Genomic DNA, 57,141 nt, shown 5'->3' on the forward strand with positions numbered 1-57,141 from the left:
TCCATCGGCCGGGGGGACTGCATGTCGGCCTTGATCTCCTCGATGCAGCGCAGCTGGTCGTCGGTCTCGGTGTACTCAAAACGCTCCTCGAATTCCCGCTGCCACTCGCTGTCCTCCGAAAAGGCAAAGCCCTTGGCCGCCGCCCGCTCGGCGTAGAGTTTGATGAGCTCGTCGGCCATGTCCTTGACCGAGGAGTAGACCCGCTGCTTGGTCCGCTGCCACTCGGTGGAGTGGAGCTTGTTGAGCTTGATCTTCCGGTCCTCCCGGGGGCCGATGTACTTGCTCACCAGGTCCAGCTGGGTCACCGGCACAAAGAGGACGTCCTTACCCGCGTACTGGATCTTCAGGTAGTCCTTCTTCACCCCCTGCAGATCCAACTGGGTGATGCCGGTGAACTGGCCGATGCCGTGGGTCACGTGCACCACGTAGTCCCCGGGGGTCACGTCCTCCAGGGTGGTGATGGCGTCCTTCCCCCGCTTCTTCTTGGCCGTCCGCCGCTTGCCCTTGCCTTTGCCCTCCTGCAGGGTGTAGGAGATGACCCCCACCCGCAGTTCGGGGTACTCGAACCCGGCGGTGAGGGTGCCGGCCGCCACATAGACCTTCTTGGGGGAGAGGGTCTTGCCCGAATCGGTGTACTGGGCGTTGTAGCCGTCCCTCTGCAGGTCGTAGGCCAGGGTCTTGGCCGCCTTCTCGGTCCCCGCCAAAATCAGGGTGCAGTAGTTTTGCTCCTGCTGGCTGGCAAGCTCCTCCAGCAGCAGGTTCATCTGCCCGCTCCAGCTGGCGGTGGAGACGGCGGTGAAGTCCAGCAGCTCCTTTAAGGGGAACTCCAACTGGCGGGAAAAGGTCTCCAAAAAGGCGGTGCGGCCCCTGCCCAGGCGGGCCAAAAAGGCCCCCTTCTCGTCGGCAAAGGCGGTCGCCTTCCCCGAGAGGAGCTTTTGCTCCAACAGCTCCTTTACATCCTCCCCCAGCTGCCAGTGAAAGCCCTCCAGCTCCTGGGTCATCTCCTGCAGCTCGCTGGTGAAGACAAAGGCGTCCTCCAGGTAGTCAAAGAGGGTGGCCCGCTCGGGCAGGCAGAGGCTCAGGTAGCGGTCGAGCCCCGCCACCTCGGCCCCGGTCTCCAGCCGCTCGGCGTCAGCCAGCAGGGCCTCGGGCCCGTTTTTCCCCAGTTTGCGCAGCTTGGCGGCCAGGGCCGCCGGGTCGGCCACCAGCACCTCCCTGGCCGGGGTGATCTCCACCGCCTCCACCCCGTCGCCCCGGCGCTGGGTGAGCAGGTCGAAGGCGGCGATGGTGTCCACCTCGTCCCCCCAGAATTCCAGACGCAAGGGGGCGGCCGCCTGGGGTGGGTAGAGGTCGACGATCCCCCCCCGCACCGAGAACTGGCCCGGCCCGTCCACCTGGGGGCGGCGGACATACCCGGCCTCCACCAGCCGGCGGGCCAGCTGGTCGGTGGGGCAGGCGTCCCCCGGGCGCAGCACAAAGGTGGCCTCCCGGTAGCGCTGGGGGGGCAGGGTGTACTGGCAGGCGGCGGGGGCGGTGGCCACGGCGATGGGACAGCTGCCGTCGAGCACCCGCCCCAGCACCGACAGCCGCCCGTACTCAAACTCGCGGGAGGCCCCCTCCACCGGGTGGAAGACGTAGTCCTTCTGCCGGTAGAGGGCGGCGGCCTCCCCGCCGATCATGGTGTTGAGGTTGCGCACCATCCGCTCCCCGGCCCGCTCGTCGGGCACCAGCACCAGCATCTGGCGGCCGGTCTCGGCGTAGAGGGCGGCGATCAAGTTGGCTTTGTGCACGGTGGAGAGACCGTAGCAGGCCAGGGGGACGCGGCCCTCTTCCAGGCTGCGGCGCAGGGTCTCGAAGGCGGGCACCCCCTGCCAGATGCGGGTAAAAAACTCCATCCTCACACACTCCTCTGCCCCCGGCGCAGGGGGGCTCTAGTTGTAGCGGTTCATGGCCTCGTTCAGGTTGTCCTCCAGCAGCAGCCGCAGGGTGTCCAGGCAGGGGCCGGCCAAGGCCCGCACCGCCTCCCACTCCTTGGGGGAGAGGGCGCCCAGCACCCAGTCGGCCAGGTCGTAGTCGGGGTGGGGCTTCTTCCCCACCCCGATCTTGATGCGGGGGTAGTTCTCGCTGTCCAGCGAGAGGGCGATGTCCCGCAGGCCGTTGTGCCCCCCGTGGGAGCCCTTGCGGCGGATGCGCATCTTCCCCACGTCCAGGGAGACATCGTCGCAGATCACCAGCACCCGCTCGGGGGGGAGGCGGTAGTAGCTGGCCACCTCGTGCACGCAGAGGCCCGAGCGGTTCATAAAGGTCTGGGGTTTGACAAACAGCACCTTTTTGCCGTCCACGAGCCCCTGCCCGCAGGTCCCCTGGTGTTTGAGCCGGCTGACCGACACCCCCAGCTCCCGGGCGATGTCGTCGACGAGCACAAAGCCCACGTTGTGGCGGGTGCGCTCGTACTTCTTGCCGGGGTTGCCCAGCCCCACCACGCAGAGGTCGATATTGGGTTTGGAAAACAGCATGTTCTCTCTCCTGGTCTGGGACAGGCCCGGGGCCCGTCCCCCTTTTTTTGCAAAATGGGCGCAACAGGTCGGGGCGGACCGGTGTCAGCCACCGCCCCGCTCAAACTGCCGCCCGCGCACTGCAAGCGCCTTTCATTATAGCCCATCGCGCCGCCCGGTTCAACACCTTCGGGGCGGTTTTCCCCCCTTCGGCCCGCTTCGACATTTGGCACAGGAAAAAGGGGGGCTCGTTTCCGCGAAAAGGGATGCCCGCACAAAAAAGGGGCGCCGAGATGGCTGCCCCTCCATTTTTGTTGCAATTGGGCGCCCTCACGCCCCCACGGGAGGCGCCGCCCGGTCTTCCCCCGCCGCCCCGTCCGAAAGGCCCTGCGCACACGCCGGAGTCGGCCGGGGCCCCGGCGGTGGCAGACGTTTCCCCGCAGGCCCCGATCGGCTGCCGCTGCGGCCCCGGCGGCCGATCGGGCCCGCGCCGACGGCGCAAACTGTCTCCCTGCCGGCGGCGCGCTCGGGGGGCGGCTGGCCAACCCCACCGCCTTATCGGCAGTCGCCCCTCTTACCCCTCGGCGCCGGGCCAGTACTTCTCCTCAAAGGCCTCTCTGGTGATGGGGCGGGACACGTAGTACCCCTGTACACTGTCGGCGTTCAAGGTCTGCACCGTCTTCAGTTCGTCGAGCTGTTCGACCCCCTCGACACAGACCGAGATGCCCACGCTGTGGCAGAGCTGGATCACCGCGGCGATGAAGGCGCGGTTGAACTCGTGCGTCTGGTCGTTGATGAGGGAGATGAAGAGCCGGTCGATCTTCACGATGTCCGCCGGCATCTGGGTGAGCATCCCCAGGGAGGAGTAGCCTGTCCCGAAATCGTCCATGGCGATTTGAATGCGCGCGCTCCGCAGCCCCTGAAAGGCCTCTCGCAGGGCGGGCATGTCGGTGACAAAACAGCTCTCGGTCAATTCCAGCACCAGGTGCCGGGGATCCAGTTCACGCCGCTGGAGCAGGTCCAGCACAAAGGGGACAAAGGCCTTGTCCGCCAGCTGCAGATAGGAGACGTTGACGTTCATGACAAAGTCGGGGCAGAAATCCAGCCAGCGCTTGCAGGTGGTCACCGCCTCCTCTAGCACCCACCGCCCCAGCTGGGTGATGAGGCCGCTGGATTCCAGCAGGGGGATAAATTCCACCGGCGACACCGGGCCAAAGGGCTCGCAGGACCAGCGCAGCAGGGCCTCGGCGCCGACGAGCTGCAGACCGCCCCCCTCTTCAAAGCGGACAAAGGGCTGGTAGACCAGCGAGAAGTGCTCCATCCCGCTGCGGGCGCTCTGCTGCAGGCAGCTGGTCAGCTCCATCTTGCGGATGCGCTGCTTCAGCAGGTCGGGGGTGAAGGCGGTACAGCGGTTCTTGCCGCCGTCCTTCGAGGCCTCGAGGGCGCTCTCGGCGTATTTGAGCAGGTCCAGGTAGTTGTCCGCGTCCCGCCCGATCTGGGCGGTGCCGCCGGAGATGGTGCAGAAATAGGGGGTGCCGTCCACCTCCTGTTCCCGGTTGGCACAGAGGTGGATGGTCCGGTAGAGCCGCTCCATCTCCTCCGGCGAGGCCCCCGGGCAGACGACGGCGAACTCGTCCCCGTCAAAGCGAAAGACCTCTGCCCGCGGGGGGAGCAGCCGCTGCAGGTTCTGGGCGATCTGGCGCAGCACCGAGTCGCCGAAGATGTGGTTTTTCAGGTTGTTGATCCGCTTGAAGTCGTCCAGCCCCAGCAGCAGGATGCCCCCCGGCGCCTCCGCCCGCTCCAGCAGGCGCTCGACGCGCTTGCGGCACTCGCCCTGGGTGAAGAGGCCGGTGGTGGGGTCGATCTTCCCCTTGTTGGCGATGGGGGCCACCACCCCCGCAAAGGTGAGCGGCCGGCCCCCTTCGTCCCGGTTGAGCAGGCCCCGGCAGACCACCCAGACGTATTCGCCCCCGCGGTTTTTGACCTGGTATTCCACGTTGTGCTCGTCGGTGCGGCCCGCCAGCATCTCGTCGATGGAGGCAAAGTAGCGCCTTTGGTCCCGGGGGTGGACCAGCTCCCCCCAGCGGGACACCAGCCCCTTCACAAGCCGCCCCGGCAGCGCGAAGTCCTGCGCCATGTTTTCCGAGACGAGGGCGAGATCGGCGGCCATGTCTACAATGTAGACATAGTCCCCCGTGCTGTTGACGATCGCCTTGTAGAGTACCTGCGCGTCGATTGGAAACGACTGGAGCGCGTGGGAGCTGATGTGCGGAGTCTCCATTGGTGGCCTCCTCGCCAGAGATCCTGGCGCCCTTTCAAGCGGGTGCTGAAAGTCTCTCTTTTTATTCCCTTTTTGCAGAGCAAGTCTTGTACAGTCAACTGTATTATACCACGCAGTCAGGCCGCTGAACAATCGCTTTTTCCGATTGCAATAAAAAGTGCTTTTTCAAAATTTCTAGGCGGCGGATCTGCCCCGGGCCGCGCGGGGGAAGGCCAGGGCCAACAGGCAGAGCAGCGCCATCAGCCCGCCGGCGGCCCCAAAGAGCACCGGGTAGCTGCCCCCGGCCAGGGGGGCCACCAGGTAGGTGGGCAGCAAAAAACCTCCCAGCATCTGCAGGGTGGCGATGATCCCCCCCGCCGCCCCGGCGTAGCGGGGGCCGATTTCGGGCAGGGTGGCGGGCAGGGAGAGCAGCAGGGGGAAAAACATCCCCAGGGCCACCCCGGTGACAAAGAGGACCGCCCCCATGACAAGGCCCTGGGGCAACAGCCAGCCAAAGGCCGCCCCCAGGCCGAAGACCGCCCCGGCCCCGATCAGGCAACCCTTGAGACTGCCAGTCTTTTGCAGCAAAACTGGCCCCAGCAGGGCCCCGAAGATGTTGCCGACCGTCACCGCCGAGGCGGCCACCCCGGCGGCCGCCGCCGCCATCCCCCGCACCTGTTGCAGGGCGCTGGGCAAAAAGGCGTTGAGGAGGATGCAGGCCCCCATCAGGCAGGCCATGCAGCCCCCCGCCAGCCAGACCGAGCGGCTGCGGGCGGCCACTGCTATGCTCTCCCCCGCCGAGGGGGGCGCGGCCTCCTCTTTGACGGGCGCGTCCGGCGCCCCCTCAGGCCGCTCGCGCATCAGCAGCAGCCAGAGCAGGGCGGCGGCCGCGCAGACGGCGAAGGCCACCCAGTAGGCCGCCTTGGCGCTGGGCAGCAGGGCGGTGGTGGCCAGGGCCGCCGTCATCCCCACCGGAGAGGAGGTGAGCACCGCCCCCGCCACCGTTCCCGCCCGCTGCGGGGGGTACCAGTTCCCCACCACCTTGGCGGTGTTGGCGTTCAAAAAGGCCATCCCCACCCCCAGCAGCACCATGCTCCCCATCAGCCCCAGGTAGCTGCCGCAGAGGGGGCGCAGGGCGGTGCCCAGGGCGCTGACGGCCAGCCCCACCCCCGCCACCCGGCGCACCCCCCAGCGGTCGGAGAGGGCCCCGGCGAAGAAGGAGAGGAGGAAGGCCGGGATCATCGGCGCCGAGAAGGCGCTGGAAAACTGGGCGGCGTTCAGCCCCAGGGCGGCGGTGATCTCCGGCCCCAGGGGGGAGAGTTGGTACTGGGCGTAGTTGACCGCCAACAGCCCGAAAAAAAAGACCGCCATGGTGGCCGCGCCCCGGCCGCCCGGCCGCTTGTTCTGTCTGTGCAAAAAAATCGTCCCCTCTCTATTGTCCGCCACCCGCGCGCAGGGAGCTGCCAGTGGCCGATAGCTGCATTGTATCACAGCCGCTTTGCCGGGTGATACCGGCAAAAGCACAGAAGAAAGGGGCAAAATCCCGGCATTTTGCCGGAACCGGCCCTCCGTCGGGGAAAACACGGGATGGCACCCGGTCCAAAATCGTGCTAAAATGGGCAGAGATCGGCGGGTTTCGACCGTTTTTGGACCGTTTTGGACCATATCGTCCCGCGGCGGGACCCGCCAAAAAAGGAGGATGAACCCTTGCAGTCAAACCCCTCGCTCGCCCGGCGGATGACCGCCCAGTACGCCAGCTTACAGGGCGCTTACTGGATGGTCTTCTGCGCCGTCATGAGCTTTGCCTCGGCCTTTTTGCTCTCCCGCGATTTTGACAACACCCAGATCGGGGTGGTGCTGGCCCTCTCCAACGTGTTCGGGGCGCTGCTCCAGCCCGCGGCCGCCTCCCTGGCCGACCGGGCGCGCCGGTTCTCCCTGCGGCAGATCGCCGCCACCATCGCCTTTGCGGCGGCCGCCCTGTCGGGGGTGCTGCTGCTCATCCCCCACTCCTTCTGGCTGACGGCCGTCCTCTTCTGCCTGGTAGCCACCGCCATGCTCACCGTTCAGCCCCTGATCAACGCCCTGGGGTTTGTCTACGAGCGGTGGGGGCTGTCCATCGACTTCGGCCTGGCGCGGGGGATCGGCTCCCTCTGCTATGCGGCGGTCTCGTTTTTGCTGGGGCTGCTGTTGGAGCGGTGGGGGGCCGACGTGCTGCCGGTGGGGTTTGTGCTGCTCTACCTCCTCATCGCCCTGCTGGCCTTGACCTTTCGCGCCAAGGGGCTGACCGACGCCCCCGCCGCCAAAGCCGGTGAAGAGGGGGAGGGAGAGGGGGAGCGCCCCTCCTCCCTGCTGGAGTTCTTCCGGCAAAACCCCCGCTTCACCCTCTTTCTGGCGGGGGCGACCTGCGTCTTTGTCTTTCACACCATGCTCAACAACTTCCTGATGCAGATCGTGGTGCACGCCGGGGGGCAGAGCGCCGACTTCGGGGCTGCCCTCACGGTGGCCTCGGCCCTGGAACTGCCCACCATGGCCCTCTTCTCCCGGCTGGTGCGCAGGGTCCGCTGCGAGGCCCTGCTGAAGATCTCGCTGGGGTTCTTCCTCGTCAAGGCGGCGCTGCTGTTTTTGGCCCGCGACCCAGGGGGCGTCTACCTGAGCCAGGTCTTTCAGGTGGGGGGCTTCGCCCTCTTCACCCCGGCGGCCGTCCACTACGCCAACGCCGTCATCGCCGGGGCCGACCGGGTGAAGGGGCAGGCCATGCTGGCGGTGACCAACACCCTGGGCGGGGTCTTCGGCTCGCTGCTGGGGGGCTGGCTCATCGACCGGGTGGGCATCCCCGCCACGCTGCTGTTCGGGGTGGGGATCACCGCCCTGGGCGGCGCGGTGGCCTGGCTGGCCCTGGGGCGCGCCCCAGCCCCAAAGGGCTGACCCAGCTCTTTTTTCGGGCGCGCCCTGTGTTTGGAAGACGGATACCGATGCCGGCGACCGGGGAGCAGGCAAAGTCCAGCGCCGCGGGGAGGGGGATGCGCCGCTGGTGGAAGGCGTCGGCCGAGAGGAGCACCTCGGCCCCCACCTCCCCCAGCCAGCCGGCCACCTGGGCCACCCGGACGGGATCGCGGGAGAAGTAGCCGTTGGTGATGACCTGCCGCCGGGGGATGCCGGCGGTCTTGGCCTCCCGCAGGAGGGCGACGGTGTCCCCCGGCCAGAGGAGGGGCTCGCCCCCAAAACACATCGCCGAGCGCAGGGGGAAGCGCTGTGCCAGCCGGGTGAGCGCCCCCTCGCAGAGGGCGTAGGGGAGGTGGCCGGGCGGGTGCTCGGACATCTCCCCCTGGGAGCAGTGGGCACAGCGGCCGGTGCAGTGGTAGGTCATGGTGAATTCGACCCGATCGAGGTTCAGATACATCTCTCTTCTCCCCCGTTGCGGCAGTTTTTCCCATCATCGCACAGGCGGGAAAAAAGAAAAAGCGGGGCGGCTGTATGCCGCCCCGCTTGATTTTGCGGGCAGGAATCAGACAAAGAGAGTGGAGACCGACTTGTCGGAGTAGATGCGGGCGATGGCCTCGGCAAAGACGGGGGCCACCGGGAGGATGCGGAACTTGTCGAGCATCTTCTCGGGGGGGATGGGGATGGTGTCGAGGAAGACCAGCTCTTTGATGGGGGACTCCTTGATGCGCTCGATGGCGGGGCCGGAGAGGACCGCGTGGGTGGCGCAGGCGTAGACCTCTTTGGCGCCCTTGCCCATGAGGGCCTTGGCGGCGTTGCAGAGGGTGCCGGCGGTGTCGATCATGTCGTCGGCGAGGATGACGGTCTTGTCCTTCACGTCGCCGATGATGTTCATCACCTCGGAGACATTGGCCTTCTGGCGGCGCTTGTCGACGATGGCGATGGGCACGTCGAGCTTTTGGGCGAAGGAGCGCACCCGGGTGACCGACCCCAAATCGGGGGAGACCACCACCAGGTTCTCCTTCTTGCCGGCGAACTTCTTCTCGTAGTAGGGCTCCAGCAGGGGGACGCCCAGCAGGTGGTCCACCGGGATGTCGAAGAAGCCGGTGAGCTGGGCGGCGTGCAGGTCCATGGTCAGGACCCGGTCAGCCCCGGCGGCAGTGATCAGGTCGGCCACCAGCTTGGCGGAGATGGGGTCGCGGGCCTTGCTCTTGCGGTCCTGGCGGGCATAGCCGTAATACGGGATGACGGCGGTGATGCGGCCGGCCGAGGCGCGCTTGAAGGCGTCGATCATGATGAGCAGCTCCATCAGGTGCCGGTTGACCGGCGCGCAGGTGGACTGGACCACGAAGACGTCGGAACCGCGGACGGTCTCGTGGATGGAGACCGAGATCTCCCCGTCGGAGAACATCCCCACGTCCGATTTGCCCAGAGGCAGGCCCAGGTATTCGGCGATCTCCTCGGCCACCTTCTTGTTGGAGTTGGCGGAAAAAATCTTAATGTCCTTGCCGTGTACGTTCATAGCTTTTTAACTCCCCTATTTATCTGGCTGCCCCGCACCGGTGCGACGGCAGCGTTTTGCACCCTGCGGCGCTACCGTTCCTCTTCTTTTTTCTTCTTGGCCTTGGCGATGCGGCCGGCCAACTTCTTGCCGGCCCAGTTTTCGACGGTCTTTTGGTACCCGCGCTCGATGGCCAGGGCGCCGGCGGGCACGTCCTCGGTGATGGTGGAGCCGGCGGCGGTGTAGGCCCCCTCCCCCACGGTGACCGGGGCCACCAGGTTGGTGTTGCAGCCGATGAAGGCGTTGTCGCCGATGACGGTGCGGTACTTCTGGCTGCCGTCGTAGTTGACGGTGACGCAGCCGCAGCCGAAGTTGACCCCCGAGCCCACGTCGCTGTCCCCCACGTAGGTGAGGTGGGCGACGCTGGTGCCCTCCCCCACAGTGGAGTTTTTGATCTCGACGAAGTTGCCCACCTTGGCGCCGTCTTGCACCCGGGAGCCGGGCCGCACCTGGACGAAGGGCCCCATCCGCACCCCGGAGCCGATCTCCGAATCGGTCACCTGGGAGGCGTTGAGCACAGTGCCGTCGCCCACCACTGCGTCGGTGAGCAGGGAGTTGGGGCCGATGGTGCAGCCGCAGCCCACCACGGTGTGCCCCTTGATGATGGTGCCCGGGAGGATGGTGGTGTCCGCCCCGATCTCGCAGTCGGGGGAGAGGACGATGCCGTCGAGGGTGACGAACTCGACCCCTTGGCGCATCTGCTTTTCAATGACCCGGCGGCGGGCGATCTCCCCCAGCTTGTAGAGGGAGAGGCGGTCGTTGGCCCCCAGCACCACGTCCTCGCTCTGGGCGGTGTAGGTGCCGGCGCCCCTGCCGGCGCGCAGCAGGAGGGAGACGGTGTCGGTCAGGTAGTACTCGCCCTGGGCGTTGTCGTTTTGCAGCTGGTGGAGCACCTCCAGCAGGGCGGCGGTCTCAAACCAGTAGGCGCCGGAGTTGACCTCGCGGATGGCCCGCTCGGCCTCGGTGGCGTCTTTCTGCTCGACGATCTTGGCGATCTGCCCGCCGTCCTTGACGATGCGGCCGTAGCCGGTGGGGTCGTCGAGCTCGGCGGTGATGACGGTGACGGCGTTGCCCGACTGGAGGTGGCTCTCCAGCGAGCGGCGGATGGTGTCCTCGTCGACAAAGGGGGCGTCGCCGCATAAAATAAGGGTATGCCCGTCCCGGTGGGAGTTGAGAAATGCCTCCCCCTGCAGCACGGCGTGGCCCGTTCCCAGCCGTTTGGTCTGCATGGCGACGGCAAACCGATCCCCCAGGACCTGGCATACCTCTTCGCTGCCGTGGCCCACCACGACACAGATGTCCTCGATGCCCGCGCGCTCCAGCGCGTCGGTCACCCAGGAGATCATCGGCTTGAAGAGGACCTCGCAGAGCACCTTGGGCTTGCGCGAGCGCATGCGGGTCCCCTCGCCCGCCGCCAGGACGACGGCGTTGATGGCTGCTTCCATGTACTTGCCTCCTGTTTCCAGTTGTGTTCGGCATGGGGGAAGGCGCGCGGCCCCGCCCCGGCATATAAGCTACCTCGTTTTTGCACAGTGCCCTCCAGGCGCAAGAAAGCCCCTTTTCCCATGGGGGAAGCGGGGTCTTTTTGACGAATCGGCGCACTGCTCTTTATATAATTATTACAACTTCCCGTCCCTTTTGCAAGCCCTTTTTCCGGCTCTGGGGAAAATCTATTGAAAATCACCAATAAAACACAAAAAAAGCAAATTGGGTATAGCAAATACAGTCTCGATTTGCTATAATGAGCGCATAGACGGTGCGTCTGAACAGATTGGGGATGAGAGGACTATGTGGGCTCTTTCCGGCGAGGGGGAGCGTGCATAGTCTTTGTGGTGTCCAAATCTGTTTACAAAAAACAGGAGGTAGATACCCGTGAGCACGAAATACGTGTACAAGTTTTCCGAAGGCAACGGAACCATGCGGGAGCTGTTGGGCGGCAAAGGCGCCAACCTGGCCGAGATGACCAACCTCGGCATGCCGGTTCCCCAGGGCTTCACCGTTACCACCGAGGCCTGCACCAAGTACTACGAGGACGGCAAGCAGATCAACGAGGACATCCAGAAGGAAATCTTTGAGAATCTGGCCGAGTTCGAGAAGCTGGTCGGCAAAAAGTTCGGCGACCCCGAGAACCCGCTGCTGGTGTCGGTCCGCTCCGGCGCCCGCGCCTCTATGCCCGGCATGATGGACACCATCCTCAACCTGGGCCTCAACGACGAAGTGGTGGAGGGCTTTGCCAAATTCACCAACAACCCCCGGTTTGCCTACGACTCCTACCGCCGGTTCATCCAGATGTTCTCCGACGTGGTGATGGAGCTGCCCAAACCCGAGTTTGAGAAGATCATCGACGCCAAGAAGGAAGAGCGCGGCGTGACCCAGGACGTGGAGCTGGACGCCGACGACATGAAGGACCTGGTGGTCCGCTTCAAGGCTTTCTACAAAGAGAAAAAGGGCACCGACTTCCCCGCTGACCCGAAGGTCCAGCTGATGGAGGCCGTCAAGGCCGTGTTCCGCTCTTGGGACAACCCCCGCGCCAACGTCTACCGCCGCATGAACGAGATCCCCTACGACTGGGGCACCGCCGTCAACGTGCAGATGATGGTCTTTGGCAACTCGGGCGACCGCTCCGGCACCGGCGTTGCCTTCACCCGCAACCCCGCCACTGGCGAGAAGGCCCTCTTCGGCGAGTACCTGATCAACGCCCAGGGCGAGGACGTGGTGGCCGGCGTGCGCACCCCCTCCCCCATCTCCCACCTGCAGGAGGACATGCCCGAGGTCTACAACCAGTTCGCCGAGATCGCCAACCGGTTGGAGCAGCACTACCGCGACATGCAGGACATGGAGTTCACCATTGAAAACGGCAAACTCTTCATGCTGCAGACCCGCAACGGCAAGCGCACCGCCGCCGCCGCCCTGAAGATCGCCGTCGACCTGGTCGACGAGGGGATGATCACCGAGGACGAGGCCGTTCTGCGCGTCGAGCCCAAGCAGCTGGACTCCCTGCTGCACCCCCAGTTCAACGCCGACGAGATGAAGAAGGCCGAGTGCATCGGCAAGGGCCTGGCCGCCTCCCCCGGCGCCGCCTGCGGCAAGGTGGTCTTCACCGCCGAGGACGCCAAGGAGTGGGCCGAGAAGGGCGAGAAGATCGTCCTGGTCCGCCGCGAGACCTCCCCTGAGGACATCGAGGGGATGAACGTGGCCGAGGGCATCCTGACCGTGCGCGGCGGCATGACCTCCCACGCGGCCGTCGTGGCCCGCGGCATGGGCACCTGCTGTGTCTCCGGCTGCGGCGAGATCGTCATCGACGAAGAGGCCAAAGAGTTCTCTCTGGGCGGCAAGGCCCTGCACGAGGGCGACTTCCTCTCCATCGACGGCTCCACCGGCAACATCTACTACGGCGCCATCCCCACCAGCCCCGCCGCCATCTCCGGCGACTTCGGCCGGTTCATGGGCTGGGCCGACAAGGTCCGCAAGCTGAAGGTCCTGACCAACGCCGACACCCCCCGCGACGCCAAACAGGGCCGCGAGTTCGGCGCCCAGGGCATCGGCCTGTGCCGCACCGAGCACATGTTCTTCGAGGAGAGCCGCATCAAAGCCATGCGGGAGATGATCGTGGCCGAGACCACCGAGGACCGCAAAAAGGCCCTGGCCAAGATCGAGCCCTATCAGCAGGGCGACTTTGAGGCCCTGTACGAGGCCATGGAGGGCGACCCTGTCACCATCCGCTTCCTCGACCCGCCGCTGCACGAGTTCCTCCCCACCAAGGAAGAGGACATCAAGGAGATCGCCGACGAGCTGGGCATCACCGTTGCCAAACTCAAAGAGGTCATCGCCTCCCTGCACGAGTTCAACCCGATGATGGGTCACCGCGGCTGCCGTCTGGCCGTCTCCTACCCGGAGATCGCCGAGATGCAGACCACCGCCGTCATCCAGGCCGCCATCAACGTGACCAAGAAGGGCAACTTCGCTGTGAAGCCCCAGATCATGATCCCGCTGGTCGGCGAAGTCAAAGAGCTGAAGTTTGTCAAGGACGTGGTGGTCGCCACCGCCGACAAGCTGATCGCCGAGTCCGGCATCGACCTGGAGTATGAAGTCGGCACCATGATCGAGATACCCCGCGCAGCCCTGACCGCCGACGAGATCGCCACCGAGGCCGAGTTCTTCAGCTTCGGCACCAACGACCTGACCCAGATGACCTTTGGGTTCAGCCGCGACGACGCCGGGAAGTTCCTCGATTACTACTACGACAACAAGATCTACGAGTCCGATCCCTTCGCCCACCTGGACCAGAAGGGTGTTGGCAAGCTGGTTGAGATGGCCGCCAAGCTGGGCCGCCAGACCAGACCCGACATCCACCTGGGCATCTGCGGCGAGCACGGCGGCGACCCGACCTCGGTCGAGTTCTGCCACCGCGTCGGCCTGGACTATGTCTCCTGCTCCCCCTTCCGGGTGCCCATCGCCCGGCTGGCTGCTGCGCAGGCCGCTCTGAAAGACAAATAAGCCATTTGAGAGCTGATGAGAGCCCCGTCGAGGCGCGAAAGCGCCCGGCGGGGCTCTCTTTTTGGCCTTTTTGGGGAGAGAGGGGAGTTGTTTGGTGGGGGGAAGGGGCTTTCTGCAAGAAGAGGAATCCGGCGGAGAGGAGTCTTGACTGGGAGGGGCCTCCAGAGAGAGGGCCCAGAGTGAGGGAAGGCTCGGTGATGAAGGGTTCTGGTAAAAAGGAGCCCCCAGCGAGGAGAGGGCTCGGCCGGAAAGGAGGTCTCCAGTGAGACAGGGGCTTCGGCAAGAAAAGGTGGTCTGGCGGAGAGGGGCCTTGGCAAGGAAGGGGGTCTCGGTGAGGAGGGGGTCTCGGTGAGGAGGGGGCCCCGGTGAGGAGGGAGCCCCGGTGGGGAGGGAGCCCCGGTGAGGAGGATGTTCCAAAGAAGAGAGGACTTGGTGAAGAGAGAAGTTCTGATGAGGAAAAAGCCCTGGCGGGGAGGGAGCTCCGGCGAGGAAGGGTCCCGTCAGAGGGAAACCGTTCATCTGTCTGTCACAAAAAAGCGATATACTATTATCTTACTGCGGGCCGGTGGGAAGCCGGCCCAGCTTCCCACCGGAAAGGATGCTTGCCATGTTTTCGCTCTCTCCCCGCGGCCCACAGCCCCGACAGCTCGGCCGCAGCCCCGGACGCTGGAAAAGGGTCGTCGCCCTCGCCCTCGCCCTTCTCCTCGCCTTTGGCGGAGGGGCAGCGCTGGAAGGGGCGCTGGGCCTCTGCTCCCCCTTCGGCGCGCAGGGGTACCGCAAACTCACCGCCAGCTACCGGGCCCTGCGGGACCGGTGGTACTTTGGCGGCGAGGTGGAGGACCTGTCCAGCCGGCTGACCGACCAGGCCCTGGCGGGGATGGCACAGAGCGAGCTGGACAGCCACACCGGCTACCTGCCCCCCGCCCTGCGCACCCAGAGCGAAAAGAGCCTGGCCGGGGCGTCGGTGGGGATCGGCGTGGTCTACCAGCAGGCGGACGGCGGCTTTTTGGTGGTGCAGGTGGTGGACGGCTCACCGGCCGCCGAGGCGGGCATCCTGCCCGGAGACCTGTTGGTGGCGGTGAACGGCGTCCCCTTCTCCCAGCTGGAGGACCCGGCGGCAGAGATCGCCGGGGAGGAGGGCACCGCCGTGCGGGTGACCGCGGCGCGAAACGGGGTGGAGACCGAGTACGCCCTGGAGCGGCGAACAGTGGACAACTCGGCCAGCGGGCGGGTGGTCGACGGGGTGGGGGTGCTGACCATCCGCTCCTTCACCAGCACCCTGGGCGCGCGCACCGGCGAGGTGTTGACCCAGTTGCAGGAGGCCGGCTGCACTGAGCTGGTCATCGACCTGCGGGGCAACGGCGGCGGCTATGTGGACGCCGCGGTGGAGGTGGCCAGCTACTTTCTGCCCGAGGGGGCGGTGGTCTACAAGGAGGAGAACAAGGCCGGCAAGGTGCGCGAAATCACCGCCGACCGCGAGACCGGGCGCCGCTCCTTTGAGCGGATCGCCGTGCTGGTGGACGGGGACACGGCCAGCGCCTCTGAGATCCTCACCGCCGCCCTGAAGGAGCAGTTGGGGGCGACGGTGGTGGGGACCGCCACCTACGGCAAGGGGACGGTGCAGTCCACCCTCCTCTTCGGCGATGGGAGCGGGCTCAAGTACACCCGCTACCGCTGGTTGACCCCCGGCGGCGGGTGGGTCAACGGCCAGGGGATCGCCCCCGACCTGGAGGTCTCGCAGCCCGGCGCGCTGGACACCCCCGCCCCGCAGATGGCGGAGGGGGAGACCATCTCTCCCGACCAGGTGGGAGAGGCGGCCGGCCCGGTGCAGACCTACCTGGCCTTTTTGGGCTACCCGGTCGCCCGCCAGGACGGCTACTACGCCCCGGACTCCGCCGCCGCCGTGCGGGCCTTTCGGGCCGACGCGGGGCTGCCCGAGGGGGAGGCGATCGACCAGGGCCTCTGCCGCGCCCTCACCCAGGCGGTGACGCTGAAATGGTACACCCAGCAGAGCGAGCTGGACGTCCAGCTCGGGCGGGCGGTGGAGGCGGTTCGAGAGTAAGGGCAGAAGCGCACAAAAGAGTTGTCGGATTTTGTCGAATCGTCCAATCTTCCTCCAAACGCATTGTTCGCCCCCAAAAAGGGGCCTATAATGGAGGCATTATAACTGTTAATTGGCAGGATTGGAGGAGACAAGATGAAAAAGGGAAGATGGCTGGCAGCGCTGCTGTCGGTCTCGCTGGTATTTTCAGCGGCTGTTCCCACTGCTTGGGCCGCCTCGAGCGACCGGACAGTGCAGATTTCTTCGAGAGACCTTGACGGCCCCGACCCGGACGGCCCGACCGACGGCTTTTGGGTGGGGGACAGGGTGACGGTCACCGTCGCCATCGAGGACAGCCAGGAAATCTCGGAGCGGCCCGTCCTCGAGAGTTCCGACAACATCATCCTCGCCGCGCAGGATCAAGTTTTTTCTGCCGGGGGGAGATATCGCCTGGAGGAGACGATCACCGTCGATTTCAAGGCTGCAGGGACGAATTCCTATTTTAGGATCGTCGCCGACAAGGGGCTTGCCACCGAGAAGGTGTACGAGAAGACCGGGCTCAATGTGACCGCGTCGGCGGGGGAACCGACCGTGGAATATACCATTCCCAGTCATTTAAAAATAGGGCAAGCCCCTGTATCCGACTCAAAATTTGAAATTGCAAAAATTCAGAACACGCCCTACACCTACCAGGCCTATGGATACAACGCCGACGAAATTGCCCAGACAGGAATATTTTCCTACCATCACGATTGGGGTGGGGGCAGTGGGAAAGGGCATACCTCCTACATTCTTGAGTCCATCACCCGCACACTCCGTCCCGGAACGGCTGTTTTCCAGGCCAAAACACCCGGTGGAGATAAGTTGGGCGCCCCCTACACCGTAACAGTGGAGGAGCCTGTTATCGAGACCAACGCCCCTCAAAAAATTAAGTTGGGAAGCGTCTTCCATCTCACCACCAGCTTAAAAAATACCGCTCTCTCCAATGAGAAAGTAGAGGATGCTAAAAAAAGGGAAGCCTATAGCCCTGACGACTTTGTTGACAGCCATCCCCTCGCCTTTGCGCCCAAGGTCGAGATCCTCGAAGGGGCTGAACTGGTGACCCGCTCGGGTGGAGATTACAGCAACACCCTCTCGAGCAGTGAGACCTGGAGCTTCACTGGGCTGGGGACCGTCAAGCTGAAAGTCCAGTACGCCACCATTCTGCCCCAGAACATCCCTGAATATTGCGACTGCTACAGCAACCCCTACACCGCAGAGAAGATCATCGAGATCGAGGTGACCAAAGAGACCCCCATCACCACTGTGACCAACCCCGACAGCGGTGTCTCCGCCACCGGCCCCATCCCTGCAGGCTGCACTGTGGCGGCCGACGAGCTGACAGAGGGCGAACTCTACGATGCAGTCAAAGCCTCGGTCAACACCGTGTCAGACCAGTTCCAGCTGCTGGACATCTGCCTGCTGGACGGCGACCAGACCGTTCAGCCGGACGGCTCTATTGTGGTGACCCTGCCCGTCCCCGACGGATTTGATGGCCTGTTGGGCGTCTTCCGCCTGGAGGAAGACGGCACCTTCACCCTGCTGGACAGCATCGACAACGAAGACGGGACCCTCTCCTTTCTCACCGAGCACCTCAGCTACTATGTCATCGTCAACTTTGATGACAGCTCCTCTGAGGAACCTCCCGTTCCCGATCAGGTTACGCCGTCCGCGCCTGATCCTGCCCCTTCTCCCGACTCCAGCCATGGGGATTCCCCCAACACCGGCGACGCCGGGATCATCGGGGTGGCGGCCCTGGCCCTGCTGGGCGGGGCGGCAGTCCTGACATTGCGCAAGAGAGCGCAGTGATTCCCCCTTTAAAGTAGCCACCAGAAAAGAGCGCCCCTTGCAGTTTTGCAAGGGGCGCTCTTTCATTGGGCGGCAGATTGTGGCGGGGGGCTCTATCCAAAAGCCGCAGGGAAAAATCAGCCCGCCCCCTTATGGCTGTGCCCTTTGGAGCGGTAGAGTAGCTCCCCTCCCTTCAGAGGAGAGGTGGCATAAGAGACGCTCTGCCGGAGCTCGGCATTTTGTTCCTTTTGCCGGCGGCGGGCCAGCAGGCAGACGGTGGCGGCAAAGACCGCCGCCCCGAAGATGGCGCTGTAAAGGACGTGACGGCGGTGACGCCACGAAATGGGGTGGTAGCGGCCCTTATCACTTGCCAACTGCAGTTGGGCCGTCAAATCGTCGATCATCGCAAACGCCAGCTCGTCATAGGTAAAGGCGGTCCCGTCGCCGGGGGAAAAGGAGTCAAACTGCCCCCAGACCCCCAATTCACAGGTGCCCTTCCTGGCATTGATGAACATCACCGCGGCGTCGATGCGCTTGTAGGAAGCGTATCCGTAGCGCTGCCTCAACACCTCCTCCAAGCGGTGGTTCAAATCAGGAGGGGCGTAGGTGCCGTTGTCATATTGGCTGATGATTATCAGGTCGAACTCGAACTCGTCAAACAGGGCGGCACAGCGCTTCTCCAGCGCCGAGGGATCCTCAAGGCACTGGGCCGAATCGAACACGTGGACTCCCCCTTTGGTGTCTTCCCAGGGGTCGGCGCCAAATGCCGAAGCGCTGGTGCCCACAAGGGGAACCAGGCAGCAGACCAACAGGGCGACCATCCGTCTCCAGCGGTTCTTTACCATATCAACACCCCCAAAAAGGTCGCCAGCCCGCCGGCGATCAGCCCCACTACCCAGGGAGCAGGGGCGAGTATACTGGAAAAAAAGCCCGCTTCCACGGAGCCGGCGGTCCTGCCACTGACCCCGTCCACCCAGACGACGCTGCCCTTTCCCCTGCCGGACAGGCTGCACTTCCAGATGGGATAGAGGACACAGTCGGCGCTGCAGCTGAGAAGGGAGGCCTTGTATTGCACCTTTTGCTCCTCTTTGCAGTGATTTTCCTGAAAGAGGGCGCTGTACAGCCGGTCTTTTGCCTCGCTGCCGGCGAGGAGGGCCGACCGCTTCAAATCAGAGGGGCAGCGCTCCACCTTGACCGGGTCCCCCTCCTTTGCCCGGTCGAGGGAAAAGGGGGCAAACCGCTGCCAGAGCAGCCGCTCCTCCATCCCCTGCAGGTCGGCGAACTGTTTTCCCAAGAGGGTCAGTTCCCCCCGGTGGATCTCCGCGCTGAGATCAGTGGAAGAGACGGCGGCAATCGCCCCCTCGGCGGTGGCGTCGGCGCACCAGACGGGGAACCAGACCTGCTCCAGGTGGGAGAGAATCCTCTGCGGCCTGCGCGTCCAGAAGGGAGCGCCTTCGACGCGCTTGCAATAGTCGCAAACAGCCTGGGCCGCCTCTCCCTGGGTGAGGGCGCAGGGGACCCTCTTGCTCACCCGCAGGGGATCGGTGGGCGGGAAGATGGTCACCTCTCTGTCCGCTCGCTGAAAGTCGGCCAGCCAGTCCTTGCGTGGGTCCACCGTCGGTTTGGGCGGCACAAAGGGCGCCGGCGGCCGCTTTTTGGCATCCTGGACGGGGGGCTCCGTCTCCTCCCAGTGCAAAACGGTGTCGCAAAAGGGACAGGTGTATCCCCCGCCGCCCGGCATGGGGGTCAGCGGTGCCCCGCAGCTGGGGCAATTGCGCTTTTTTAGCTCTCTCACAATCTCTCTCTCCTCTTTGCCGGGTCAAGTGGACTCATCTCTTCTCGGCCGGCTGGCGGTCGCTCTGCTGAAACGTCCATTCAAACGCCGCCGTGCAGAGGGGTCCTTCCCGCATCGTCATCTCACAGAGACGGCTTTGCCGCCACCGCCCCTCCTCTGCCTGCGGCCCAAGGGGAGGATTGCCATCTACCCAGCCGGTACAGCCATTGACCAGCAGCCGGTAGGATTTCCCCTCCCACGCCCCTTCCAGGCACCAATAGGGGGCGAGGTAGAGATGGGCCACCGCTTCGGCGATGGAGAGGGCGATGCTGTACCAAACGCCACTTTCAAAACACCCCCCACCGAGCGGGCGGGGAAGGCATTTTTGCAGCTGCCATTTGGCCTGTTCCCGCCAGCGCTCATCTCCGGGGAGGGCGGTGTCCCCCAAAATCTCCCACCTGCCCTGCTCTTCCAAATCACAGACAGCCGCTTGTTGCAGGTCACTGCGCAAAAAGACGGGGGAGGCCAGAGGGGAATAGAGCAGCTCCTCGGCAGTGAAGAGACAGCTCTGGGCCACCCGGCACCCAGCGGCGGGGGGAAGATGCGGTCTCTCCGCCCAAATCCCCTCCATGGCGGCAATTCCCCGGCAGGCAATTCGCCACAGGGGCAGGCGCACCTCTCTCACCGCCTGGAGGGCAGAGATAGAAAAGCAGGCTTTGATCGCGCCCTTTGGGGCTGCCTGCCGGAGGATGGAGATGGCCTGTGAGCGGTCAAAGCGCATCGGCACAGCACGCACCGCCGTATTGCCCGCTCGCAGAGGGACATCCTTCCCCTGCGCGCAGGCGAGGATCTCCGCCCCCCGATAGGGCGCCTCGGCCCGGCTGTCGGGGGGCGGGTCCCCCTGCCGGTCAGCGGGCGGTGACGGCGGTTTTTCCGCCCCATTTTCGCGGTAGGCCCCGCCGCAGAAGGGACAGTACCAGTCCGCCCCCCTGCGGCTGAGGGGTGCGCTGCAATTGGGACACTTCATCTCCTCGATGGTCATCCCCTCACTCCCCTTCCTTTAGAAGCTGCGGCCGCCGCCCCCGTGGGATACCCCGCTGGAGCCCGAGTGGGTGGAGGAGCCGCCGCCCCCGCCGCTGCTGCTGGAACTCTTGGGGATGGCGGTGCGGGAGGTGTGGGTGGTGACAAAGTTGTCCTCCTTGCGGGAGAGGCGCACCCCGTTGGTGCCGGTGTAGGCCCGGGCCAGCTGGGCGGGGTTGGGCAGCTTGTTGTGGCTGCCCGCCAAGCAGCCCGCCACGATCCCCCCCACCAGGAGGGAACCGCCCAGGGCGATGGCGGTGTAGAGGACCGGGTGGCCGAGGAAGGGCCCCTCTCCCCCGTCGTACTTGATGTAGCGGGAGGCGCGGTCGAGGAAGGCCTGGGCGGCGCCGTAGTAGTCGCCCTTTTTCATGTGGGGCATGACCTCGTCGTCGAGGAGGGTGTCGATGTGGTCGTCGGTAAAGAGGTCGATGGCCCTGCCGGTGGTGGTGATCCAGACCTTGCGGTTGTCCATGTCGATGAGCAGCAGCAGGCCGTCGTTTTTCTCCCCGCAGCCGATGCCGTTGTAGTCGTAGAAGTCGTCGGCATAGGACATGGCCGACTTGCCCCCGGCGTCGTCGGTGGTGACCACGGCGATGTCCATGTGGTAGGTGGTGGCGGTCTCGGTGGCCTTTTTGGTGAGGGTGTCCCGCTCCTGCTGGGTGAAGAGGCCCGCCTGGTCAAACACCTTGGTCAGGCTGCCGGTGGCGGTGCCCGCCAGGGCGCAGAGGGGGGCGGCGCACAGCAGAAGGGCGGCCAATACCAGGGCGGCCCACCCCTTTTTTCGGTTTCTTTTTGCAATTTTGCTCACTTGATCAGCCCTCCGATCAACATCGACACGGCAAAGAGGACGCCGCTCACCCCGCCAAACCAGGCGGCCAGCCGCCCTTTGCTCATGGGCAGGCGGCCCACCATCTTGCCGGTCTGGCCGTTCATGGCCAGGTGGTAGGTCTCCCCCTTGTACTTGGTGTTGAGGAGCCAGACCGGCAGCATGGCGTAGTCGGCCCGCTCGCTGCGCACCGACACCGAGCAGCTGCCCGGGCTGACGTTGGTGTAGCCGGCCACCGTGTCCCGCAGCAACATCCGGCTGGTGCTCTCGATGCGCTGGTGGACCCGGGCGGCCAGGTCGCGGGCGCTCTCGTCGTAGCGCTCGGCCAAATAGCCCGAGAGGTAGGCCATGGAGAAGGGCTTGATCTGGCCAAAATTGAAGGGTTCCAGCGCCTGCATCATGCTGTCGTCCAACCCCTTGGAGCCGTCGGCCGGCAGGTGGCCAAAGGAGATCTCCCCCGCCCGCTCGATCTGGTAGACATCGGTCTTGGTGTAGCGATAGCTGGAGTCGCTCCAGCTGGTGATCCTCTCGGCCCGGGCCGAGAGGGAGGCGTCCACCTGGCAGTCAAAGAGCCAGAAGGGGGCGTAGAGGCCGCTGAGCTTTTCGATGTGGTGGGTGGAGGTGAAATCCCGGGGCAGCAGCGGCTTTTTCTTGCACAGCTTCTCCAGCGCCTGGAGGGCGTGCTCCTTTTTGAGCACAAAGGGGAGCACGTAGGCCGGGCGAAACGCGCCCTCCAACCGGCCGGCGATGACGGCGGGGTTGTGGCAGAAGACGCAGAAGGTGGCGGTGGTGTTCTGGTCGGTGAGGATCTGGGCGCCGCAGCTGGGGCAGGTGTAGACGGTGACCTCTTGGGCGTGGTCCTCCCCTGCCCCCTCGCACTGCTCCAGGGGGTCGTCGACCTGGGCGGCCTGCTGCTGCCGCAAGATCTCCTCCATCTCCTCGGCGGTGAAGGAGCCGCCACAGAAGGCGCAGTCCCACTTCTGGCTGTCGCTGTTAAACGAGAGGGCGGCGCCGCAGCGGGGGCAGTCGTAGGTGAGGGTGGTCTGGGTCTCTGGCATGGCGTATGTCATCCCTTTCTCCATTTGAGTGGTGGCCACAGGGCCGGGCCCCCGCGGAGCGAGATGCGTCCGCAGGGGCCCAATATCCCCCTCCCCCCTCTGCCGGGGCGGCAGGGGGGAAAATCAGGGGGCAATTACTTGAGTTTTTCGCCGCAGGACGGGCAGAAGTTGGCGCCGGGCTCCGCCTCTTTGCCGCACTTGGGGCAGACGGAGGGGGCTGCCGGGCGGGGCTTGCCGCAGTTTGAGCAGAAGTTCCCGCCGTTTTCCTGGCCGCACTCACAGGTCCAGGTCTCCGCCGGGGCGGGCTGGGGCTTGCCGCAGTTTTGGCAGAACTTTCCGGTGTTTTGCTGCCCGCACTCGCAGGTCCAGGCGCCGGCAGCCGCAGCGGCCGCGGCCTGGGCCGCCGCCTCCTCCTTGGCGGCCTGCTTTTCGGCCACCTGCTGCTGCATCTGGTTTTGGTTGGTGGCGCTAAAGGCGCCCATGGGCCCGCCGGAGGCCTGCATGCCGATGCCCATCCCCATAAAGGCCTGGGCGGCCCCGGCCGAGTTGGAGCCGGCGGCCTTGATGCCCTCGGCCACCGAGCCCTGGACGTAGCCCTCGCGGACGGTGGCGTCCGAGAGCATGGCGCCCTTGTTGCGCAGGTTGATGAGGTTCTTGGAGTCCTCGTCGTAAGAGATGCTGTTGATCCCCACCGACTCGATCACCATGCCGCGGCGGTCGTTCCAGTCGTCGTCGAGGACGGTGGACATGTACTGGGCCAGCTTCTGGCTCTGGGAGGCGACGTAGGAGATGCGCTCGTGGTCGGCCGACATCTGGTTGATGGCCGCCTGGAAGGCGGTGAGGAACTCGGACAGGTAGAGCTTGTGGATGTCCTCCACATTGACGTGCTGGGCGTCGCGGGGGATGGCCTCGCGGTAGAACTTGATGGGGTCGGTGATGCGGATGGAGAAGTAGCCGTGGGCCCGCAGATAGAGCTCGGCGTTGTAGAATTCGTCAAAGTAGTTGACCGGGTTGACGGTACCAAAGGCGATGTTCTTGATCTCCTGCATGTTGATGAAGTAGATCTTCTGCTGCAGGGGGGTGGAGCCGGAGAACTTGAAGCGCTCCCAGGTCTCCTTGACCGAGTCGCCCAACTGGCCGTTGAAGACCGACGGGGCCGTGGAGTTGTCGACGGTGTAATAGCCTGGCTCGGCGGTGTAGCTGACGATCTTGCCGCCGTCGACGAGGAGCATGCACTGGTTTTCGTTGACGATGATCTTCGAGCCGTTGGAGACCACCTGGGCGGTGCCCTTGTAGTTGCTGTCCCGCCGGTCGCCCCGGCGGAGTTTGATGCCGGGGGCCATGACCGTGGTGTCGCCCATGTCGCCGGCCTCAAACGCCTCCAGCCACTGGTCTGCCAGGGCGCCGCTGATGGCGCCGGTTGCCGCTTTGATAAGACCCATATTCAAATCCCTCCGCTTATTGTTTTCGGCGGTCCGCCTGCGGCGGGACGCCTGATCTGCAAGTGAACCTACGAGCCGTTGCGCAGCGCGGGCAGAGCGCGGGCCAAACACCCGGACGGCCCCGGTCGCCGCGGCACGACCGCCGCTTGCGGCCATTGTACCGCAAGCGCCGAGCGCGCAGTGGGATTTGGCCGTGGGACAGGGAGCAAACGGCGTTTGCGCATCTGCCCGGCCATCCCCGGTATCCTCGCCACTTTGTGGCTATTATACCACAAATTTCGACAGTCGCACACCGCCCAACCCAGCTTTTCCCCCTGCAAAGGGGCTGATTTTTTTGCCCCGCCTTTGGGCATTTCGCCGACGGACGGCCGTTCATTTGTGGCGATTTTGATTCTATGCCGGAGGAGGGGGCCTATGGTATACTACCATTGTATGTGCAACCACCCCCGGACAGCCCTTTTGAAAGGGCGTCGGGGCGGAGAGGAGGATGCAGGCGATGCAGCGGGAGGACAAACTGCTGGGCTGCCTGGCCGGAGCCGCCATCGGCGACAGCATGGGCGGCCCCACCGAGGAGCGGAGCACCGAGATGATTTTGGAGGACTTCGGCGGCTACGTGACCGATTTTCGTGATGCCCCCCTGGACACCTGGGCCTACGGGGCCAGGGCGGGGATGGTGACCGACGACTTCTCCCTGGCCTATTTCACCCTGGAGGCCGCGGTGGAGGCGGGGGGACAGGTCACCCGGGCGGTGGCCGAACAGGCCCTGCTCAAGTGGGCCCAGTACCCGGCCTACTTCGACTACAACGTGGGCCCCACCACCAAGGCGGCGGTGCGGGCCCTGCGGGGCGAGCCGGTCCCCCCGCGGGACATCCCGGTGCAGGTGGTCTGCGAGAACGGGCGCGCCTCCAACGGGGCGGCCATGAAGATCGGGCCGGTGGCCCTGCTCTCGGGGGGAGATGTGGACCGGGCCATCGCCGACGCGGTGGAGGCCTGCCTGCCCACCCACCCCTACGACATCCCCCTGGCGGGGGCCTGCGCGGTGGCGGCGGCGGTGGCCAGGGCGATGCAGCCGGGCGCGGCCCTGGACGACCTGCGGGACGCCGGCCTCCACGGCGCCCGGGAGGGGATGCGGCTGGGCGCCCTGCGCGGGCACCGGCTGGCCGGGCCCTCGGTGGAGCGGCGGATCGCCCTGGCCTGGGAGATCGGCCGGCGGCACGCCGGCGACTGGCGGGCGGGGATGGCGGAGATCCGCGATCTCATCGGCAACGGGCTGGCCACGGTGGAGGCGGTGCCCGCCGCCTTCGGCCTGCTGGCAGCCGCCCAGGGCCGGGTGATGGAGACGGTCTACGGCGGGGTGAACATCGGCGGGGACACCGACACCATCGCCACCATCGCCGGGGCCATGGCGGGCGCCTTTGCCGGGGCCGGGGAGATCCCCCCGGCGCACATCGACCTCATCGAGAGGCAAAACCAATTCGACCTGCGGGGGCTGGCCCAAAAAGTCGCCCGCTGCCTGGCCGGGGAGCGGTGAGCGCCCGGCCCATCACAACGGATAACGGAAAGGGGAACCAAACCATGAACGAGGCAATCGCCAATCCCGAGCGCTATGTGGTCGCCGTGGGGGACGGCGGCGTGGACCACTACTATGCCCTCTCCCGCTGGCCCGACCTGGGGGAGCAGATCCTCTGCCGGCCCATGGGGGACTATGTGGGGGGGATGATCTCCAACGCCAGCTCCACCCTGGCCGGATACGGCCGCCACACCTACCTCATCGGCACCACCACCCACTCGCCCGAGGGGGATTTCATCCTCAAGACCCTGGGGGAGGCGGGGGTGGACCTGAGCCACCACAACTACGACGACGACTACACCATCGTGGTCTGCAACATCTACCTGACTAGCAGCGGGGAGCGGACCATCTTCGTGGGGCTAGACGAGGGCTGCACCTTCCGCTTCACCCCCGAGCAGCAGAAGCTGCTCAACGGGGCTGCCTTTATCTACACCACCATGAACAAGATCGAGCTCTACGAAAACGGCTACGAGGCCATTGCCGAGGCCCGCGAACACGGGGCCCTGGTGACCTATGACCTGGAGAGCTATGAGGACGACGAGCGCCACCAGAAATACCTGGGGCTCTGCGACATCATCTTCGTCAACGACCACGACTTTGCCCATATGGCCCACGGCAAGGAGGAGGCGGTCTACTGCAAGACCCTGCTGGAAAATGGGGCCAAGATGGTGGTCATCACCAAGGGGGGCGAGGGCTGCTCGGTCTACTCCAAGGAGATGATCGTCAACCAGCCCGCCTGCCCGGTCAAGCCGGTGGACACCACCGGCGCCGGGGACACCTTCAACTCCTCCTTTGTCTACGGGCTGACCCAGGGCTGGTGCCTGCCCAAGGTGACCGCCTTCGCCACCGCGGCCGCCGCCCGCTGCGTCACCATGGTGGGCAGCCGCAGCGGCATCGCCACCCTGGAGGAGGTGGAGGCCTTTGTCAAGGAGCACCCGCTGCCGCCCCAGCGGTGACGGCCGCGCCGCGGCAAGGGGGATAGCGGCGACAAACCGGGCGAGGCGGGGGGCCGCCCTCCCCCTCCTCCTGGCGGCGGCCCTTCTCCTGGGCGGCTGCTCCGCCGAAAGGGAGGCGGAGACGGCCGCCTGCCCGACCGCCCCCGCGGCGGTGGCGGGAATCGAGAGGGAGAGGCCCCCCGACGGAGGGGGGACCGCCCCGGAGGAACCCCCTGCCCCGGAGGGGGAGAGCGCCGCTGCGGGCCCGAGCGCCCCAGCGCAGACCGGCGGCGCTTGGGAGAAGGCCCCGCAGGGGACCGACGCCCCCTCCCAGGCGCAAAAGGCCCCCTCCCAGGGGGGGAGTTCCGCCGGCCAGCCGACGCCCGCGCCCCAGCCGGGGCCGGGACCCACCCCCGCCCCGGAGCCCGCGCCCGTCCCGGAGCCTGCGCCCGAGCCCGAACCCGCACCCGAGCCGGTCAAGTCCTACGACATCGACTACTTTGTGGCCTACGCCAAGGAGTACGGCCAGCGCATCGGGCTGGAGCTGGACCCGGACGGGAATCCGGACAACCGCTCCTGGGACACCCCCATCACCGCCACCTTCCCCATCACCGAGCAGTGGAAGGTGGACTACAAGAAGCAGGACATCGAGGGGTACTGCCAGCACATCAAGCGGGAGGGAAACACCTCCTACTGGGTCTACGCCCAGAAGCTGACGGGCGGGCGGTACCGGCTCTACATCGGATATTGACCCCCTGCCCCACCGAGCGGGGAGGGGAACCAAAAGCGAGGAGGACATTGCAGATGACCCTGAACGAACGCATTTTGGGCGGCCTGGTATTGGCCGCCGCCGGAGACGCCATCGGCGCCGCCACCGAGACCCGCTCCACAGCCCTGATCGAGGAGCGCTTTGGCGGCCCGGTGCGGGACTTTATCGACGCGCCCGAGGACACCTTTGCCCGCGGGGCCAAGGCCGGCACTGTCACCGACGACTTCTCCCTGGCCTGGTGCACCGCCATGGCCATTGCCGAGCGCGGAGGGGTCATCGACGAGGCCTGCGCCAAGGACGCCCTGGTGCGCTGGCACGGCCTGGGGGACTACTTCGAGCGGTACGCCGGCCCCACCACCCGCGCCGCGGTGATGGCCATGCTGGGCACCCCCATGGAGGCCCCCCTCTCCTTTCTGGCCTGCGACAACTCCAAGGCCTCCAACGGCGGGGCCATGAAGATCGAGGCGGTGGGCTATGTCAACCCCGGCGACTGGGACCGGGCGGTGGAGGACGCCATCACCATCTGCCTGCCGACCCACCCCTACGACATCGCCCTCTCGGGGGCCTGCGCGGTGGCGGCGGCCTGCGCCGAGGCGGTGCGGGAGGGGGCCGACCTCTTCTCCATCGTCAAGGCGGGGGCCTACGGGGCCCAAAAGGGGTATGAGAAGGGCGGCCGGGTGGGCGCCCGGCTGGCTGGGCCCTCGGTGGAGCGGCGTATCTGGATCGCCGCCGAGCTGGGGATGCGCGCGCCGGACATCGAGACCGCCATGCGGGACATCTCCGACATCATCGGCACCGGGCTGGCGGCGGCCGAGGCGGTGCCCGCCGCCTTCGGCCTGCTGGTGGCGGGCCGGGGCGACCCGGTGGAGGCGACCCTGGCCGGGGTCAACATCGGCAGCGACACCGACACGGTGGCCACCATTGTGGGCAGCATCGCCGGGGCCCACAGCGGCATCGGGGCCCTGCCGGGGCACTACCTGGAGGTCATCGACCGGGTCAACGGCTACGACCTGCGCGGGCTGGCCGACCGGCTGGCGGAGGTCGCCGCCGAGCGGTAAGACGGAAACAAGAGAGGGAGCGCCGGCTGTCTGGAGGGCCGGCGCCCCCTGTCGCACAGCGAGAAAAGGGGGATCGCCATGGAGCGCCAAGACGCGCCCTACCTGGTCTTTTTGGGGGAGGCCTGCATCGACGAGTACTACGAGACTGACCGCTGGGGGGAGATGGGGGACAAGATGATGCTGCGCCCGGTGGAAAACCTGGTTGGGGGGATGGTGGCCAACGCCGCCGGGGTGGCCGCCGGGCTGGGACAGAAGTGCTACCTGGTGGACTCCCTCAGCGACAGCCCGGTCTGCCGCCAGCTGCGCGCGGCGATGGAGGCCGAGGGCATCGACACCTCCTACACCCTGCACGACCCGGGCATGGCCGACCCCAAGTGCATCATCGTCACCCAGGGGGGCGAGCGGGTGGTCTGCGTGGTGGACACCGCCCGCGCCCCCCGCCGCATCACCCCCCGCCACCAGCGACTGCTGGACGGGGCGGCCTGGATCTACACCATTGTGCGCACCCTGCAGCAGGTGGAGGACGCCGAGGCGGTGCTGGACCGGGCCCGGGCCGCCGGGGCCAAGCTCTACCTGGACGTGGAGGGGGTGGTGGCCGAGGACAACGACCCCCGCTTCCTCCGCCGGGCCGACGGGCTCACCTTCAACGAGCAGGGGTTTGCCGCCTTTCGGGGGGACCGCAGCGAGGGGGCCTGCCTGAAAGACCTCTTTGCCGGCGGGGTGGAGTTCGTGGCCGTCACCCTGGGGCCCGGCGGCTGCCGGGTGCACACCCCGGGGCGGACCATCGCCTGCCCCGGGCTGCCGGTGGCGCCGGTGGACACCACCGGCGCCGGGGACACCTGGGGCGCCGCCTTCCTATGGGCGCGGGTCAACGGCTGGGCGCTGGGCGACTGCGCCCGCTTTGCAAACGGGATGGCCGCCCGCGCCTGCACCGTGCTGGGGGCCCGGGGCGGCATCTGCACTCTGGAGGAGGCGCGGCGCTGGATGGACAGGGCCCCCCAGGCGGTGGAGACCCGGGCAGCCCCCTGAAAATATTACAAGAAGTTTACCTAAACCAGCCCATAATATGATAAAATGGGGCAAACAGGGTTTGTCATTTAAAGGGGGATACCACTTTGCAGTACGGCGTCATCGACATCGGTTCCAACTCCATCCGCCTCTCCATCTACGAGTGCGAGGGCAGCGAGATCACCCAGCTCATCAACAAGCGGGAGATGGCCGGCCTGGCGGGATACGTGAAAAAAGACGGGATGCTGGCCGAGGCGGGCATCCGCAAGGCCTGCGCCATCCTCGCCGGGTACAAAGAGGTGTTCGCCGGCTTCGGCATCGAGGAGTACGGGGTCTTTGCTACCGCCTCCCTGCGGGGGGCGGGCAACCGGGACAAGGCCCTGGAGGCCATTCGGCGGGAGACCGGCCTTTCGCCCGAGGTGCTCACCGGCGAGGAGGAGGCCCGGCTGGACTACATCGGGGTCAACCACGCCATGCCCATGGGGACCGGCCTGCTCTGCGACATCGGCGGCGGCTCCACCGAGCTGGTGGTGAGCAAGGAGGGGGCCATCGAGCACCTCTGCTCCCTGCCGGTGGGGTCGCTGGGACTGCACGCCAAGTACGTGGACGGCCTCTTGATGAGCGACAAGGAGCGCCACCAGGTGCGCGGCGTCATCCGCAAGGCCATGGGCAAGGTGGACTGGGTCGGGAGGGACACCCTGCCCCAGATGTGCGGGGTGGGCGGCACCCTGCGGGCGCTGCACAAGCTCAGCTGTGAGCTGTTGGGCCTGCCCGCCGACGCCCGGGAGGTGCCCGCCAAAAACGTGAAGAAGCTGTGCAAGATGATCCGGGACAAGGAGTTTTTCTACCAGACCGTCTACCGCATCGTCCCCGAGCGGATCTTCAGCATCCAGCCGGGGCTGATGATCTTGCGGGAGGTGGTGGACGCCTTCGGCTGCCAGCAGATCGCCATCAGCCAGAGCGGCGTGCGGGAGGGCTACCTCATCGACCGGATGCTGCAGACCAAAAAAGGGTGTGAAGAGGGATGAAGGGAAGCGAGCTGGCCCCCTGTATGCAAAACCGGGAGCTGTCCTGGCTAAAGTTCAACGAGCGGGTGCTGGAGGAGGCCAACTGCGAGGCCACCCCCCTGCTGGAGCGGTTCAAGTTCCTCTCCATCTTCACCAGCAACTTGGACGAGTTTTTCATGGTGCGGGTGGGCAGCATCACCGACTACCTGCTGGCCGCGCCGGACAGCAGGGACACCAAGACCGGGATGACCCCAGCCCAGCAGCTGGCCGCCATCTTTGCGGCGGTGGGGCCCCTCTACCAGCTGCGCGACCAGTCCTTTGAGGCAGTGGCCAAGGCCCTGTCCAAAAAGGGGATCGCCCGCTGCCGGGTGGCGGACCTGCCCGAGAAGGAGCAGCGGCACCTGGAGAAGCAGTTTCTCAAGAACACCCTTCCCCTGCTCTCCCCCCAGATCATCGACAACCGGCACCCCTTTCCCCACATCGGCAACAAGCAGCTAAATGTGGCGGTGACCCTGCGCCACAAGGAAAAAATCTGTTTTGGCATCATCCCCCTGCCGCCCATGGTGGAGCGCATCACCTTTTTGGAGCCGGCGGAGGGCAAGGCCCTGCGCTTTGTCCTCACCGAGGACCTGCTCTGCCACTTTGCCCACCTGGTCTTTGACATGTACGAGGTGGTGGAGCGAACGGTGCTCTGCGTCACCCGCAACGCCGACATCGACACCGAGGCCGGCCTTTTGGACGAGGACATCGACTACCGCCAGCACATGAAGCGGGTGATCCGCAAGCGGCTGCGGCTGGCCCCGGTGCGGCTGGAACTGCAGAGCCAGGTGGGGGACCAGTTCGTCAAGTACCTCTGCGGCAAGCTGCACATCGGCCGCGACCAGGTCTTTCTCTCCCGGGCGCCGCTGGACCTCTCCTACTGCTTTGCGCTGGAGGGGAAGCTGAGCCCGGCCCAGAAGCTGGAACTCTTGGACACGCCCTTCACCCCCCAGCGCTCGGCCCTGGTGGACCCCGGCGAGAGCATGCTGCGCCAGGCCCTGGCGCGGGACATCCTCCTCTCCTACCCGTTTGAGAGCATGAACCCCTTTCTCAACCTCATCAAAGAGGCCAGCTATCACCCCTCGGTCCTCTCCATCAAGATCACCCTCTACCGGATCGCCCGCCAGTCCAAGCTGGCAGAATACCTGATCGCCGCGGCGGAGAACGGCAAGGACGTGACGGTGCTGATGGAGCTGCGCGCCCGCTTTGACGAGCAGAACAACATCGAGTGGGCCCAGCGGCTGGAGGAGGCGGGCTGCCACGTCATCTACGGCACCGACGGCTACAAGGTGCACTCGAAGATCTGCCTCATCACCCTGCGGGACCGGGGGCGCATCCGCACCATCACCCAAATCGGCACCGGAAACTACAACGAGAAGACCGCCCGGCTCTACACCGACCTGTCCATCATCACCCCCGACCTCTCCATCGGCGAGGACGCGGTGGAGTTTTTCAAGAACATGGCCATGGGCAACCTCTTCGGCCACTACAACCGGCTCTGGGTGGCGCCGGTGAGCTTTAAGCAGAGCATCCTCGCGCGGATGGACGAGGAGATCGCCAACTGCCGCGCCGGGGAGCCCTGCGGCATCACCATCAAGTGCAACTCCCTCACCGACACCGAGATCATGGCCAAACTGGTGGAGGCCTCCCAGGCGGGGGTGAAGGTGCAGCTGATTGTGCGGGGCATCTGCTGCCTGACCCCCAAGGTGCCCGGCCTCACCGACAACGTGAGCGTGGTGAGCATTGTGGGCCGGTTTTTGGAACACTCGCGCATCTACTGTTTTGGCACAGGGGAGTTCACCCGGGTCTACATCGGCTCGGGGGACATGATGACCCGCAATACCGAGCACCGGGTGGAGATCGCCTGCCCCATTCAGGACAAGGAGCTCAAGGCCCGCATCCTGCAGATGGTGCACGTGATGCTGGGCGACAACGTCAAGGGCAGGGAGCAGCAGGCCGACGGCACCTATTTACAGCGCACCCCGCCCGCCGACTGGCCGGTGGGCTCGCAGGAGCTGTTCATGGAGGAGGCGGTGGCCGCGGCCGCCAAGCCGGCGCCGCCGGTGAAGAAGACGGCCTGGGGCCGCTGGAAGGGGCGCGCCCCCTTCTCCTGGTTCGGAAAATAGACAAGTCGATTGCGGGAGGGCCCGCCGGACGGAAAACCGGCGGGCCCTCCCCTTTTTTCGCCACCGATTGACAAGCGGGGGCACAGCTTCTATACTAAAGGCACAGAAAAGGCCACCAGATGAGGAGGGATTGGGTGAAGGTACTGATTTTGTCCTGCAACACCGGGCAGGGGCACAACACCGCCGGGCGGGCGGTGCTCGAGGAGCTGCGGCGGCAGGGGGTCCCCTGCGAGATGAAGGATGTGCTCCTCTTTGCCGGGCGGCGCACCTCGCGGGTGGTGTCGAACGCCTACGTCAAGATCACCACCCGCTCCCCCCTGGTGTTTCAGTGGCTCTACCGGGCGGGCGAGGCCATTCGCTCAGACCGGCTGCGCTCGCCGGTCTATTTCGCCAACACCCTCTACGCCGACAACCTGCTACGCTACATCGAGGAGCAGGGGTTTGACCGGGTGCTGACCCCCCACCTCTTCGCGGCCGAGGCCCTCACCAGCCTGCGGCGGCGGGGGAAGCTGGCGGCGCGCTGCTACGGGATCGCCACCGACTACACCTGCATCCCCTTTTGGGAGGAGACCGAGCTGGACGCCTACTTCATCCCCCACCGGGACCTGGCGGAGGAGTTTGCCCAGAAGGGGCTTCCCCGGGAAAAACTGGCGGCCACCGGCATCCCGGTGAGCCGGCGGTTTTCCCACCCGGGCGACCGGGGGGCCGCCCGCGCCGCCCTGGGCATCGGCCCCGACAGCCAGGTCTGCCTGGTGATGACCGGCAGCATGGGCTTTGGCCGGGCGGGCGAGTACGCCCAGGCCCTGCTGGAGCGGGGCGGCGACCGCCGCCGCGTCTACCTCTTCGGCGGCCGGAACGAGCGGCTGAAGGCCGAGTTGAGGGAGCGCTTTGCCGGGGAGCCGCGGGCCGTGGTCCTCGACTACACCGACCAGGTCCCCCTCTACATGGACGGCTGCGACCTGCTCCTCACCAAGCCCGGCGGCCTGACCAGCACCGAGGCGGCGGTGCACCGCATCCCCCTCATCCACACCGCCCCCATCCCCGGGTGCGAGACCCAGAACGCCGCCTTTTTCCGCGGCCGGGGGATGTCCCTCTGCCCCGACGGCCCGGAAGAGACCGCCGAGGCCGCGGAGCTGCTGCTGGGCGACCCCATCCGCCGGGAGGCGATGGCCGCGGCCCAGGCGGCCAACTGCAACCCGCGGGCGGCGGAGGAGATCGTCCGCCGGATGGCGGAAGACGACCTTTAGACGACCCTTTTTAGAGAGGAGGAAACCGGCTGTGCTGCCCTATCTCTTTTACGCCCTGCTGGGCTTTCTGTCCGGCAGCATCCTCTACAGCGCCCTGCTGCCCCGCTGGCTGCGGGGGATCGACATCGTCGCCGACAGCGACGACCACAACCCCGGCGCGGCCAACGCCTTTTTGCTGGCCGGGCCGCGGGTGGGGGTGCTCTGCGTCCTCTGCGACCTGGCCAAGGGGTTTCTCCCCGTCTTTTGGGCGGCCTCGCGGCTGCCCACCCAGGAGCGGCTCCTCTTCTCCCTGGTGCTGGCGGCGCCGGTGCTGGGGCACGCCTTCTCCCCCTGGCGGCAGGGGCGGGGCGGCAAGGCCATCACCGCCAGCTTTGGGGCCCTGCTGGGGCTGCTGCCGGGCAGTCTGGTGGTCTTTTGGCTGGCGGCCCTCTACCTCTTTTTCTCCCTGATCGCGGTGATCCCCGACCACCGGCTGCGCACCCTGGCCACCTTCTCCCTCTTCGCCGGGGGGAGCTTCCTCCTCTGCCCCAACAAGTGCATCGCCGCGGGCTGCACCCTCATCTCGGCCGCGGTGATCTTTCGCCATCTCAGCGGGGCGCCCCACCTCCACCAGGAACTCCTGAAAAAGGCCTTTGTGCGGGGGATATTTAGTTGAAAAGAAAGCGAATTATACGAACTGTAATCATTGTGCTGGCAGCGCTCCTCCTTCTCTTCCCCAAGCGCACCCTCTACAAGGACGGGGGGACCGCGACCTACACCGCCCTGCTCTACCAGGTCATCGTCTGGCACCAGCTGCAGGGGGTGGATATGCCCTACAGGACCGGGGTGGAAGTGCGGCTTTTTCCCCACAATTTTGGCGGGCTGTAGCTGTCCCGCTCCCCCTCTCTGCCGCCTGGCGGTCAAGGGGGGACAACTTTCGCGGCAGAGAGAGACCGCCGGCCGACCCGAACAGGGCCGACCGGCGGTCTTTTTTTGTGCAGAGCAGAGGGGGCTACCCCTCCCGCCCCTTCTCCCTTTCGGCCCGCTTGCAGGCCCGCAAATCGGCAAAGAATTCCCGCAGGAGCTGGCGGGATTCCTCCTCCATCAGCTGGATCACCTCTTTGGGGCAGTAGGTGAAGGGCTGGGAAAAGAGGTCGACCACGCTGCCACAGGCGCCGAACTTCTCGTCCCTCGCGCCAAAGCAGACCCGGTCGATGCGGGCGTTGATGATGGCCCCGGCGCACATGGCGCAGGGCTCCAGGGTGACGTAGAGGGCGCAGTCGGGCAGCCGCCAGCCGCCCAGGTTGCGGCAGGCCATGTCGATGGCCTTGATCTCGGCGTGGTCCAGGGCGTTTTTGCTCTGCTCCCTGGTGTTGTAGCCCCAGCCCACCACCTGGCCGCGGTGCACCACCACCGCCCCCACCGGCACCTCGCCCTGGGCCGCCGCACAGCGGGCCAGATCGAGGGCGAGGCGCATGTACTGCCTGTCCATCAGAGGATGCGGGCCTGGGAGGCCATGAGGAAAGCCACCATGCAGAGACTGATGACAAAGCCGCCCGAGCCGATGAAGGCCACCATCTTGGTGGTGAGGGTGTTGGTGTCCTCGTAGTCCTCAATGGCGAAGATGGCGCTGTCCTGCCGCGAGAGATAGGCGACGGAGAAGACCCCCAGCAGGAGCAGCAGGGCAAAGAGACTGTTTTGCACCAGCGCGTAGGTGGAGGCGCTCACCGCCGTCTGCAGGGTGGCGAGCACCAGGCTGAGGGCGTTGTTGACAAAGTGGAGGACGACCGTGGTGAGAATGGAGCCGCTCTTGATGGCCACATACCCCAAAAAGAGGCCCACGAAGAACATGTTGGGGGCCTTGACAAAGCTCTGGTGGGCCATGGCAAAGACGATGGCGCTGACCACCACCGCAAAGCGATCGCCAAAGCGGCGCAGGGGCTGCAGCACCACCCCGCGAAAGACCACCTCCTCCACCACGGCGGGGACCGCCGAGAGGGAGAGGAAGTAGAGCAGGTAGGCGGGCGCCGAGGTGATGGCCGGTTCGGCGCTGCTGACAAAGCGGATGTTCAGCTGGGAGGCCAGGCCGCCGAGGACGTTGGCCGAGGCGATGCCGACAATGCCGATGGCCAGCAGGATGAAGGTGCAGGGCACCAGGGTGCGCCCTTTGACCGGGCCGCGGGGAAGGTCTTTTTTGAGGCGGAAGCCGTTGAGACAGGAGACCACCCAGTAGGGGATGACGATCTGCGCCAGGTAGACCAGCAGGCGGATGAAGTAGTGGAGGAATTGGTTGGTCAGCACCTGGCCGTTTTTCATGATGACCACCCCGGAGGAGAGGAGGGCGAAGAGCCGGGTCAGCAGGAAGAAGGAGGCGTTGGAGAGGAAGATGGAGAGGAGGATGGCGAACCCCAGGATGTTGGCCTGGCGGTGGATCTCCTGGATCTGCAGTTCGCTCTTTCCCCTGCCTTTTCCCTCCTGGGGGCCGCCCAGGTAGCCAAAGCCGGCGGAATAGGAATAGCCCTCCCCCTCTTCCGGCGGGGGAAAGCCCTCAAAGGTCTGCTGCGCGCAGTCTCGCTCGCTGCCGTCGCTGTACACCTGCTTGTCCCCCCCTTTCACCGCCCGTGCGGAAAACGGCCGGCCCTGTTTGGCCGGTCCGCGCAAGGGCAGCCTTTGCACTTTGCACCCAAAAGTCAACCCAATATGATCGTCATCATTATACCAATCCGCGCAGGTGAAATCAAACCGATTGTTTGAACAAACCGTGAAAAGTGGCAGATTTGGGGGCATTTCCAGAAAGACACCTCGCGGTTTTCCAGGCTCTTCCAGACGACAGCGGCTAGGCGGAGGGCCAGCGACAGCGCGCGGCGGCGAGGGCCAGCCCCAGAAGCTGGGCGAGCATGGCCAGGCCAAAGAGGGAGAGCAGCCACCAGTGGACCGGCTGCTGGACCAGGTAGCTGCGGTAAAGAGGGGGATTTTGCCAGAGGCTGGCGGAAAAGGGGCTGAGGGCGCTGGCCTGGACAAGGAGCGCCAGCGTGCCCAGCAGCGGCGCGGCAGTGCAGCCAATCAGCCCCGCGGCGAGCCAGAAGGGGCGGCGGCCTGCCCAAACGGCCCGGCGGAGGAGATAGGAGAGGGCCAGAGCGGCGGCCAAGTACCCCAGCCAAATCCAGGGGATGCAAAAGGGGGACGGCTCGGCCTGCAGGCCGAGCCAACCGGCCAGCGGCCGCTGGAGGGCCGTCGTCAGCGCGCTCGCCAACAGGTGGAGCACCTGCGCGCAAAGGCCGACGGAAAACAGGCGCGACCCCGGACAGGGTGGCGAGGGATGCCCCGCGCTGCTGAGAAAATCCCCCAGCGCGACCCCCAGCACCTGGCCAGCCGGGCCAGGTTGGCGGTGTCGGGGCGGGCAGTCCCCCGCTCCCAGCGGGAGACCGCCTGGCGGGTGACCCCCACCCCCTCGGCCAGCCCTTCCTGCGAGAGGCGGCGCGCCCGCCGCAGCGCCGCCAGGCGGACCGGGAAATCACTGGCCATCCCCTTGGCGGCCGGCGGGCGGGCAGGAGCACCGGAGACAGCGGCGGCGGCCAGCAAAAAGAGCGCCGACTGCAACAGGCAGAGAAGAAGGCGGAGCAGCAAAAAGGGGAACTGCTCCTGCCCCAACTGGGCGTAGTTGAGGGCCGAGGCCAGCCCGCTGTCGTCGAGCTGGCGCACCTGTTCCCCCAACATCCCCTGCCCCGCCAACAGGGCCCCCGCCGCCAGGGTGCAGCAGACCCAGGGGGACCACCCCCTGCCGCCGGCTTTCCCCCGCGCTTCCCGCCTGATCTGCCGGGCCAGCACCAGGTGAAGCGCAAAGAGGGCGGCGCTCAAAAGGGCGGTTTTCCAGGGCAAAATGCGACCGCCAAAGGGGCTCTGCATCTGGGGGGAGAGGAGGAAAAAGAGCCCGAGCAGCAGGAAGTAGGCCAGCCAGAGGGCGGTGGACAGCCGGAGGAAGCGACTGCACACCGCCCCGCTGTCCCCAGTCGGGCCTCCTCCCTCCCCGCCCCCTTTTCGCCGGGGCGGGGGAAGCCCGTAAAGGGCGGCCAGGGCCTGGCGGTTTGCCCGGCTGGGCAGGGCCTCGCCCCGCTCCCACTTGCTCACCGACTGCCGGCTGACCCCCAGGGCCCGGGCCACTTCCTCCTGGGAGAGGCCCCGCTCGGTGCGGGCGGTGCGAAGGCGGCTCGCCAGCGGTTCAATCACGGGCGCCGCCCCCCTCTCTTTCGGCGTGCGGCAGGGGCCGTGCGCTGCGGCACCAGCCCACCAGGGCGGCCGCCACCAGAAAGCCGATCCCCACCAGCGCCAGGGCCTCTGCCAGCGAGTAGTACCTGCCCAAGGCGATGTTGGCAATGGCGCGGTAGAGCTGGGGATCGTCGTTGACCGCCGGGTTTCCGCTGATCTGGCGGGTGAGAAAGCGGTTCTCCCAGGGGGGAAGGGTGTTGTTTAGCCACCCCACCGCGGCAAAGAGGGCCACGCTCAACACCGCTGTGCCGCTGCGCTGCCCAAGGCCGCCCTGCCGGCGACCCGCCAGCCAGCAGAGGCAGACCTGTATTGCCGCTGTCGACAGCAGGTAGGGGAGGGTGAAGGGCGGTACCAGGCAGCCGCTGTACTGAAAGCTATTCCAGTACTCAGCCCCGCCGTGCAGGGCGACGAGCAGCGGCCGCTGAAAGAGGAGCACCAGCGCCAACAGCAGGAGGGCGCTGCCCGAAAAGGCCAAGGAGACTGGCAGCAGCGGCGGCCGGGCCCGATTGCCCATCAGGGGGGCGCGACGCCCGCTGTCGGGGAAGAGATCGCCGGACCGCAGGCCGTAGAGGGCGGCCAGGGGGGCCCGTTTCTCCGGCTCGGGGAGGGCGCTCCCCCGCTCCCACTTGCTGACTGCCTGGCGGCTGACCCCCAGGGCCCGGGCCACCTCCTCTTGAGAGAGGGCGGTCTCTCTGCGCAGCGCCAGCAGCCGCTGGGGCAGTTGCGCTCCCTTTCCAGCCGGGGGCGCAGGAGGGGCGGCGGCCGTCTGTTCGGCCTGCCAGGACAGGGCGGCGGCCAGCAGCAGGGAGAGCCCCAGCACCCAGACCGGCAGGAAGGCGCGGAAGCGGCCGTAGAGGTAGATGAGCATGCCGCTGTCCTCCTTGGCCGCCCCGGCGTAGATCTGATAGAGGAGATAGGCCACACTCCCCGCCCCCACCAGGGAGAGAGAGGCGGCAATTGCCCCGACAAGGGGGCGGCCGACAGGGAGATTCCGGCGCACCCGCCTCCAAACGGCGAACCAGAGACCCGCACAGAGGGCCCAGGCCCCGCCGAAAACAGCGACAAGGTGGGGCGGAATGGCGAAGGTCCAGGCGTAATAGGGTCCCAAGTTTGACCAGTGGTTGGCCGCATCGCTCAGGGGCATCTGAAAGATCAGGTAAACGGCTGCCCAAATCAGGTATGCTGTCAAGAGGGCCAGCGAGAGGCCGAGCAGCCCGTACACCGGCCCCTTTGCACTCTGCCGCCGGCGGGGCGAGGGCTGCGCCGGGGCGGCAGGGCCGGGGGCTGCCAGCAGCTCCTCCGCCCCCACGCCGTAGAGGGCCGCCAGGGCGGTCAAATTCTCCACCCCCGGCAGGGCCGCCCCCCGCTCCCACCGGCTGACGGCGGGGCGGCTGACCCCCAGGCGGGCGGCCAGCTCCTCCTGCGAGAGGCCGGCGTCCCGGCGGAGGGCGGTCAACTGGTCTGCCAATTGCCGATTTTTCATTGTCACTCATCCTTTCCCGCTTTTGCAATGACAGGGCACTGTCTGTCTCTCAGTATGCGGGAGAGCGGGGAAACCGCGCAACCGCATCGGCGATCCAAATGGCGCAACCGCGGTTGCGGCCGCGCGGTGATGCCCTTTTTTGCAGGAAAACAAAAAGAGAGGGGACGCTCCCCCCTCTCCTCTGCGGCGCTGCCTCTCGGCCGCCCTTCAGGCCCCCTCCGCCCCGTCGGGGAGGCCAAAGATCTTGTCTACTTTGACCCACTGGGGAGAGCCGCTATAGGTCTTTTCATTCTCCAGGTCATATTTGATGTCGCTCCAGCTCTTGCCGTTGATGGATTTGGAGCCGGTGGCGCACTGGTACCAGCTGCCGTCGTCGCGGTTGTAGATGTAGTTGGCCGTCCAGTTGCCGCTGTTGTTTGGGTTGGTGTTGGCGAAAATCACCAGGGAGTTTTCCGTCTTGTCCTGCTTGACCGTGTTGTAGTAGGGCTGGACGTAAAAGGTCTGGCCGTCCACCTTCAACTCGCCCCAGCCGCCGTTTTTCTTGTAGACGGCGTTGCGAAAGCTCTCGTTGTTGATGAGGGAGGGGTCTTTGTTGGTAAAGACGCTCTCGATCCCCAGCTCCTTGAGCCGCTTCTGCTTTTCGTCCTTGCTGAGGGTGTCGTCCCCCATGATGTCGATGTAGTTTTTCAGGGCGCTGGAGCCGTATTCGTAGACGGTGCCGGTGTTGACCTGGTTTTTCACCGCCTCGCTCACATCCCCCAGGTGTTTGGAGCAGACGAAGATGACCCCGCCGTTCACATTGTCGTAGAGGGAGAGGTAGGTCCCGCCGTCGGGGCACTTCATCCCCTCCTCCACGTAGCCCGTCTCCCGCAGGAAGGGCAGCACCTTGTCCGCCTGGCCGTTCTGGCTGTCCCGCTGCAGTTCCGGCTCCAGGGGGAGGGCCGCCTGGTAGAAGCGGGCGATGTCGCTGCGGTTGACCTGGCAGATCTTCTCGTGGGACTTGTCGATCCACTTCACCATGGAGGGGATGAGGAGGGCGGCCAGCACCGCCAAGATCACCAGCACCACAATGACCTCCACCAGGGTGAAGCCCTGCCGCCCCCTGCGGGCGGCCTGTTTTTTCGCCTTCACCGCGCGCCCCCCTCTCACAGGTATTCCCGCAGATTGGCGGGAGAGGTGGAGGCCTGCAGCGCCGTCTGCCGGTCGATGACGCCCCGGCGGGCCAGGTTGGCCAGGTCGGCGTTCAGGGTGTGCATCCCCTGGGCGGCCCCCGCCTGCATGGGGGTGTCCAGCTGATGGCACTTGTTCTCGCGGATCAGGTTGAGCACCGCGTCGGTGCCCACCAGCACCTCGGTGGCGGCGATCCGCCCGCCCCCCACCCGGGGGAGCAGCTGCTGGGTGACGACCCCCCGCAGGATGGCCGAGAGCTGGGAGCGCATCTGGGACTGGGCCTGGGGCGGGCAGACGTCGACAATGCGGTCGATGGTCTGGGCCGCGCCGGTGGTGTGGAGGGTGGAGAGGACCAGGTGCCCCGTCTCGGCGGCGGTGACAGCGGCGGAGATGGTCTCGTAGTCGCGCATCTCCCCCACCAGGATCACGTCCGGGTCCTCCCGCAGGGCCGAGCGCAGGGCCGCGGCGAAGGAGGGCACATCCCGCCCCACTTCGCGCTGGTGGACGGTGGCCAGCTCGGGGGTGTAGAGGTACTCCACCGGGTCCTCCACCGTGAGGATGTGGGCGGGGCGGCTGCGGTTGATGCGCTGGATCATGGCCGCCAGGGTGGTGGACTTGCCGCTGCCGGTGGGGCCGGTGACCAAAATCAGCCCCCGAGGGCTGTCGGCCAGCTGCCCCAACACCGGGGGCAGCGAGAGCTCTTCCAGGGTGGGGATGTGGTCGGACAGCAGGCGGATGGCCGCCGCCGGATGGCCCTGCTGCCAGAAGATGTTGACCCGCTGCCGCCCCTGCGGCAATGCGAAGGCAAAGTCCATGTCCTCCCCCCGGCAGAGGCCCTCGGGCCGCTCGCCCTCGGCCAGGGCGCGGATGAGCGCCTCCGCCTCGCCGCTGTCCAGGGAAAAGGGGGCGGGGAAGAGGGCGCCGTCCCGGCGCAGGGCGCAGGGGACCGGGGCCCCCACGGTGAGGTGGATGTCGGAACACCCGTTTTGCCGCCCGGCGGCGACCAGCTCCTGAATGGTCATCTTGCAAAACCTCGTTTCTCTCGTCTCGCGCCGGTGTCAGTCGGCGTAGTAGGTCACCTTGAGGAATTCATCCACCGTGGTGACCCCGTTTTTCACCAGCTGCAGGGCGCTGTCGCGCAGGGTGCGCATCCCCTGGCTCTCGCGGGCGTACTGGGTGATGTCGTCCATGGCGGCCCCGGCGGAGATCATCCGCCGGATCTGCCGGTCCACCACCGCCACCTCGTGGATGGCGATGCGCCCCTTGTAGCCGGTGTGGCCGCAGATGTGGCAGCCCTTCCCCCGCCGCAGCAGGGGCAGATCGACCCCCAGGGCGGCCCGCTCGGTCTCGTCGGGGGCGTACTCCTCGGCGCAGTGGGGACAGACCTTGCGCACCAGCCGCTGGGCCACGATCCCCACCAGGGAGTTTGCCACCATATAGGCCGGCAATCCCATGTCCTGCAGGCGGACGATGGCCGAGAGGGCGTCGTTGGTGTGGAGGGTGGAGAAGACCAGGTGGCCGGTGATGGCCGCCCGCACCGAGATGGAGGCGGTCTCGCTGTCGCGGGTCTCCCCCACCATGATCACGTCGGGGTCCTGCCGCAGGAGGGCCCGCAGCCCCGCGTCGAAGGTGAGGCCGGCGGCGGTGTTGACCTGCATCTGGTTGATGCGGAAGATGTCCCTCTCCACCGGGTCCTCGATGGTGGAGATGTTGAGGGTGCGCTGGGCCATCTGCTCCAAAATCATGTAGAGGGTGGTGGTCTTGCCCGAACCGGTGGGCCCGGTCATGTAGATGATGCCGTGGGGGGAGCGGAGCATCTGTGAAAACTTTTGATAGTTGTCGTCGTCCATCCCGAACTGGCCCGCCCGGTCGATGGGGGTGTTCTGGTTGAGGAAGCGGAGCACCGCCTTCTCCCCGTAGATGGTGGGGATGATGGAGACGCGGATGTTGACGTCCTGGCCGTCCACCTTCTGGCGAAAGTGGCCGTCCTGGGGCTGGCGGCGCTCGGCGATGTCCAGCCCGGCGAGGATCTTGATGCGGGTGATGAGGGAGGGGTGGATGGCCGGGGAGAGGGTGACGAAGTCGACGATCACCCCGTCCAGCCGCATCCGCACCGAGGTCTGCTGCTCAAAGGGCTCGACGTGGATGTCGCTGGCCCCCGAGTTATAGCCCCGATCCAGAAGGCTCGCCAGCAGTTTGACCACCGGCGCGTCGCCCTCCCCCTCCTCCACCTCGATGGGGGAGATGGGCAGGGGCTCCACGTCCTTGTTGGCCTGCTCGGCGGCCAGCTTGGCCCCGATTTCGGCGTAGTAGTGGGCGATGGCCGCGTCGATGGGGGCCTTTTCGGCCAGCAGGGAGTCCACCGGCATGCCGGTGATCTGGCGCACCTCCTCGGTGCCGTAGAAGTTGAGGGGGTCGCTGGTGGCCACCACCAGGTGCCCGCCCTGCTGGGCCACGGCGATGACCCCGTGGCGCAGGGCCAACTGCTTGGGGATCTTGGCCACCGCGTCGGTGTCCACCTCGTAGGTGGCCAGGTCCACCACCGGCAGCCCCATCCTCTGGCCCAGGGCCTCCAGCTTCTGGCGCTCGGTGACAAAGCCCATGTCCTCGAGGATCTCGCCCAGGCGGCGGCTGCGGTTTTGCTTCTGGGCCGCCAGGGCCTGCTGCAGCTGCTCCTCGGTGATGTAGCCGTACTCCTTGAGCACCTCGCCGATGGGTATGTTTTTCATGGATACTCCCCTTTTCCTCTGTGTTGCGGTCGCGGCCGGTCAGCCCGCCCCCTGCCCGCTGGCAAAGAGGAGGGCCGGGTCCTCGACCTCGCCAGTCGGCCCCTCCGCCGGGGCGCCGCTGATTTGCAGATTGAGCAGTTTGACGGTGGTGCGGGTGGTGTAGCAGAGCGCCCCGTCGGCGCGGTGGACCCGCACCGTCAGATCCAGGTAGTACTGGTCGTGCAGGGCGGCGGTGACGGACAGGGTGCGCCCCTGGTAGAAGGCGTCGCCGTAGTAGTCGATCCCCTGGCCGGGCTGGGGGGCCCCCTCCCCGCTGTTTCGGTACCAGAGGCGGCCCTCTTCCAGCCAGACGGCCTCGGGGGCGGAGAGGTCGTCCCCCCCGGCGAGGCGCAGCTCGGTGGCGTAGCGCAGCTTGCCCGAGAGCCACTGGCAAGCGGTGTCGCCGATGAGCTTTTCCTCCCCCAGTTGGGCGCTGCGGCCCAGCAGGTTGCCCCCGGAGAGGATCATCCCCCCCGCCAGGGCCACCACCAGCACCAGCAGCAGGAGCACCACCGACACCTCCACCAGGGTCCAGCCGCGGCGGGCGGCCGGGCCCCTACTGCGCCGGCGCATCGGGGACAAAGACCCGGTGGCTGATGGCCGGGTCCTCCGGGTCGGTGACGGTGATGGTGCGGCCCTTCACGCTGCGGGTCGCGCCGTTTAGGGTGTAGGTGAGGGTGCTCTCCTCCTCGGTGCTGTCCACCTCGTCGGCGGGGGAGAGGCCGCCGGCGAGCATCTCCAGGGCGGAGATGGTCTTGTCGGTGCTGTTTTTGGTGTCGGTCCCCCGGCGGATCAGCTTGCCCGCCGCCGAGAAGCCGGTCACCAAGATGAGGGCGACAACGGCCAGCAGCGCCAGGGAAACCACCACCTCCACCAGGGTCATCCCCCCGGTGGCGGCGGTTTTTGCTCGCTCTTTTCGCTCCACTGCGCGCCCTCCTCTCTCTTCGCTAGGCCGCCTCGTAGCGGACCAGCTTCCAGCGGCCATTGCTCGGGGCGACGGGTTTTCCCACCTCGGTGGGGCGGGAGTGGAATTGGACGTCGGCCCGGTTGCACTGCAGATGGTCCACATAGGCCGCGCCGGCAAACTCCCCCCAGAGGGTGAAGTTGGTCTCCGCCCCGCCCAACACGTAGAGGTTGAGGTTGTCCGGCTGGCTCCACTCGGTGCCGTAGGCGGTCTCAAAGGTGGTCTGGTTCCAGGGGGAGGCGCCGTCCTCAAGGACGATGAAGACCCGGGCGTCCCCCTCGGTGGCCGGGCGGACAAAGTTGCACTGCAGCTTCTGCCCAGTGGGGACGACGAGGTAGCAGTCGCCGCTCCCCACCACCCGGACGGTGGCATTTTGTTGCCAGCCGCCCTCACAGCGGTACCAGTGCTCCCCCTCGCCGCCGATCTCCACTGTGCCGCCGGTTTCCAGCCGTAGGGGGGCCGTCTCCCCGTTGGCGGGGCCGCTGGGCAGGCGGGGGCGGGGGACGGCGGGGCTCTCGCTCCACTGGGGCTCCACGCTCCAGCGGACGGCGTTGCCCCCCGCACCGGTGGCCCCCGCTTTGACGATGGGGGCGCGGTAGGTCACCACCCGGTTTTGGGAGCCGACCTCCCGAAAGTCCTGCAGCACCACCATGTCGCAGGGGGTCTCCGGGGTGCCGAAGGTGTAGGTGTAGCTGCCCAGCCACCAGTGGTTGGCCACCATCCCGGTGAAGATGCTGCTCTCCCCTGTCCCGCCGCCGGAACTCTCCCCCCCGCTGCCGGCGACCGGCGGGCGGTATTCCAGCTCGGTCTTGGAGCCGGTCGCCACCTCGCCCGCACAGTAGATACTGCCGGTCAACTCGGTCGCCCCGCCCAGACTGACCTTGGTGTCCGCCCCGCCGCAGATGTAGAGGGGGGCGTTGTCGGGGTTTTCAAAGCCGTATTCGGTCTGAAAGACGCCGCCCGGCCCGGACTCCCCCTCCTCCAGCAGGACGAAGATCTGCACGTCGGCGGCGTCCTCGTCCCGGGCGATCTTGCTCAGATAGAGCTTCTGCCCCTGGCGGACCCGGATGTAGATGTCCCGGTCCCCGGTGATCGTCAGCGCCGAGGGGGAGGTGCTCCCCTCGAACTGGTACCACTGCTGGCCGCCCCCGAGGGTGGCGCTCCAGGCCCCGGCGGGGAGGGTCTGCACCCCCTCGTCAGGGAAGGTGATTGGGGGGAGGGTGGCGGTGATCTCCTGGTTGACCGGCTCCCGGTTCTGGCCGTCATAGCCCACCTCTTTGGGCCAGCTGTACCCGGGGGTCAGGACGGGGGGGACGTCGGCGTGGACGTGGCCCTTCTGGCTGCCGGAAACGATGCTCTCGAGCACGTACATGGTAGAGGCGTCCTCGTCCCCCACGTCGCCCTCCAGTTCCAGCTGGCCGCTGACGACCCACCGGCCGCCCACAAAGCCCACAAAGCCGGAGAGGTCGGTGACCGGCAGGTCGCCGTCGCCGCCCCCCTCCCGGGTGAGGCGGCCCACCACTGTCTGCTCCTGGCCGCCGTAGCGGGCGGTGGCGGTGATGGTGATGACCCCCTCCTCCGGCCGGGCGATGACGGCGGTGCAGCTGCCCATCCCCTCGGTCTGGGGGATCTCCACCCGGATGCCCTCAGGGGTGGTGGGGACCAGTTCCGAGGACTGCCCCACCTCCAGCGCGTGCAGTTGGGAGGAGAGGGCGTCCACCGCCGAGCGGGCGGTGAGGTAGGCCTGTTGCCGGCTGTCGTTTTGGATGCTGCGCTGGGAGAAGGAGAGGGCCAGGGTGAGCACCCCGGTGGCGAAGATGGCGATGATGGCCAGCACCAGCACCGACCAGAGCATGGCGGAGCCCTGCTCTCTTGGTTTGGCGCGCACGGCAAATCCCTCCCTTCTGCGGCGGTTTGGGGGCTACTCGCCCTCCTGGTATTGGTAGATGGCAAAGTGGATGGTGAACAGGGTGCGGCTGGAGGCGTTGCCCGCCTCGTCCTTGCTCCGCTCCACGGTGGTCTTGTACTGGGTGACCCGCAGTTCGGGCAGGTCCTTGATCTCCTCCAGGAGGTTTTGCAGGTTGGACAGGGTGCCGTAGGCCTGCAGCTCGATCTCGGTGGTGGTCAGGGCGCCGACGGCCTCCTCCTCCCCCTGGGGGGCGCTCCCCTGCTCGGCGGGCTGGGAGAGGTAGGCCGGGATGGGGGTGTTCACCGGGTCGGAGATGGTCTCCTTCACCGGGGTCAGCCGGTGGCGGAGGGCCAGGTTGGTCACCATCTGGTCGGCCCGGTTGGAGACCATGGGGGCCGGAAGGCTGCCGGAGAGGGCGGTGATCTCCTCTTTGCAGGCGCTGATCTGGCTCTCATAGGTCTGGGCCAGGGCGATCTGCCGCTCCATCAGCTGGGCGGCCTCCCTGTCCTGGGCGAGCTGTTCCTGGGCCGCATCCCGCGACGCGGCCAGGGGCCGCGCCAGGAGAAAGGCCCCCGCTGCAAAGAGGATGAGAAACATGGCGTAGAGCAGCGTTCGCTCCCGCCGGGTCAGTTTGGTCATGGCGTTCCCTCCTTGCGGCTATTGGGCCGAGGCTGCCAGCAGGCAGTCGGCGGTGAAGTGGTAGCGGCCGTCCTGTTCGTCCACGCCGTACCCCCGGTAGGCGATGTCCTGAAAGAGGCCGGACTCCCGCAGCTTTTGGATGTAGGTCGGCGCGTCCTTCACCCCGGAGGAGGACAGCTCCAGCGTCAGCAGCCCGGTCTCGTCGGAGAAGGAGGTGCTCTCCACCTGCACGGCACCCCCGGTGAGGCCGATGACCTGCCGGTAGAGCTCCTTGTAGAGCCGGGGGTAGCCGGCCAGGGCGTCCAGGTCGCTCTTGAGGGCGTCCCGCCGGGCGGTGTAGCCGGCCAGTTGGTCGGAGAGTTCCACCGCCCTGCTCTGCCGCTGGAGGTTTTGCGGGTTTTGCAGGTAGGCCTGCAGGGGCGCGTCCTCCCTTTTCAGGCGGGAGGTGGCGCCGGTGTAGTAGAAAAAGGCGGCGGCGAAGGCCCCCAACACCAGCACAAAGGGGAGCGCCAACAGGGCGATGCGGAGGATGGGGCGGGCGCTGCGCCGCCCGTCCTTCAGCCGGGCCAGATAGTCGATGTCCTTTTTGCGAAGCGCCTTCATCCCCAGATCCCCCCTGTCCGAATCAGTCCCCCCACGGCGTACAGGTGCTCGGCAAGGGTGAATTGGCACCCCCTGCGGCGGGGCAGGACGGCGATTTCAGGGCAGTCGGGGAAGGGGTCGGCGGCGATGCCCAGGCTCTCGCCCAGGGCCGCATAGAGCCCCTCCTCCCCCTCCCTGAGGCCGGCCAGGTAGACGTGCTCGACCGGCTCCCCCTTTTCGGAAGCGTTGAACTGCACCATGGAGGAGAGCAGCCGCCCGATCTCGGCGGCGGACTGGGGGGTGCCCCGCCCCTCCAACAGGCGGGAGCGGTTGCAAAACCGGTAGTCGCCGGCGGCCAGCAGGGTCAGGTCGACGCCCAGGTCGTCGAGCACCACCACCACGCAGCTCTCCCGCTGCAGGGCGGCCGAGAGCCGCGCCACCTTGATGAGGCCGCCGATGTTCAGCTCCGCCGAGCGCAGGCCGACGCCCGCCGACGCAAACAGCTGCCGGTAGGACTGGATGAAGGCCCGGGGCGCGGCGGTGCAGAGGACCGCGCCGCCCCCTTCGGGGAGGCGGGGGGTGAGGACCGCGTAGTCGTAGAGCAGCTCGGCGGGGTCCTCCACCTCGGGGAACTCGTCTACCAACACCCGCTGCAGTTTGCCGCGGGAGAGGGTGGGGACCACCGAGCGCTTGAGGAAGACCGAGCGCCCCCCAACCACCAGCCGCACCCCCCGCTGGGGGAGGTGGCTGCGGCCCCAGAGGCTGCAGAGGGCCGCCTTGACGGCCGCCTCGTCGATGAACACGCCGCCGATGACCGCCCCCGGGGCCAGGGGTTCAGAGCAGACCCGCTCGATCTGCACCCCCTTGCGCCCGGCCCGGCCCATCACCGCGTGGATGGCCTCGTTGCCGATATATACCGAACATTCCATGGTGTTTTTTCTCCTTTAAAAAGCGGGGATCGATCAGCCGCCGTAGCTGCCGGCGCCGGCGCCGATCTGGTCGTAGAGGGAGTAGATGGGCAGCATCACCGAGATCATGATGAAGCCGATGACCAGCGCCATGAGGATGATGAGCACCGGCTCGAGGATGGCGGTGAGCTTGGCGGTGGCGCTCTCCGCCTCGTAGTCGAAGGACTCGGCGGTGGACTCGAGCATCTCGTCGAGTTTGCCGGTCTCCTCCCCCACCCGGATGGTGGCGGCCAGCTTGGGGTCAAAGCCGTCCACCTGGGCGATGGCGTCGGACAGGGCGCCGCCGCTGCGCACCTGCCGCACCACCCCGTCGAACTGGTCGCCGATGTAGCGGTTGCCGGTGGTGCCGCGGGCGTTTTGCAGGGCGGTGATGATGGGCAGCCCGCTGGCGTAGAGGGAGCTGAGGGTGCGGGCAAAGCGGGCGGTGTAGATGGTGCGCAGCAGTTTGCCCACCAGGGGGAGGCGCAACTTGCAACGGTCCACCGCCAGCCGCACCTTGGGCAGGCGCAGCACAAACCCCAGGGCCAGCACCGCCAGCAGCGCGCCGACGAGCCAGAACACCCAGTACCGCTCCAGCCCGCCGCTGATGGCCATCACCACCTGGGTGGGCCAGGGCAGCTCCATCCCCTCGAAGAGGGTGAAGAAGTTGGGGAGGACGAAGAGGAAGATGCCCAGGGTGATGACCACCGTCAGGCACAGGAGGATGATGGGGTAGACCATCGCCCCCCGCACCTTGCTGTTGAGGCGGTGCTCCTTTTGGTAGTGGAGGGCCATCTTTTGGGAGGTCAGGTCCAGCCGGCCGCTGGCCTCCCCCGCGCGGTACATTTGGATCAGCAGCTCGGGGAAGGCGCCGGTCTGCTCCTCCATGGCCTCCGACAGGGGGAGCCCCCGCTGGAGGGAGCGGTAGAGCTGCTGGTAGACCCGCTTGATGCGCACCTTGGGGTCGCGCTGGATGAGGATGGAGACCGAGCGCAGCAGCGGCACGCCCGAGCCGAGCATGGTGCCCAGGTCGCGGCAGAACTCGGAGAGTTCCAGCGGCCGCAGCCGGTAGGAGACGGTCTTCTCCTCCCTCTCCTTGCAGGAGAGGAGGAAGAGCCCGTCGCCCCGCAGCCGCTCGGACAGCTGGGCCTCGGCCGGGGCGTTCATCTCCCCCTCGGTGATCTTGCCGCCCTTGTCGGCGGCGCGGTACTGGTAGACGGGCACCTGCCCCGCCCCCTTTCCGATTTGATAAACCCCCTAGGCCAGGCCAAAGAGGGAGAGATAGCCGGAGATGAGCCCCTCGCCCCAGAGGAGGGCCACCCCGATCCCCCCGGCCAGGAAGGGGCCGAAGGCAAAGTGGCTCTTCCGCCCGGCGCGGCGGGTGGCCAGCAGCCAGACCCCGTAGAGCCCGCCGCCCACCAGAGCCAAAAAGGCGGCCACCAGGGTGGCGCGCCACCCCAGCAGGAAACCGGCGGCCGCCATCAGCTTTACATCGCCCCCGCCAAAGCTCTCGGGTACCAGCCGGGTGCAGAGGAACAGGGGCAGGCTGATCTCGGCCGCGCCGAGGAGGCGGGAGAGAAGCCCCACCCCCGGCGCGGCGGGGACCGCCAGCAGCGCAAAGGCCGCCAGGGCCAGCACCAGCCCGTTGGGGATCTCCATGGTGGTGGCGTCGATGCAGGCGACGCACAGCAGCGCGCAGAGGGCGCCAAAGGCCACCGCCGCCAGAGGGGTGGGGCCCAGCGCCCCCACACAGAGAAGGGCCAACACCCCGCCGGCGCACTCGACAAGGGGGTAGCGGGGGGAGATGGGGGCCCCGCAGGACCGGCAGCGCCCCCGCAGGGCCAGCCAGCTGAAGACCGGCACCATGTCCAGCGGGCGGAGGGTCTTGCCGCAGCTGGGGCAGAAGGAGCGCCCTTTGGCCACCGAGATGCCCTGGGGCACCCGGTAGATGACCACGTTTAAAAAGCTGCCGATGACGCTGCCAAAGGCAAAGAGGAGGAGGGCCAGCACGGTGCAGGCGACGTAGTACGAAGCTGGCACTGGCGGACCCTCCCCTCTCGGGCATTTTTGCCCTTATCTCAGAACACCCCTGCGGGAAAGTCCCGCAAGGGTGCCCTCGCTACCTAGTAAGAACGCTGTTTTCTAACTCTAGAAGTCATTATCCCAGCTTGGTGACGGTATATGTGTCCCCTGTCGAACTGTAAACCACCTGATAGGCGCCGTTCTTGGTCACATAGGTCAGACCGGTGACCTTGCCCGCGTCGATGGTGATGGAGGAACCCGCCGGGAAGGAGCCGTCGATGTCGGCCAGGGCCAGCACTTCGCTCTCCTGCGCACCGGTCAGGGCGGAGGCAGTGGGATTTTTTTCATAGGCCTCAGACGCGATGGTCTGGGCGGCCATGACAATCGTCCGCGCCTCGACAATGGCCTCTTTCTCGTGGGCCTTGTCGATCCACTTGACCATGGAGGGGATCAGCAGGGCGGCCAGGATCGCCAGGATGACCAGCACCACGATGACCTCGACCAGGGTGAAGCCCTTTTTGCCGGTCTTTTTTTGCAGCTGCGCTTTGGCACGAGTTGCCAATTTGTTCATTTAAATGACCTCTTTTCTCGGCGCTCCGCCCGGGGGCAGAGCAAGCGTTTTACACAGCGGCCCGCCGTGTCCTATGTACATGGTCTCATTATACGGCGCTTTCTCTCAAAAAACAAGACTATTTTACCCCGATTCGCCAAGGTTTTGGGAAAAGGCGACCCGGTTTTTCCCCGCCCCTTTGGCGGTGTAGAGGGCCTGGTCGGCGGCGTGCAGCAGCTCGTCGTAATCGCTGCCGTCCTGCGGCCAGAGGGCCACCCCCACGCTGATGGAGGTGGGGAAGTCTTCGCAGGCGGCCACCGATTCGCAGAGCTGCTGGGCCCGGTGCTCCACCAGTTGGGGCGAGGGGGCGTCCCGCATCCAGACCAGGAACTCGTCGCCGCCGTAGCGGCCCACCACGTCGCTCTGGCGGAAGGTGCGCTGCAGCAGGGACGCCAGCTGGACGAGCACCCGATCCCCCACCTGGTGGCCCAGCCGGTCGTTGACCCCCTTGAAGTCGTCCACGTCGATGAAGAGGCAGGCGTGCACCCGTCCCCCTTCCGGCACCCGCGCCAACATGGGCTCCACGGCGGCGCGCACCCCACCGCGGTTGTAGATGCCGGTGAGCCCGTCGCAGCGGTTGGCCCGCAGCACCGCCTGATTTTTGCGCCAGATCAGCCAGATGCAGAGGAGGACCACGCTGTAGAGCAGCAGGTTGATCCCCATCAGGGCCACCGAGCGGCCGTTGATGCTGGAAAACTGCCGCTCCACCGACTCGGCCAGGACCAGGGAGAGGACCGTCCAGTCCCCCACCCCGGCGGGCTCAAAGTAGAGGTAGCGGGCCTTGCCGCCCCGGTAGTAGGTGAAGAGCCCCGACTCCCCCGCCCCGACGCGCTCGCGCAGGCTGGCGAGGGTGTCCGCCCCCCGAAAGTCCATCTGGCTGATGGCGTCGTAAAAGGTCTCGTACCGCTCGGTCCCGGCGTAGCCCGAAATCATGGCCCCGTCGGGCTGGATCACCATGGTGGCCCCCAGCCCGGCGAATTGGGCGCTGCCCAGCAGTTCGGTAAAGTGGGTCACCGCGTACTCGGCATAGGCCACCCCGGCCACCTGCTCCCCCTCGTAGATGGGGATGGCCAGCACCACGCAGGAGCGGCCGTCCAGGCAGCTGCCGTGCACCTGGCTCAACACCCGCTCCCCGCCGGCGGCCCGCTGAAAAAAGTCCCGCCCGGAGATGTCCACCGGCACCCCGGTGCCGGTGTAGAGGGTGCCGCTCAAGTCCGAGAGGCCCAGCCTGCAATTTTCATCCCGGCTGTTTTGCCGGCGCAGCAGCTCGACGATGTTGTCGTTGTCCCGGTCGGCGTTCCCGGCGCAGAAGAGGGCCACCGCGTCCAGCTGGGCAAAGTAGTCCTCCACCAGGCCGGAGACCATCGCCCCGCTCTGGTGGGTGTAGCGGGCCATCTCCTCCTCGGTCTTTTGCAGGAGGGTGGCCCGCAGCTCCCGCTGGTAGTAGGCAAAGGAGAGCACCGACAGCACCAGGGCCAAGGCAATGGCGCAGGTGGGCAGAAGCAGGTTTTTTCGCCTGTGGCCGATCTCCTGTTTCACCCTGCGCGCCCCCCTTCGCCCCGCCCGCGGCGGGGAGGGGGACACCCGCGGCGCCCCCCCAATTTCCACCAGTATACCACGCCGGCCCTCCCGCCGGAAGGCATTTCTAAAAATACCAAAAAAAATTCTCTGTTTTTGACATACAAAAAGCCGCCCCGGGCCAATTGCCCGGAGCGGCCCTCCCGCCGGCAGGTCACCAGCGGTCGATGTGGATCTTCGCCTCGTCGTACCGCTCGTCCGCGGCGGCGGGCTTTGTCTCCCCCGGCCAGCCGATGGAGAGGACGCAGAAGGGGATGATGTGCGCCGGCAGCTCCAGGGTCTCGGCGACCCGGCGCATCTTGTCGGTCTGGGGATAGGTGCCCAGCCAGACCGCGCCCAGCCCCATGCCGTGGGCGGCCAGGAGGATGTTCTCGGCCGCGGCGGCGCAGTCCTCGACCCAGTAGTCCCTGCCCCAGCGGTAGGCCCGGTCCCAGTCGCCGCAGAGGGCGATGGCCAGGGGGGCCTCTCTCAGCATCAGCCCCGAGTGGCCCAGGCAGCCCGACAGGCGCTCGAGCACCGCCCGCTCCCTGGTGACGACGAATTCCCAGTCGCGGTTGTCCACCGCGGTGGGGGCGATCATCCCCGCCTTGAGCAGGGCCTTGACCGCCTCGTCCCCCACCGGCTGGCCGGTGTACTTGCGGATGCTGCGGCGGGTGTAGATGGCTTCCAACACGTCCATACAAAAAACCTCCCTCTCTTCCGGGGTCCGCCCGGTCACAGCCCCATCATACCACCGGCAGGGGGTGGGCGCAAATGCCGGTCGCCCTTAGAGGTTCTCGTTTTTCAGGGCGTCCATCACGTTCTCGCGGCGGAGTTTGCGCAGCGACAGGGCCATGGGCAGCCCCACCAGCAGGAACACCCCCAGCACCGCCGCCAGATAGGCCCCCCAGGGGAGGGAGAAGGCAAAGGCGAAGTTTCGCTCCAGCACCCTGTAGATGCCCAGGGCCAGCAGGGCGCTCACCGGCAGGCCCAGGGCCAGGGCCTTCACCCCGTAGGAGAGGCTCTCCCAGCGCATCATCCGCTGGAAGCCCCGGGGGGAGATGCCCACCGAGTGGAGCATGGCGAACTCCCGTCGGCGCAGGGCCACCCCGGTGGAGACGGTGTTCCAGATGTTGGCCCCGCAGACCACCGCCACCAGGGCCACAAAGCCGTAGACAAAGACCTCCACCAGCAGCAGGAGCTGGCTGTTTTGCTCCCGGTAGCGGGTGAAGTCGGTGACGCTCCACTCGCTGCGGGTCTCCTTCTGGTACTGGAGCAGGCGGCTGTAAAAGAGGTCGGGGTCGGCGGCGCGCACCATCACGGAGGCGGTGCGGGAGTCGGTCCCCAGCTGGTCCAGCCAGCCGGCAAAGGTGTCCTGGGAGACCAGCACCGCCAGGGTGGAGCTGTTGCCCATGGCCCCGGCCACCGGCATGGGGGCTTCGGAGGAGACCCCGGCGATCTGCAGGCGCAGCTGGGGGCCCTCCACCTCGCCGGCGACAAAGGTCAGTTCGCTGCCCAGGGGGTCGGCCAGGTGGCGCAGCTCCCGGAACTCGTGTCCGACCCGGTAGAGCTGGGGCGAGAGGAGGATGCCCTTGCCGCTGCCTGACAGCAGGGGGGCGGCTTCAAGCCCCGCGCGCCGGCAGTAATTCTGCAGGGATGCCTCGTCCAGGGCGTAGACCTGGATCCCCATGGGGTAGAGCCCGTCTCCCCGCTGCCAGATGGCCGACCGGGCCTCGGCGGTGAGCTGTTCGGGGCGCAGGGTCAGTTGGCCGTACAGGCTTTGGGTGCAGGCGCTCTCCTCGATGCCGGGGAGGGCCTGGATGCCGGCGGCCAGCCGGTCGCGCTGGCTGTCGCCGGTGTAGGGGAAGTTGACGGTGTAGTCAAACTGCACGTCCTCCACCGTCATGGAGAAGGAGCGCCCCATGTAATAGGTAAAGGTGGAGGCGGTGAGAAAGAGCACCACGCTGACAAAGAGGGAGAGGAGGGTCGCCAGGTAGCGGCTGCGGCTGCACTTGCTGTTTTTCAGCCCCAGCTCCCCTTCAAACCCCAGCAGCTTGCGGCTGATGGGGGAGGTGCGCACCTGCCGGGGGGAGATGCGCACCTGCCGGCTGCCGCGGATGGCCTCGATGGGGGGGATGCGGGAGGCCCGCTGGGCCGGCACCCAGGCCGAGAGGAAGAGCACCGCCGCCGAGAGGAGCACCGCCGCCCCGACGGCGGCCGGGGCGATGACCACCCGCAGGGGCTGGGCGGCGCGAAACATCTCCTGGACGATGGAGCCGATGCAGGCGAAGGTGATCTTGATGCCCAGCCAGCCGGCGAAGAGACCCAGGGGGATGGCCGCCGCCCCGATGAGAGCCGCCTCAAAAAAGACGCTGCCCCGCTTCTGGCGGCGGGTGGCCCCCACGCTGGAGAGCATCCCGAAGGTGTGCCCCCGCTCGGCCAGGGAGATGGCGAAGGCGTTGTAGATGAGGCTGACCGAGCCGACGAGGATGACCCCGCAGACGATGGCCAGGGCCCCAAAGAGGGTGCTGTAAAGGGTGTTGTCGTCGGTGATGCCCATGTAAAAGAGCAGCTCGCTGTTGTAGGTGCGGGCGCCGCCCACCTGTTCCCAGAGGCGGTCGCCCCAGTCGTAGACCCCCCGGTCGGGGTGGGCCATCGACGCGGACACCTCCAGCTGGCCGCCGTACCCGCCGGGCAGACAGGTGATGCCGGTGTAGCTGCGGCTCCAACTGGGCTCCAGGCCGGTGGAGAAGGAGCCGATGCCCACCAGGGTGTAGCGCTCGCTCCCCTCGGGCAGCCACTGCTCCCCGTCCACCGCGGGGGAGGAGGGGGAGACCGGCAACAGTTCGCCGCTCTGTTCGTCGGGGGCCAGCCGCCGGCCGGTGGGCAGCACCACCTGCTGCCCCACCTGCCAGTCGAGGGCGGAGGTCTCCAAAAACGCGCGGGAGACCACCAGTTCCCCCGCCCGCTCGGGCAGCCGCCCCTCCTCCAGGGTGAGGGGGGCCCGGGCGGCCGACTGGTCGGCAGGGTCGTAGCCCCAGAGGGCCAGGTAGGGGCGCTGGGTGTCCAGGCTCTCCGGCGGTTTGGCGTAGGAGAGCAGCCCCCGGGTGGTGACCGACCCGGTCTGGCTGTCGGCGCGCGCGGCGGCGGGGGCCGCCGCGGAGACCCCCTCGAAGCGGACGTGCCAGTCGCCGGTGTCGGCCAGCACGGTGCGCTGCATCATGTCCAAAAAGGAGACGGCGATGAGGGAGACGGCGGTGAGCATGGCCACCGACACGGCGGCCCCCAGCACGGTGACCAGGGTGCGCCGCCGGTTTTGGGCCATGTTTTTGAGGGTGAGGCGGTGGATGATGTTCATCGGCGGATCACCTCGTCCCGGGCGATCTGCCCGTCCTCAATGGCGATGATGCGGTCGGCCTGCAGGGCGATGCGCTCGTCGTGGGTGATGATGAGCAGGGTCTGGTCCAGGGTGCGGTGAAAGTCCTTCAGCAGGCCGATGATCTCGCCGCTGTTTTTGCTGTCCAGGTTGCCGGTGGGCTCGTCGGCCAGCACCAGGGCGGGGCTGGCGATCAGCGCCCGGCCGATGCTGACGCGCTGCTGCTGCCCGCCCGAGAGCTGGCTGGGCAGGTGGCCGAGCCGCTCGCCCAGACCCAGTTTTTCCACCAGGTTTTGCAGCCGGAAAGGGTCGACCTTCCGCCCGTCCAGCAGCAGGGGGAGGGTGATGTTCTCCTCCACATTGAGGACGGGGATCAGGTTGTAAAACTGGTAGATCAGCCCGATTTGGCGGCGGCGGAAGATGGCCAGGGCGTTTTCGTCCATCTGGTAGACGTCGGCCCCGTCCACCAGCACCCGGCCGGAGGTGGGGCGGTCCACCCCGCCGAGGATGTGCAGGAGGGTGCTCTTCCCCGAGCCAGAGGGGCCGACAATGGCCACGAACTCCCCCTTTTCGACGGTGAAGGAGACCCCCTTCAGGGCGTCGGTGCCGGTCTCCCGGCCGCCGTAGTGTTTGCAGAGGTTTTCCACGCGCAACAGTTCCATCAAACCATTCCTCCCATGCGGGCCGGGGCCCGGTGATCGGCGGGGGCGCTCTCCCCCGCCTGGCCCCACTCTACTTTTGGCAGGTGACGCGGGGGTGACCCGGGCGGTGACCATTTGGTCACCTTCAGACGATCTGCTTGTAGAGCTTGACCGAGAACTCGGCCCCGCCCTCGGGGCGGTTGCGGGCGCTCACGTCGGCGTTCTGGCTCTGCAGGATGGTCTTGGCCATGGCCAGGCCGATGCCCACCCCGTCGGAGGCGGCGTTTTTGCCCTTGTAAAAGCGCTCGAAGAGGTGGGGCAGGTCGCCGGGGTCGATCCCCTCGCCGCTGTCGCAGATGGCGATCTCGGTGTGCAGCGGGTTCTCGCTGCAGCGCACCCAGACAGAGCCTCCGGGCGGGGTGTGCTCGGCGCAGTTTTTGAGGAGGTTGCCCAGGGCCTCGGCCGTCCACTCCCCATCCCCCCGCCAGGTGAGGGCGGGGGGACAGTCGATGGAGAGGGAGAGCCGCCGCCCCTCTAAAAGCGGGCGCAGGGGGGCCGCCGCCCGGGCCAGGAGGTCGGCCAGGGAGAGCTCCTCCCTGGCAAAGGCGACGGCCTCGGCGTCCAAGCGGGAAAATTTCAGCAGGGTGCCCACCAGCCACTGGATCCGC

At 66.8% G+C, this 57,141-nt stretch carries 49 protein-coding genes (2 of these 49 running past the window's edge); 14 read left to right on the top strand and 35 right to left on the bottom strand.

Annotated features, from left to right (window positions below; translation table 11 throughout):
• The 4 genes from mfd to ACTNAU_RS03995 form a co-directional block, all read right to left on the bottom strand.
• Positions 1 to 1,895, bottom strand: partial view of a transcription-repair coupling factor gene (mfd, locus tag ACTNAU_RS03980; protein ID WP_441097628.1) — the 5' portion only. 1,555 nt of this gene lie to the left of the window's left edge; only the first 1,895 of its 3,450 coding nucleotides appear in the window; the start codon lies at positions 1,893 to 1,895; its stop codon lies off the left edge, out of view.
• 36 nt (positions 1,896 to 1,931) lie between these two features.
• Positions 1,932 to 2,516 carry an aminoacyl-tRNA hydrolase gene (pth, locus tag ACTNAU_RS03985; RefSeq protein ID WP_216401022.1) on the bottom strand — a complete coding sequence of 195 codons (585 nt, stop codon included), beginning with the start codon at positions 2,514 to 2,516 and terminating at the stop codon, positions 1,932 to 1,934.
• A gap of 553 nt (positions 2,517 to 3,069) precedes the next feature.
• Positions 3,070 to 4,776 (bottom strand): bifunctional diguanylate cyclase/phosphodiesterase, encoded by a 1,707-nt coding sequence (locus ACTNAU_RS03990; RefSeq protein ID WP_441097629.1) that lies wholly within the window; start codon positions 4,774 to 4,776, stop codon positions 3,070 to 3,072.
• A 174-nt stretch (positions 4,777 to 4,950) separates the two neighbouring features.
• Positions 4,951 to 6,171 carry an MFS transporter gene (locus ACTNAU_RS03995; protein WP_441097630.1) on the bottom strand — a complete coding sequence of 407 codons (1,221 nt, stop codon included), beginning with the start codon at positions 6,169 to 6,171 and terminating at the stop codon, positions 4,951 to 4,953.
• Positions 6,172 to 6,462: 291 nt separating this feature from the next.
• On the opposite strand from ACTNAU_RS03995, the gene ACTNAU_RS04000 reads away from it, so the two are divergent.
• Positions 6,463 to 7,680 carry an MFS transporter gene (locus ACTNAU_RS04000; RefSeq protein WP_441097631.1) on the top strand — a complete coding sequence of 406 codons (1,218 nt, stop codon included), beginning with the start codon at positions 6,463 to 6,465 and terminating at the stop codon, positions 7,678 to 7,680.
• On the opposite strand, the gene ACTNAU_RS04005 is transcribed toward ACTNAU_RS04000, so the two are convergent.
• The 3 genes from ACTNAU_RS04005 to glmU all read right to left on the bottom strand — a co-directional run bounded on the left by ACTNAU_RS04005 (position 7,616) and on the right by glmU (position 10,701).
• Positions 7,616 to 8,155: a radical SAM protein gene (locus ACTNAU_RS04005; RefSeq protein ID WP_441097632.1), complete on the bottom strand. Its 540-nt coding sequence runs from the start codon at positions 8,153 to 8,155 to the stop codon at positions 7,616 to 7,618. The genes ACTNAU_RS04000 and ACTNAU_RS04005 overlap by 65 nt on opposite strands.
• A gap of 105 nt (positions 8,156 to 8,260) precedes the next feature.
• On the bottom strand, positions 8,261 to 9,217 hold the full coding sequence (locus ACTNAU_RS04010; protein ID WP_021658498.1) for a ribose-phosphate pyrophosphokinase: 957 nt from the start codon (positions 9,215 to 9,217) through the stop codon (positions 8,261 to 8,263).
• Between the two features lie 71 nt (positions 9,218 to 9,288).
• Positions 9,289 to 10,701: a bifunctional UDP-N-acetylglucosamine diphosphorylase/glucosamine-1-phosphate N-acetyltransferase GlmU gene (gene glmU / locus ACTNAU_RS04015; protein WP_441097633.1), complete on the bottom strand. Its 1,413-nt coding sequence runs from the start codon at positions 10,699 to 10,701 to the stop codon at positions 9,289 to 9,291.
• A 427-nt stretch (positions 10,702 to 11,128) separates the two neighbouring features.
• On the opposite strand from glmU, the gene ppdK reads away from it, so the two are divergent.
• The 3 genes from ppdK (at position 11,129) to ACTNAU_RS04030 (ending at position 17,642) form a co-directional block, all read left to right on the top strand.
• Positions 11,129 to 13,753: a pyruvate, phosphate dikinase gene (gene ppdK / locus ACTNAU_RS04020; RefSeq protein WP_441097634.1), complete on the top strand. Its 2,625-nt coding sequence runs from the start codon at positions 11,129 to 11,131 to the stop codon at positions 13,751 to 13,753.
• 607 nt (positions 13,754 to 14,360) lie between these two features.
• Positions 14,361 to 15,815, top strand: a complete 1,455-nt coding sequence (locus ACTNAU_RS04025; RefSeq protein ID WP_441097635.1) for a S41 family peptidase — start codon at positions 14,361 to 14,363, stop codon at positions 15,813 to 15,815.
• Positions 15,816 to 15,950: 135 nt separating this feature from the next.
• Positions 15,951 to 17,642 carry an NPXTG-anchored protein gene (locus ACTNAU_RS04030; RefSeq protein WP_441097636.1) on the top strand — a complete coding sequence of 564 codons (1,692 nt, stop codon included), beginning with the start codon at positions 15,951 to 15,953 and terminating at the stop codon, positions 17,640 to 17,642.
• Between the two features lie 116 nt (positions 17,643 to 17,758).
• Here the strand turns inward: ACTNAU_RS04030 and ACTNAU_RS04035 are convergent, their stop codons facing one another.
• The 6 genes from ACTNAU_RS04035 to ACTNAU_RS04060 all read right to left on the bottom strand — a co-directional run bounded on the left by ACTNAU_RS04035 (position 17,759) and on the right by ACTNAU_RS04060 (position 23,801).
• Complete coding sequence (locus ACTNAU_RS04035) at positions 17,759 to 18,466, bottom strand: hypothetical protein (protein WP_441097637.1); 708 nt, start codon at positions 18,464 to 18,466, stop codon at positions 17,759 to 17,761.
• Entirely contained in the window at positions 18,460 to 19,236 is a 777-nt protein-coding gene (locus tag ACTNAU_RS04040; protein WP_441097638.1) for a hypothetical protein, read from the bottom strand. Before ACTNAU_RS04040 ends, ACTNAU_RS04035 begins: the two co-directional genes overlap by 7 nt.
• 214 nt (positions 19,237 to 19,450) lie before the next feature.
• Positions 19,451 to 20,437, bottom strand: coding sequence for a hypothetical protein (locus ACTNAU_RS04045; protein WP_441097639.1), 987 nt, complete (start codon positions 20,435 to 20,437; stop codon positions 19,451 to 19,453).
• Between the two features lie 18 nt (positions 20,438 to 20,455).
• Entirely contained in the window at positions 20,456 to 21,283 is an 828-nt protein-coding gene (locus tag ACTNAU_RS04050; protein WP_441097640.1) for a TPM domain-containing protein, read from the bottom strand.
• Positions 21,280 to 22,359 carry a hypothetical protein gene (locus ACTNAU_RS04055; RefSeq protein ID WP_441097641.1) on the bottom strand — a complete coding sequence of 360 codons (1,080 nt, stop codon included), beginning with the start codon at positions 22,357 to 22,359 and terminating at the stop codon, positions 21,280 to 21,282. Before ACTNAU_RS04055 ends, ACTNAU_RS04050 begins: the two co-directional genes overlap by 4 nt.
• Positions 22,360 to 22,493: 134 nt before the next feature.
• Complete coding sequence (locus ACTNAU_RS04060; protein ID WP_441097642.1) at positions 22,494 to 23,801, bottom strand: SPFH domain-containing protein; 1,308 nt, start codon at positions 23,799 to 23,801, stop codon at positions 22,494 to 22,496.
• A gap of 496 nt (positions 23,802 to 24,297) precedes the next feature.
• Here ACTNAU_RS04060 and ACTNAU_RS04065 point away from each other — a divergent pair, with 496 nt between their 5' ends.
• The 10 genes from ACTNAU_RS04065 to ACTNAU_RS04110 all read left to right on the top strand — a co-directional run bounded on the left by ACTNAU_RS04065 (position 24,298) and on the right by ACTNAU_RS04110 (position 34,427).
• Positions 24,298 to 25,332, top strand: coding sequence for an ADP-ribosylglycohydrolase family protein (locus ACTNAU_RS04065; protein WP_441097643.1), 1,035 nt, complete (start codon positions 24,298 to 24,300; stop codon positions 25,330 to 25,332).
• Positions 25,333 to 25,376: 44 nt separating this feature from the next.
• The gene (locus ACTNAU_RS04070; protein WP_216401008.1) at positions 25,377 to 26,327 is read left to right on the top strand and encodes a carbohydrate kinase family protein; all 951 of its coding nucleotides are present in this window, start codon (positions 25,377 to 25,379) and stop codon (positions 26,325 to 26,327) included.
• Positions 26,293 to 27,057 (top strand): hypothetical protein, encoded by a 765-nt coding sequence (locus tag ACTNAU_RS04075; protein ID WP_441097644.1) that lies wholly within the window; start codon positions 26,293 to 26,295, stop codon positions 27,055 to 27,057. The genes ACTNAU_RS04070 and ACTNAU_RS04075 overlap by 35 nt, the downstream gene beginning before the upstream one ends.
• Positions 27,058 to 27,110: 53 nt before the next feature.
• Entirely contained in the window at positions 27,111 to 28,133 is a 1,023-nt protein-coding gene (locus ACTNAU_RS04080) for an ADP-ribosylglycohydrolase family protein (RefSeq protein WP_441097645.1), read from the top strand.
• A 78-nt stretch (positions 28,134 to 28,211) separates the two neighbouring features.
• Complete coding sequence (locus ACTNAU_RS04085) at positions 28,212 to 29,162, top strand: carbohydrate kinase family protein (protein WP_441097646.1); 951 nt, start codon at positions 28,212 to 28,214, stop codon at positions 29,160 to 29,162.
• 86 nt (positions 29,163 to 29,248) lie between these two features.
• Complete coding sequence (locus ACTNAU_RS04090) at positions 29,249 to 30,169, top strand: Ppx/GppA phosphatase family protein (RefSeq protein ID WP_185915884.1); 921 nt, start codon at positions 29,249 to 29,251, stop codon at positions 30,167 to 30,169.
• Entirely contained in the window at positions 30,166 to 32,313 is a 2,148-nt protein-coding gene (ppk1, locus tag ACTNAU_RS04095) for a polyphosphate kinase 1 (RefSeq protein ID WP_441097647.1), read from the top strand. Before ACTNAU_RS04090 ends, ppk1 begins: the two co-directional genes overlap by 4 nt.
• A 134-nt stretch (positions 32,314 to 32,447) precedes the next feature.
• A complete protein-coding gene (locus ACTNAU_RS04100) occupies positions 32,448 to 33,560 on the top strand; it encodes an MGDG synthase family glycosyltransferase (protein WP_441097648.1) in 1,113 nt (370 codons plus the stop codon).
• A 31-nt stretch (positions 33,561 to 33,591) separates the two neighbouring features.
• Positions 33,592 to 34,215, top strand: coding sequence for a glycerol-3-phosphate acyltransferase (locus tag ACTNAU_RS04105; RefSeq protein WP_441097649.1), 624 nt, complete (start codon positions 33,592 to 33,594; stop codon positions 34,213 to 34,215).
• On the top strand, positions 34,212 to 34,427 hold the full coding sequence (locus ACTNAU_RS04110) for a hypothetical protein (RefSeq protein WP_441097650.1): 216 nt from the start codon (positions 34,212 to 34,214) through the stop codon (positions 34,425 to 34,427). The genes ACTNAU_RS04105 and ACTNAU_RS04110 overlap by 4 nt, the downstream gene beginning before the upstream one ends.
• Positions 34,428 to 34,551: 124 nt before the next feature.
• Here the strand turns inward: ACTNAU_RS04110 and ACTNAU_RS04115 are convergent, their stop codons facing one another.
• From ACTNAU_RS04115 to ACTNAU_RS04220, 22 genes are all read right to left on the bottom strand, one after another.
• On the bottom strand, positions 34,552 to 35,031 hold the full coding sequence (locus tag ACTNAU_RS04115) for a nucleoside deaminase (RefSeq protein ID WP_441097651.1): 480 nt from the start codon (positions 35,029 to 35,031) through the stop codon (positions 34,552 to 34,554).
• Positions 35,031 to 36,155, bottom strand: coding sequence for a lysostaphin resistance A-like protein (locus tag ACTNAU_RS04120; protein WP_441097652.1), 1,125 nt, complete (start codon positions 36,153 to 36,155; stop codon positions 35,031 to 35,033). The genes ACTNAU_RS04115 and ACTNAU_RS04120 overlap by 1 nt, the downstream gene beginning before the upstream one ends.
• A 220-nt stretch (positions 36,156 to 36,375) precedes the next feature.
• Entirely contained in the window at positions 36,376 to 36,804 is a 429-nt protein-coding gene (locus ACTNAU_RS04125) for a hypothetical protein (protein ID WP_441097653.1), read from the bottom strand.
• Positions 36,777 to 37,766 (bottom strand): helix-turn-helix transcriptional regulator, encoded by a 990-nt coding sequence (locus tag ACTNAU_RS04130; protein WP_441097654.1) that lies wholly within the window; start codon positions 37,764 to 37,766, stop codon positions 36,777 to 36,779. The genes ACTNAU_RS04125 and ACTNAU_RS04130 overlap by 28 nt, the downstream gene beginning before the upstream one ends.
• Positions 37,759 to 39,288 carry a helix-turn-helix domain-containing protein gene (locus tag ACTNAU_RS04135; RefSeq protein WP_441097655.1) on the bottom strand — a complete coding sequence of 510 codons (1,530 nt, stop codon included), beginning with the start codon at positions 39,286 to 39,288 and terminating at the stop codon, positions 37,759 to 37,761. The genes ACTNAU_RS04130 and ACTNAU_RS04135 overlap by 8 nt, the downstream gene beginning before the upstream one ends.
• Positions 39,289 to 39,495: 207 nt before the next feature.
• Positions 39,496 to 40,419 (bottom strand): prepilin-type N-terminal cleavage/methylation domain-containing protein, encoded by a 924-nt coding sequence (locus ACTNAU_RS04140; protein ID WP_441097656.1) that lies wholly within the window; start codon positions 40,417 to 40,419, stop codon positions 39,496 to 39,498.
• A 14-nt stretch (positions 40,420 to 40,433) separates the two neighbouring features.
• On the bottom strand, positions 40,434 to 41,480 hold the full coding sequence (locus ACTNAU_RS04145) for a type IV pilus twitching motility protein PilT (RefSeq protein ID WP_441097657.1): 1,047 nt from the start codon (positions 41,478 to 41,480) through the stop codon (positions 40,434 to 40,436).
• Between the two features lie 36 nt (positions 41,481 to 41,516).
• Positions 41,517 to 43,187, bottom strand: a complete 1,671-nt coding sequence (locus ACTNAU_RS04150; RefSeq protein WP_441097658.1) for a GspE/PulE family protein — start codon at positions 43,185 to 43,187, stop codon at positions 41,517 to 41,519.
• A gap of 39 nt (positions 43,188 to 43,226) precedes the next feature.
• A complete protein-coding gene (locus ACTNAU_RS04155) occupies positions 43,227 to 43,799 on the bottom strand; it encodes a hypothetical protein (protein WP_185915895.1) in 573 nt (190 codons plus the stop codon).
• Positions 43,783 to 44,151: a type II secretion system protein gene (locus tag ACTNAU_RS04160; protein ID WP_185915896.1), complete on the bottom strand. Its 369-nt coding sequence runs from the start codon at positions 44,149 to 44,151 to the stop codon at positions 43,783 to 43,785. Before ACTNAU_RS04160 ends, ACTNAU_RS04155 begins: the two co-directional genes overlap by 17 nt.
• A 22-nt stretch (positions 44,152 to 44,173) precedes the next feature.
• Entirely contained in the window at positions 44,174 to 46,078 is a 1,905-nt protein-coding gene (locus tag ACTNAU_RS04165) for a hypothetical protein (RefSeq protein ID WP_441097659.1), read from the bottom strand.
• 33 nt (positions 46,079 to 46,111) lie between these two features.
• Complete coding sequence (locus ACTNAU_RS04170; protein WP_441097660.1) at positions 46,112 to 46,738, bottom strand: hypothetical protein; 627 nt, start codon at positions 46,736 to 46,738, stop codon at positions 46,112 to 46,114.
• Between the two features lie 18 nt (positions 46,739 to 46,756).
• Positions 46,757 to 47,341 (bottom strand): hypothetical protein, encoded by a 585-nt coding sequence (locus ACTNAU_RS04175; protein ID WP_185915899.1) that lies wholly within the window; start codon positions 47,339 to 47,341, stop codon positions 46,757 to 46,759.
• A complete protein-coding gene (gene pilM / locus ACTNAU_RS04180) occupies positions 47,338 to 48,249 on the bottom strand; it encodes a type IV pilus biogenesis protein PilM (protein WP_441097661.1) in 912 nt (303 codons plus the stop codon). The genes ACTNAU_RS04175 and pilM overlap by 4 nt, the downstream gene beginning before the upstream one ends.
• Before the next feature lie 33 nt (positions 48,250 to 48,282).
• Positions 48,283 to 49,491, bottom strand: a complete 1,209-nt coding sequence (locus ACTNAU_RS04185) for a type II secretion system F family protein (RefSeq protein WP_216400990.1) — start codon at positions 49,489 to 49,491, stop codon at positions 48,283 to 48,285.
• A gap of 33 nt (positions 49,492 to 49,524) precedes the next feature.
• Positions 49,525 to 50,307: a prepilin peptidase gene (locus ACTNAU_RS04190; RefSeq protein ID WP_441097662.1), complete on the bottom strand. Its 783-nt coding sequence runs from the start codon at positions 50,305 to 50,307 to the stop codon at positions 49,525 to 49,527.
• A 118-nt stretch (positions 50,308 to 50,425) separates the two neighbouring features.
• A complete protein-coding gene (locus ACTNAU_RS04195) occupies positions 50,426 to 50,860 on the bottom strand; it encodes a prepilin-type N-terminal cleavage/methylation domain-containing protein (protein WP_256136113.1) in 435 nt (144 codons plus the stop codon).
• Between the two features lie 123 nt (positions 50,861 to 50,983).
• Positions 50,984 to 52,438, bottom strand: a complete 1,455-nt coding sequence (locus ACTNAU_RS04200) for a diguanylate cyclase (RefSeq protein ID WP_441097663.1) — start codon at positions 52,436 to 52,438, stop codon at positions 50,984 to 50,986.
• A 193-nt stretch (positions 52,439 to 52,631) separates the two neighbouring features.
• A complete protein-coding gene (locus tag ACTNAU_RS04205; protein ID WP_441097664.1) occupies positions 52,632 to 53,156 on the bottom strand; it encodes a nitroreductase family protein in 525 nt (174 codons plus the stop codon).
• Positions 53,157 to 53,243: 87 nt separating this feature from the next.
• A complete protein-coding gene (locus ACTNAU_RS04210) occupies positions 53,244 to 55,814 on the bottom strand; it encodes an ABC transporter permease (protein ID WP_441097665.1) in 2,571 nt (856 codons plus the stop codon).
• The gene (locus ACTNAU_RS04215; RefSeq protein WP_441097666.1) at positions 55,811 to 56,494 is read right to left on the bottom strand and encodes an ABC transporter ATP-binding protein; all 684 of its coding nucleotides are present in this window, start codon (positions 56,492 to 56,494) and stop codon (positions 55,811 to 55,813) included. Before ACTNAU_RS04215 ends, ACTNAU_RS04210 begins: the two co-directional genes overlap by 4 nt.
• Before the next feature lie 124 nt (positions 56,495 to 56,618).
• On the bottom strand, positions 56,619 to 57,141 hold the 3' portion of the coding sequence (locus ACTNAU_RS04220; protein WP_441097667.1) for a sensor histidine kinase. 479 nt of this gene lie beyond the right edge of the window; the window shows 523 of its 1,002 coding nt (coding positions 480–1,002); the start codon falls outside the window, past its right edge; the stop codon is at positions 56,619 to 56,621.

This window comes from Bittarella sp. HCP28S3_D9 (assembly GCF_052065655.1).
Lineage (GTDB): Bacteria > Bacillota > Clostridia > Oscillospirales > Ruminococcaceae > Bittarella > Bittarella massiliensis.

What these genes read in the sequence shown, in the direction of transcription:
- pth (WP_216401022.1), bottom strand. Translation starts at nt 2,516, where the DNA reads ATGCTGTTTTCCAAACCCAATATCGACCTCTGCGTGGTGGGGCTGGGC.
- ACTNAU_RS03990 (WP_441097629.1), bottom strand. Translation starts at nt 4,776, where the DNA reads ATGGAGACTCCGCACATCAGCTCCCACGCGCTCCAGTCGTTTCCAATC.
- ACTNAU_RS04005 (WP_441097632.1), bottom strand. Translation starts at nt 8,155, where the DNA reads ATGTATCTGAACCTCGATCGGGTCGAATTCACCATGACCTACCACTGC.
- ACTNAU_RS04010 (WP_021658498.1), bottom strand. Translation starts at nt 9,217, where the DNA reads ATGAACGTACACGGCAAGGACATTAAGATTTTTTCCGCCAACTCCAAC.
- glmU (WP_441097633.1), bottom strand. Translation starts at nt 10,701, where the DNA reads ATGGAAGCAGCCATCAACGCCGTCGTCCTGGCGGCGGGCGAGGGGACC.
- ACTNAU_RS04025 (WP_441097635.1), top strand. Translation starts at nt 14,361, where the DNA reads ATGTTTTCGCTCTCTCCCCGCGGCCCACAGCCCCGACAGCTCGGCCGC.
- ACTNAU_RS04030 (WP_441097636.1), top strand. Translation starts at nt 15,951, where the DNA reads ATGAAAAAGGGAAGATGGCTGGCAGCGCTGCTGTCGGTCTCGCTGGTA.
- ACTNAU_RS04035 (WP_441097637.1), bottom strand. Translation starts at nt 18,466, where the DNA reads ATGGTAAAGAACCGCTGGAGACGGATGGTCGCCCTGTTGGTCTGCTGC.
- ACTNAU_RS04045 (WP_441097639.1), bottom strand. Translation starts at nt 20,437, where the DNA reads ATGACCATCGAGGAGATGAAGTGTCCCAATTGCAGCGCACCCCTCAGC.
- ACTNAU_RS04055 (WP_441097641.1), bottom strand. Translation starts at nt 22,359, where the DNA reads ATGCCAGAGACCCAGACCACCCTCACCTACGACTGCCCCCGCTGCGGC.
- ACTNAU_RS04060 (WP_441097642.1), bottom strand. Translation starts at nt 23,801, where the DNA reads ATGGGTCTTATCAAAGCGGCAACCGGCGCCATCAGCGGCGCCCTGGCA.
- ACTNAU_RS04065 (WP_441097643.1), top strand. Translation starts at nt 24,298, where the DNA reads ATGCAGCGGGAGGACAAACTGCTGGGCTGCCTGGCCGGAGCCGCCATC.
- ACTNAU_RS04070 (WP_216401008.1), top strand. Translation starts at nt 25,377, where the DNA reads ATGAACGAGGCAATCGCCAATCCCGAGCGCTATGTGGTCGCCGTGGGG.
- ACTNAU_RS04080 (WP_441097645.1), top strand. Translation starts at nt 27,111, where the DNA reads ATGACCCTGAACGAACGCATTTTGGGCGGCCTGGTATTGGCCGCCGCC.
- ACTNAU_RS04085 (WP_441097646.1), top strand. Translation starts at nt 28,212, where the DNA reads ATGGAGCGCCAAGACGCGCCCTACCTGGTCTTTTTGGGGGAGGCCTGC.
- ppk1 (WP_441097647.1), top strand. Translation starts at nt 30,166, where the DNA reads ATGAAGGGAAGCGAGCTGGCCCCCTGTATGCAAAACCGGGAGCTGTCC.
- ACTNAU_RS04115 (WP_441097651.1), bottom strand. Translation starts at nt 35,031, where the DNA reads ATGGACAGGCAGTACATGCGCCTCGCCCTCGATCTGGCCCGCTGTGCG.
- ACTNAU_RS04135 (WP_441097655.1), bottom strand. Translation starts at nt 39,288, where the DNA reads ATGAAAAATCGGCAATTGGCAGACCAGTTGACCGCCCTCCGCCGGGAC.
- ACTNAU_RS04145 (WP_441097657.1), bottom strand. Translation starts at nt 41,480, where the DNA reads ATGACCATTCAGGAGCTGGTCGCCGCCGGGCGGCAAAACGGGTGTTCC.
- ACTNAU_RS04150 (WP_441097658.1), bottom strand. Translation starts at nt 43,187, where the DNA reads ATGAAAAACATACCCATCGGCGAGGTGCTCAAGGAGTACGGCTACATC.
- ACTNAU_RS04155 (WP_185915895.1), bottom strand. Translation starts at nt 43,799, where the DNA reads ATGCGCCGGCGCAGTAGGGGCCCGGCCGCCCGCCGCGGCTGGACCCTG.
- ACTNAU_RS04170 (WP_441097660.1), bottom strand. Translation starts at nt 46,738, where the DNA reads ATGACCAAACTGACCCGGCGGGAGCGAACGCTGCTCTACGCCATGTTT.
- ACTNAU_RS04175 (WP_185915899.1), bottom strand. Translation starts at nt 47,341, where the DNA reads ATGAAGGCGCTTCGCAAAAAGGACATCGACTATCTGGCCCGGCTGAAG.
- pilM (WP_441097661.1), bottom strand. Translation starts at nt 48,249, where the DNA reads ATGGAATGTTCGGTATATATCGGCAACGAGGCCATCCACGCGGTGATG.
- ACTNAU_RS04195 (WP_256136113.1), bottom strand. Translation starts at nt 50,860, where the DNA reads ATGAACAAATTGGCAACTCGTGCCAAAGCGCAGCTGCAAAAAAAGACC.
- ACTNAU_RS04205 (WP_441097664.1), bottom strand. Translation starts at nt 53,156, where the DNA reads ATGGACGTGTTGGAAGCCATCTACACCCGCCGCAGCATCCGCAAGTAC.
- ACTNAU_RS04210 (WP_441097665.1), bottom strand. Translation starts at nt 55,814, where the DNA reads ATGAACATCATCCACCGCCTCACCCTCAAAAACATGGCCCAAAACCGG.
- ACTNAU_RS04215 (WP_441097666.1), bottom strand. Translation starts at nt 56,494, where the DNA reads ATGGAACTGTTGCGCGTGGAAAACCTCTGCAAACACTACGGCGGCCGG.